General features: G+C 73.4%; 50 protein-coding genes, 5 tRNA genes and 1 riboswitch (1 of these 56 running past the window's edge). Of the genes, 44 read left to right on the top strand and 11 right to left on the bottom strand.

The window, feature by feature from the left end; all coding sequences use genetic code 11:
• On the top strand, positions 1-1,886 hold the 3' portion of the coding sequence (locus AVL61_RS07135) for an aconitate hydratase (RefSeq protein ID WP_058873668.1). It extends 937 nt beyond the left edge of the window; only the last 1,886 of its 2,823 coding nucleotides appear in the window; its start codon lies beyond the left edge, outside the window; its stop codon occupies positions 1,884-1,886.
• A 227-nt stretch (positions 1,887-2,113) separates the two neighbouring features.
• Entirely contained in the window at positions 2,114-4,159 is a 2,046-nt protein-coding gene (gene dxs / locus AVL61_RS07130) for a 1-deoxy-D-xylulose-5-phosphate synthase (RefSeq protein ID WP_058873667.1), read from the top strand.
• Between the two features lie 7 nt (positions 4,160-4,166).
• Here dxs and AVL61_RS07125 read toward each other — a convergent pair whose 3' ends face one another.
• Positions 4,167-4,598 carry a Rieske (2Fe-2S) protein gene (locus AVL61_RS07125; RefSeq protein ID WP_058873666.1) on the bottom strand — a complete coding sequence of 144 codons (432 nt, stop codon included), beginning with the start codon at positions 4,596-4,598 and terminating at the stop codon, positions 4,167-4,169.
• 243 nt (positions 4,599-4,841) lie between these two features.
• On the opposite strand from AVL61_RS07125, the gene AVL61_RS07120 reads away from it, so the two are divergent.
• On the top strand, positions 4,842-5,288 hold the full coding sequence (locus AVL61_RS07120; protein WP_058873665.1) for a hypothetical protein: 447 nt from the start codon (positions 4,842-4,844) through the stop codon (positions 5,286-5,288).
• 134 nt (positions 5,289-5,422) lie between these two features.
• Here the strand turns inward: AVL61_RS07120 and AVL61_RS07115 are convergent, their stop codons facing one another.
• The 3 genes from AVL61_RS07115 to msrB all read right to left on the bottom strand — a co-directional run bounded on the left by AVL61_RS07115 (position 5,423) and on the right by msrB (position 8,023).
• Positions 5,423-6,763, bottom strand: a complete 1,341-nt coding sequence (locus AVL61_RS07115) for an HRDC domain-containing protein (protein ID WP_408669413.1) — start codon at positions 6,761-6,763, stop codon at positions 5,423-5,425.
• A 52-nt stretch (positions 6,764-6,815) separates the two neighbouring features.
• The gene (locus AVL61_RS07110; protein WP_058873663.1) at positions 6,816-7,487 is read right to left on the bottom strand and encodes a DUF3000 family protein; all 672 of its coding nucleotides are present in this window, start codon (positions 7,485-7,487) and stop codon (positions 6,816-6,818) included.
• A gap of 101 nt (positions 7,488-7,588) precedes the next feature.
• Complete coding sequence (gene msrB, locus AVL61_RS07105; protein ID WP_058873662.1) at positions 7,589-8,023, bottom strand: peptide-methionine (R)-S-oxide reductase MsrB; 435 nt, start codon at positions 8,021-8,023, stop codon at positions 7,589-7,591.
• Between the two features lie 166 nt (positions 8,024-8,189).
• Between msrB and AVL61_RS07100 the strand changes: the two genes are divergently transcribed.
• The gene (locus AVL61_RS07100; RefSeq protein WP_058873661.1) at positions 8,190-9,503 is read left to right on the top strand and encodes an alpha/beta hydrolase family protein; all 1,314 of its coding nucleotides are present in this window, start codon (positions 8,190-8,192) and stop codon (positions 9,501-9,503) included.
• A 6-nt stretch (positions 9,504-9,509) separates the two neighbouring features.
• On the opposite strand, the gene ybaK is transcribed toward AVL61_RS07100, so the two are convergent.
• Genes ybaK through AVL61_RS07085 form a run of 3 tightly spaced genes read right to left on the bottom strand, consistent with a single transcriptional unit; the run spans position 9,510 to position 11,379 of the window.
• Positions 9,510-10,001, bottom strand: coding sequence for a Cys-tRNA(Pro) deacylase (ybaK, locus tag AVL61_RS07095; RefSeq protein ID WP_058873660.1), 492 nt, complete (start codon positions 9,999-10,001; stop codon positions 9,510-9,512).
• Positions 10,002-10,018: 17 nt separating this feature from the next.
• Positions 10,019-10,474 carry a SufE family protein gene (locus tag AVL61_RS07090; protein ID WP_058873659.1) on the bottom strand — a complete coding sequence of 152 codons (456 nt, stop codon included), beginning with the start codon at positions 10,472-10,474 and terminating at the stop codon, positions 10,019-10,021.
• On the bottom strand, positions 10,471-11,379 hold the full coding sequence (locus tag AVL61_RS07085) for a sulfurtransferase (protein ID WP_058873658.1): 909 nt from the start codon (positions 11,377-11,379) through the stop codon (positions 10,471-10,473). The genes AVL61_RS07090 and AVL61_RS07085 overlap by 4 nt, the downstream gene beginning before the upstream one ends.
• A gap of 247 nt (positions 11,380-11,626) precedes the next feature.
• Here AVL61_RS07085 and zapE point away from each other — a divergent pair, with 247 nt between their 5' ends.
• A complete protein-coding gene (zapE, locus tag AVL61_RS07080) occupies positions 11,627-12,688 on the top strand; it encodes a cell division protein ZapE (protein WP_058873657.1) in 1,062 nt (353 codons plus the stop codon).
• Between the two features lie 150 nt (positions 12,689-12,838).
• Here the strand turns inward: zapE and AVL61_RS07075 are convergent.
• Positions 12,839-12,910, bottom strand: a tRNA-Val gene (locus AVL61_RS07075).
• 298 nt (positions 12,911-13,208) lie between these two features.
• On the opposite strand from AVL61_RS07075, the gene AVL61_RS07070 reads away from it, so the two are divergent.
• From AVL61_RS07070 to AVL61_RS06990, 18 genes are all read left to right on the top strand, one after another.
• Positions 13,209-13,281, top strand: a tRNA-Gly gene (locus AVL61_RS07070).
• Positions 13,282-13,342: 61 nt separating this feature from the next.
• Positions 13,343-13,413: transfer RNA gene (locus AVL61_RS07065), tRNA-Cys, on the top strand.
• Positions 13,414-13,463: 50 nt separating this feature from the next.
• Positions 13,464-13,538 (top strand) — tRNA-Val (locus AVL61_RS07060).
• A gap of 188 nt (positions 13,539-13,726) precedes the next feature.
• Positions 13,727-14,581, top strand: a complete 855-nt coding sequence (locus AVL61_RS07055; RefSeq protein WP_058873656.1) for a cytochrome — start codon at positions 13,727-13,729, stop codon at positions 14,579-14,581.
• 74 nt (positions 14,582-14,655) lie between these two features.
• Positions 14,656-15,258: a peptide deformylase gene (def, locus tag AVL61_RS07050; RefSeq protein WP_058873655.1), complete on the top strand. Its 603-nt coding sequence runs from the start codon at positions 14,656-14,658 to the stop codon at positions 15,256-15,258.
• Positions 15,259-15,301: 43 nt separating this feature from the next.
• Entirely contained in the window at positions 15,302-16,225 is a 924-nt protein-coding gene (gene fmt, locus AVL61_RS07045) for a methionyl-tRNA formyltransferase (protein WP_058873654.1), read from the top strand.
• Positions 16,222-17,829, top strand: coding sequence for an RsmB/NOP family class I SAM-dependent RNA methyltransferase (locus AVL61_RS07040; protein ID WP_058873653.1), 1,608 nt, complete (start codon positions 16,222-16,224; stop codon positions 17,827-17,829). Before fmt ends, AVL61_RS07040 begins: the two co-directional genes overlap by 4 nt.
• Positions 17,830-17,863: 34 nt before the next feature.
• Positions 17,864-18,529 (top strand): ribulose-phosphate 3-epimerase, encoded by a 666-nt coding sequence (rpe, locus tag AVL61_RS07035; RefSeq protein ID WP_058873652.1) that lies wholly within the window; start codon positions 17,864-17,866, stop codon positions 18,527-18,529.
• Between the two features lie 76 nt (positions 18,530-18,605).
• Positions 18,606-18,769, top strand: a riboswitch (FMN riboswitch).
• Positions 18,770-18,885: 116 nt separating this feature from the next.
• Positions 18,886-19,944, top strand: coding sequence for a bifunctional diaminohydroxyphosphoribosylaminopyrimidine deaminase/5-amino-6-(5-phosphoribosylamino)uracil reductase RibD (gene ribD / locus AVL61_RS07030; protein WP_058873651.1), 1,059 nt, complete (start codon positions 18,886-18,888; stop codon positions 19,942-19,944).
• A gap of 128 nt (positions 19,945-20,072) precedes the next feature.
• Positions 20,073-20,750 carry a riboflavin synthase gene (locus AVL61_RS07025; protein WP_058873650.1) on the top strand — a complete coding sequence of 226 codons (678 nt, stop codon included), beginning with the start codon at positions 20,073-20,075 and terminating at the stop codon, positions 20,748-20,750.
• On the top strand, positions 20,750-21,424 hold the full coding sequence (gene ribB, locus AVL61_RS07020) for a 3,4-dihydroxy-2-butanone-4-phosphate synthase (protein WP_082697015.1): 675 nt from the start codon (positions 20,750-20,752) through the stop codon (positions 21,422-21,424). The genes AVL61_RS07025 and ribB overlap by 1 nt, the downstream gene beginning before the upstream one ends.
• On the top strand, positions 21,421-22,182 hold the full coding sequence (locus AVL61_RS07015; RefSeq protein WP_058873649.1) for a GTP cyclohydrolase II: 762 nt from the start codon (positions 21,421-21,423) through the stop codon (positions 22,180-22,182). The genes ribB and AVL61_RS07015 overlap by 4 nt, the downstream gene beginning before the upstream one ends.
• The gene (gene ribH, locus AVL61_RS07010) at positions 22,179-22,658 is read left to right on the top strand and encodes a 6,7-dimethyl-8-ribityllumazine synthase (protein WP_058873648.1); all 480 of its coding nucleotides are present in this window, start codon (positions 22,179-22,181) and stop codon (positions 22,656-22,658) included. The genes AVL61_RS07015 and ribH overlap by 4 nt, the downstream gene beginning before the upstream one ends.
• 70 nt (positions 22,659-22,728) lie before the next feature.
• A complete protein-coding gene (locus AVL61_RS07005) occupies positions 22,729-22,992 on the top strand; it encodes a phosphoribosyl-ATP diphosphatase (RefSeq protein ID WP_058873647.1) in 264 nt (87 codons plus the stop codon).
• A 59-nt stretch (positions 22,993-23,051) separates the two neighbouring features.
• On the top strand, positions 23,052-23,897 hold the full coding sequence (hisG, locus tag AVL61_RS07000) for an ATP phosphoribosyltransferase (protein WP_058873646.1): 846 nt from the start codon (positions 23,052-23,054) through the stop codon (positions 23,895-23,897).
• Between the two features lie 44 nt (positions 23,898-23,941).
• The gene (gene hisF / locus AVL61_RS06995; protein ID WP_058873645.1) at positions 23,942-24,706 is read left to right on the top strand and encodes an imidazole glycerol phosphate synthase subunit HisF; all 765 of its coding nucleotides are present in this window, start codon (positions 23,942-23,944) and stop codon (positions 24,704-24,706) included.
• A 90-nt stretch (positions 24,707-24,796) separates the two neighbouring features.
• Entirely contained in the window at positions 24,797-24,973 is a 177-nt protein-coding gene (locus AVL61_RS17815; RefSeq protein ID WP_157571328.1) for a hypothetical protein, read from the top strand.
• A gap of 58 nt (positions 24,974-25,031) precedes the next feature.
• Complete coding sequence (locus AVL61_RS06990; RefSeq protein ID WP_058873644.1) at positions 25,032-26,036, top strand: helix-turn-helix transcriptional regulator; 1,005 nt, start codon at positions 25,032-25,034, stop codon at positions 26,034-26,036.
• 10 nt (positions 26,037-26,046) lie between these two features.
• On the opposite strand, the gene AVL61_RS06985 is transcribed toward AVL61_RS06990, so the two are convergent.
• Positions 26,047-26,553, bottom strand: a complete 507-nt coding sequence (locus AVL61_RS06985) for a hypothetical protein (RefSeq protein WP_157571327.1) — start codon at positions 26,551-26,553, stop codon at positions 26,047-26,049.
• 146 nt (positions 26,554-26,699) lie between these two features.
• Here AVL61_RS06985 and AVL61_RS06980 point away from each other — a divergent pair, with 146 nt between their 5' ends.
• From AVL61_RS06980 to AVL61_RS06925, 12 genes are all read left to right on the top strand, one after another.
• The gene (locus AVL61_RS06980; RefSeq protein ID WP_058873642.1) at positions 26,700-27,341 is read left to right on the top strand and encodes a Pr6Pr family membrane protein; all 642 of its coding nucleotides are present in this window, start codon (positions 26,700-26,702) and stop codon (positions 27,339-27,341) included.
• Between the two features lie 102 nt (positions 27,342-27,443).
• On the top strand, positions 27,444-27,824 hold the full coding sequence (gene hisI, locus AVL61_RS06975; RefSeq protein ID WP_058873641.1) for a phosphoribosyl-AMP cyclohydrolase: 381 nt from the start codon (positions 27,444-27,446) through the stop codon (positions 27,822-27,824).
• Positions 27,825-27,875: 51 nt separating this feature from the next.
• Positions 27,876-29,474, top strand: coding sequence for an anthranilate synthase component I (locus AVL61_RS06970; RefSeq protein WP_058873640.1), 1,599 nt, complete (start codon positions 27,876-27,878; stop codon positions 29,472-29,474).
• Positions 29,467-30,066 (top strand): Trp biosynthesis-associated membrane protein, encoded by a 600-nt coding sequence (locus AVL61_RS06965; RefSeq protein ID WP_058873639.1) that lies wholly within the window; start codon positions 29,467-29,469, stop codon positions 30,064-30,066. Before AVL61_RS06970 ends, AVL61_RS06965 begins: the two co-directional genes overlap by 8 nt.
• A 193-nt stretch (positions 30,067-30,259) precedes the next feature.
• Positions 30,260-30,523 carry an HGxxPAAW family protein gene (locus AVL61_RS06960; protein ID WP_058873638.1) on the top strand — a complete coding sequence of 88 codons (264 nt, stop codon included), beginning with the start codon at positions 30,260-30,262 and terminating at the stop codon, positions 30,521-30,523.
• A 144-nt stretch (positions 30,524-30,667) separates the two neighbouring features.
• Entirely contained in the window at positions 30,668-32,794 is a 2,127-nt protein-coding gene (gene trpB, locus AVL61_RS06955; RefSeq protein WP_058873637.1) for a tryptophan synthase subunit beta, read from the top strand.
• A gap of 47 nt (positions 32,795-32,841) precedes the next feature.
• A complete protein-coding gene (gene trpA / locus AVL61_RS06950; RefSeq protein WP_231738316.1) occupies positions 32,842-33,645 on the top strand; it encodes a tryptophan synthase subunit alpha in 804 nt (267 codons plus the stop codon).
• An 80-nt stretch (positions 33,646-33,725) separates the two neighbouring features.
• Positions 33,726-34,613 carry a prolipoprotein diacylglyceryl transferase gene (lgt, locus tag AVL61_RS06945; RefSeq protein ID WP_058873636.1) on the top strand — a complete coding sequence of 296 codons (888 nt, stop codon included), beginning with the start codon at positions 33,726-33,728 and terminating at the stop codon, positions 34,611-34,613.
• 306 nt (positions 34,614-34,919) lie between these two features.
• A complete protein-coding gene (gene gltB, locus AVL61_RS06940; protein WP_058873635.1) occupies positions 34,920-39,590 on the top strand; it encodes a glutamate synthase large subunit in 4,671 nt (1,556 codons plus the stop codon).
• Positions 39,583-41,046, top strand: coding sequence for a glutamate synthase subunit beta (locus AVL61_RS06935; RefSeq protein WP_058873634.1), 1,464 nt, complete (start codon positions 39,583-39,585; stop codon positions 41,044-41,046). Before gltB ends, AVL61_RS06935 begins: the two co-directional genes overlap by 8 nt.
• A 241-nt stretch (positions 41,047-41,287) precedes the next feature.
• Positions 41,288-42,766 carry a pyruvate kinase gene (gene pyk / locus AVL61_RS06930; protein ID WP_058873633.1) on the top strand — a complete coding sequence of 493 codons (1,479 nt, stop codon included), beginning with the start codon at positions 41,288-41,290 and terminating at the stop codon, positions 42,764-42,766.
• Positions 42,767-42,780: 14 nt separating this feature from the next.
• A complete protein-coding gene (locus AVL61_RS06925) occupies positions 42,781-43,239 on the top strand; it encodes a PaaI family thioesterase (RefSeq protein ID WP_058873747.1) in 459 nt (152 codons plus the stop codon).
• An 81-nt stretch (positions 43,240-43,320) separates the two neighbouring features.
• On the opposite strand, the gene AVL61_RS06920 is transcribed toward AVL61_RS06925, so the two are convergent.
• Positions 43,321-43,404: transfer RNA gene (locus AVL61_RS06920), tRNA-Leu, on the bottom strand.
• A 262-nt stretch (positions 43,405-43,666) separates the two neighbouring features.
• Here AVL61_RS06920 and AVL61_RS06915 point away from each other — a divergent pair.
• The 4 genes from AVL61_RS06915 (at position 43,667) to rpsA (ending at position 50,330) form a co-directional block, all read left to right on the top strand.
• Entirely contained in the window at positions 43,667-44,242 is a 576-nt protein-coding gene (locus AVL61_RS06915) for an ANTAR domain-containing response regulator (protein WP_058873746.1), read from the top strand.
• Positions 44,243-44,306: 64 nt separating this feature from the next.
• Positions 44,307-47,195, top strand: a complete 2,889-nt coding sequence (gene polA, locus AVL61_RS06910; protein ID WP_058873632.1) for a DNA polymerase I — start codon at positions 44,307-44,309, stop codon at positions 47,193-47,195.
• A gap of 62 nt (positions 47,196-47,257) precedes the next feature.
• Positions 47,258-48,670 carry a GNAT family N-acetyltransferase gene (locus AVL61_RS06905; protein WP_058873631.1) on the top strand — a complete coding sequence of 471 codons (1,413 nt, stop codon included), beginning with the start codon at positions 47,258-47,260 and terminating at the stop codon, positions 48,668-48,670.
• A gap of 172 nt (positions 48,671-48,842) precedes the next feature.
• Complete coding sequence (gene rpsA / locus AVL61_RS06900; protein ID WP_058873630.1) at positions 48,843-50,330, top strand: 30S ribosomal protein S1; 1,488 nt, start codon at positions 48,843-48,845, stop codon at positions 50,328-50,330.
• Positions 50,331-50,441: 111 nt separating this feature from the next.
• Here rpsA and AVL61_RS06895 read toward each other — a convergent pair whose 3' ends face one another.
• Positions 50,442-51,161: an IMPACT family protein gene (locus AVL61_RS06895; RefSeq protein WP_058873629.1), complete on the bottom strand. Its 720-nt coding sequence runs from the start codon at positions 51,159-51,161 to the stop codon at positions 50,442-50,444.
• Positions 51,162-51,262: 101 nt separating this feature from the next.
• Here AVL61_RS06895 and AVL61_RS06890 point away from each other — a divergent pair, with 101 nt between their 5' ends.
• The 5 genes from AVL61_RS06890 (at position 51,263) to AVL61_RS06870 (ending at position 57,320) form a co-directional block, all read left to right on the top strand.
• A complete protein-coding gene (locus AVL61_RS06890; RefSeq protein ID WP_058873628.1) occupies positions 51,263-52,984 on the top strand; it encodes an alpha-amylase family protein in 1,722 nt (573 codons plus the stop codon).
• Between the two features lie 44 nt (positions 52,985-53,028).
• Positions 53,029-53,646 carry a dephospho-CoA kinase gene (coaE, locus tag AVL61_RS06885; RefSeq protein WP_058873627.1) on the top strand — a complete coding sequence of 206 codons (618 nt, stop codon included), beginning with the start codon at positions 53,029-53,031 and terminating at the stop codon, positions 53,644-53,646.
• Between the two features lie 163 nt (positions 53,647-53,809).
• On the top strand, positions 53,810-55,567 hold the full coding sequence (locus tag AVL61_RS06880) for a BCCT family transporter (RefSeq protein WP_058873626.1): 1,758 nt from the start codon (positions 53,810-53,812) through the stop codon (positions 55,565-55,567).
• 159 nt (positions 55,568-55,726) lie between these two features.
• Positions 55,727-55,996, top strand: coding sequence for a hypothetical protein (locus tag AVL61_RS06875; RefSeq protein WP_058873625.1), 270 nt, complete (start codon positions 55,727-55,729; stop codon positions 55,994-55,996).
• A 208-nt stretch (positions 55,997-56,204) separates the two neighbouring features.
• Positions 56,205-57,320 (top strand): type I restriction endonuclease, encoded by a 1,116-nt coding sequence (locus AVL61_RS06870; RefSeq protein ID WP_058873624.1) that lies wholly within the window; start codon positions 56,205-56,207, stop codon positions 57,318-57,320.
• Positions 57,321-57,359 lie beyond the last annotated feature (39 nt).

Raw genomic sequence — 57,359 nt, 5'->3', positions numbered from 1 at the left:
TCCCGATCGACGACGTCACCCTGGAGTACCTGCGCCTGACCGGGCGCTCCGACGAGCAGATCGACCTCGTCGAGGCGTACGTCAAGGAACAGGGCATGTGGCACGACCCGTCCGAGGAGATCACCTTCTCGGAGTACCTCGAGCTGGACCTCTCCACCGTGGTGCCCTCGATCTCCGGGCCGAAGCGGCCGCAGGACCGCATCTCGCTCACCGACGCGAAGGCGCAGTTCCACGAGGACATCAAGAACTACGCCACGCACGTCGACGACGCCGCCTCCGGCGACACCGTGGACGACGTCGCGGCGCAGTCCTTCCCGGCCTCGGACGCCCCCGGCTACACCGCGGACGACCACCAGTCCGACGCGGACCGCCCGCGCGAGCACCACGCCTACGCCGAGGACGGGCGCCCCGCCAAGCAGGTGCCGGTGACCATGCCCGACGGCCGCGAGTTCGAGCTCGACCACGGCGCGGTCTCGATCGCCTCGATCACCTCGTGCACCAACACCTCGAACCCGTCGGTCATGATGGCCGCGGCGGTGCTGGCGCGCAACGCCGTCGAGAAGGGGCTCAAGGCCAAGCCGTGGGTCAAGACCTCGATCGCCCCGGGCTCGAAGGTCGTGACCGACTACTACGAGAAGTCCGGTCTGGTCCCGGCCCTGGAGGAGCTCGGCTTCTTCATCGTCGGCTACGGCTGCACCACCTGCATCGGCAACTCCGGTCCCCTCGAGGACGAGATCTCCCAGGCCATCCAGGACAACGACCTGGCCGTGACCTCGGTGCTCTCGGGCAACCGCAACTTCGAGGGCCGGATCAACCCGGACGTGAAGATGAACTACCTGGCGTCCCCGCCGCTGGTCATCGCCTACGCCCTGGCCGGCAACATGGACTTCGACTTCGACAGCGAGCCCCTGGGCCAGGACGCCGACGGCAACGAGGTGTACCTCAAGGACATCTGGCCGGACCCGGCCGAGGTGCAGAAGATCATCGACGCGTCCATCGACACGGAGATGTTCACCCGCGAGTACGGCACCATCTTCGACGGCGACGAGCGCTGGCAGAACCTGGACACCCCCACCGGCAAGACGTTCGAGTGGAACCCGCAGTCCACCTACGTCCGCAAGCCCCCGTACTTCGAGGGCATGACGATGGAGACGACCCCGGTCGAGGACATCTCGGGCGCCCGCGTGCTGCTGAAGCTGGGCGACTCGGTCACGACCGACCACATCTCCCCGGCGGGCTCGTTCAAGTCCGACACCCCGGCCGGAAAGTACCTCATCGAGAACGGGGTCCAGCGCAAGGACTTCAACTCGTACGGCTCGCGCCGCGGCAACCACGAGGTCATGATCCGCGGCACCTTCGCCAACATCCGGATCAAGAACCAGCTGCTGGACGGCGTGGAGGGCGGCTACACCCGCGACTTCACGCAGGAGGGCGGCCCGCAGGCCGCCGTCTACGACGCCGCGATGAACTACCAGGAGGCGGGCGTCCCGCTGGTCGTGCTGGGCGGCAAGGAGTACGGCTCCGGGTCCTCGCGCGACTGGGCCGCGAAGGGCACCTCCCTGCTGGGCGTCAAGGCCGTCATCGCCCAGAGCTACGAGCGCATCCACCGCTCGAACCTCATCGGCATGGGCGTGCTCCCGCTGCAGTTCCCGGCCGGGGAGTCCGCGGACTCCCTCGGCCTGGACGGCACGGAGACCTTCGACATCCAGGGCGTGACCGGACTCAACGAGGGCAGCATCCCGAAGACGCTCAAGGTCACCGCCACGAAGGAGGACGGCTCCACCGTCGAGTTCGACGCCGACCTGCGCATCGACACGCCGGGCGAGGCCGACTACTACCGCAACGGTGGCATCCTGCAGTACGTGCTGCGGCAGATCGCCCAGTAGTGGTCCCCGTGCGCGCGCCGGCGCGCACGGGGAGGAGCCGGCGATCGATCGCCGGCTCCTGATCCCAGGGCGTGCACAGCGCGCAGGGGCCCGGTCCGGGAACGGACCGGGCCCCTGCGCGCTGACGGCTCTGTCGGAACGACCGAGTAGGATCGGGGAAGCGCGCCGCCCCGGTCCCCCGGAACGCGGCGCCACCGACCACGACGCCGAGGACTGCGGGAGAAACCATGAGCGTGCTGGAGCGGGTGTCCGGGCCCGAGGACCTCGCGGGGCTGAGCCGTGCGGAGCTGGGCCGGCTGGCCGAGGAGATCCGCGAGTTCCTCGTCACCCACGTCTCCGCGACTGGCGGTCACCTGGGGCCGAACCTGGGGGTCGTCGAGCTGACGCTCGGGGTGCACCGGGTCTTCGACTCGCCCAAGGACTCCGTGGTCTTCGACACCGGGCACCAGTCCTACGTGCACAAGCTGCTCACCGGCCGCCGGAACTTCGAGACCCTGCGCCAGGAGGGCGGCCTCGCGGGCTACCCGGACCGCCGGGAGTCCGAGCACGACATCGTCGAGTCCTCGCACGCCTCCTCGTCCCTGTCCTGGGCCGACGGCATCTCGCGCGGCTACGCCATGACCGGTCAGCACGACCGGCACACGGTGGTGCTGGTGGGGGACGGGGCGCTGACCGGCGGGATGGCGTGGGAGGCCGTCAACAACATCGCCTCCGACCGCGACCGCAAGGTCGTCATCGTGGTCAACGACAACGGCCGGTCCTACGCCCCCACCGTGGGCGGCTTCGCCAACCACCTCGCGGAGCTCCAGGCCAGCGTGCAGCAGGGCGTGGACGCCGTGCGCACCGACCGCCGCTACGAGCAGACCCTCGAGACCGTGAAGGACCTGCTGAAGCACTCCGGCCCGGTGGGCGAGATGTTCTACCGGGGCCTGCACGGGATGAAGCAGGGCATCAAGGACGTCGTGGTGCCCCAGGGCATCTTCGAGGACCTGGGCATGAAGTACGTCGGTCCCGTCGACGGGCACGACCTCGAGGCCGTCGAGCAGGCCCTGAGCAACGCCAAGAACTACGGCGGGCCGGTCATCGTGCACGCGATCACCGAGAAGGGCCACGGCTACGGGCCCGCGACCGCCAACGAGGACGACCAGTTCCACGCCGTGGGCGTCATCGACCCCGTCACCGGCCGATCCACGGCGACGAGCTCCGAGCGCAGCTGGACGGCGGTGTTCCGCGACGAGATCGCCCGGATCGCCGACGAGCGCGAGGACGTCGTGGGCATCACCGGCGCCATGCTCATCCCCGTGGGGCTGCAGAAGATGCAGGCGGCCCACCCCGACCGCGTCGTGGACGTGGGCATCGCCGAGCAGCACGCCATCGCCATGGCCGCCGGCATGGCCTACGGCGGGCTGCACCCCGTGGTGGCCCTCTACGCCACGTTCCTCAACCGTGGCTTCGACCAGCTCCTCATGGACGTGGCGCTGCACCGCGCCGGCGTCACGGTGGTCCTCGACCGGGCCGGGGTCACCGGACCGGACGGCCCCAGCCACCACGGCATGTGGGACCTGGCCCTGCTGCAGATCGTCCCCGGGCTCCACCTGGCCGCCCCGCGCGACGAGCCGACCCTCGTCGAGGAGCTGCGCGAGGCGGTGGCCGTCGACGACGCCCCCACCGTCATCCGGTACCCAAAGGGCGCCGTGGGCGCCCCGGTGCCGGCCGTCGAGCGGTTGACGGACGGGGTCGACGTGCTCGCGCGCCGCGGCGGGGAGAGCGGGACGGTCGGCGCCCGCCGGGACGTCCTGCTCGTGTCCGTCGGCGCCATGAGCGGCCTGGCGCTGGACGTGGCCGAACGGCTCGAGGCCCACGGCGTCTCCGCCACGGTGGTCGACCCCCGGTGGGTGCTGCCCGTGCCGGCCTCGGTCATCGAGCTCGCGGCCCAGCACCGGATCGTGGTCGTCGTCGAGGACGGCGTGCGCGCCGGCGGGATCGGCTCCCGGATCCGCCAGGAGATGCGGGCGGCGGGGGTCGACACCGCCCTCAACGAGGTGGGTCTGCCCACGGAGTTCCTGCTGCACGGCTCCCGCTCCCAGATCCTGGCGCGGGTGGGCCTCACGGCCCAGCGGGTCGCCCAGGACACGCTGGCCTCCGTGCTGGGGACTCGCGTCCCCTACGCCCGCCCGGTGCCGGGCGAGGACTCCGCCGCCGCGCAGGACGCCGTGCCGGAGACCGCCGAGGACGCCGGCGGGGCGTCGCTGCCGCGCTCGCGCCGGGGCTGAGCCCCGCTCAGCCGAGCAGGATGCGGCCGTCCTCCACACTCGCGGGGTACGGCTCCAGGCCGGTATCGGCGGGACCGGCCAGCACCTCGCCGGTCGTGAGGTCGAACTGCGACGAGTGGCACGGGCAGACGTAGAGCTCCTCCCGCGGGGTCACCATGCAGCCCTGGTGCGGGCACACGGGGGAGAACGCGACGACCCTGTCCGGCTCCGGCCGGCTCACCACGGCCTGCACGCCGTCCCGGTCGACCTTCACGGCGGAGCCGACCGGCAGGTCCTCGACGGCGCCCGCGTCCACGGGGGCCGCACTGCCGGTGCCGCCCGTGCTGCCGGCCGCCGGCGGGTCCTCTCCGGCGCACCCGGCGAGCAGCGCGCCGGAACCGGCCAGGCCGAGGACGGTGCGCCGGGAGGGCGCGGACGGAGGGGGCGGGAGCTCGGCCATGACGGTCCTTCCGGGCGGGGATCTCGGGGTCCGCCGCCAGTCTAGGCGGCGCGGCCCCGAGTCCGCCCGGTCCCCGGTGCGGCTCCCCGGGTGATCGCTGTGAGCGGAGCAGCACGGCCCCGGTGTCCGCCGCGCCGGTTCGTCAGTAGGATGATGAAGACATCAGTCAGCGGGACGAGCCGTGCACCACCGGCTCCGCCCCGGACCCGGCCGCCGCGCCGGGACCGACGGAAGGACAGCACCATGATCAAGCGACTCATCTTCGTCACCGGTTTCGGGGTCGGCTTCGTGGTCGGCTCGGCCTCGGGCCGCAAGAGCTACGAGGCCCTGAAGCAGAACGCCGTGAAGACCTGGCAGGACCCGAAGGTCCAGGAGAAGGTCTCGGAGGGCACCGACTGGGTCAAGTCCGAGGTGCCGGTGGTCGGCGGCAAGCTGGCCGACAGCGCGAAGAAGGCGGCCGACACCGTGGGCACCAAGGCCTCCGACGCGTCCTCGTCCGTCAAGGAGAAGGTCTCCGGCTCCTCCGCGGGATCCGGCTCCTCCGGGGACGCGGCCTCCAGCACGACCGCCTCGAGCACGGGAACCGCGAGCACCGGCTACACGGACCTGCAGGACGCGAAGCCGGTCACCCCGGAGAGCCCCCTGGACCCGGCCGAGCCGCACCCGGCTCCCGGCGACCCGCAGAACTGACCCCCGGGCGCACCGCCCCCGAGGGGGGCCGTGCGCCAGGACGCTTACGACGACGGGCCCCGGCCGGACGGCCGGGGCCCGTCGTCGTGCTCCGGGGGCCCGCCGGTCCGGGGAGGGGCGGACCCGGGATCGGCTCAGGCGGCGGGCGTGTCCTCGCTCCCGGTCGGCAAGCGCTCCGCCTGACGGGCGGCGCGCTTGCGGGCCCGCAGCTCCCGCCAGGCCGGGCCGAGGACCGGCGCCGTCAGCTCGACCTGCCACCGGCGCGCCCCGAGATCCCGCAGCCGGTCCGCGACCGCCTGGTCGGTGGTGCTCTTCGGCGGCTGCCAGCAGAAGCGCCGCAGGTGCTCCGGGGTGAGCAGGTTCTCGGTGGGCAGCTCGTGCGCCTCGGCGAGCTCCGCCACCAGCGGCTTCAGGACCTTCAGCCGTGCCGCGGCCTCGGGCCGCTTGACCTCCCACGCCTTCACGGGCGGCAGGGCGTCGGACTTCACGGTGAAGGGGACCAGCTCGGTGGCGTTGCGGGCCTCGGCGATCGCCCGCAGCCAGCGGGGGGCCTCCCGCGCCGCGAGCCGGCCGTGGAAGCCGGGAGTGGCCAGGAGCTGCGGCACCGTGCGCGGCATGGCCGTCGCGGCCGCGACCAGGGCGGCGTCGGGCAGCAGCCGGCCGGGGGCGACGTCCTTGTGCTGGGCGAGCCGCTCCCGCTCCTCCCACAGACCGCGCAGCGCGGTGAGCTGGCGCCGGCCCTTCACCTTGTTGACCCCGGACGTCCTGCGCCACGGGTCCTGGCGCGGCGGGGCCGGCTCGGCGGTCCGCACCGCCTCGAACTCCTCCAGCGCCCACTCGAGCTTGCCCTTCTCCCGCAGCAGCTCCTCCATGGCCCAGCGCAGCTGGATGAGCATCTCCACGTCCAGCGCGGCGTAGTTCAGCCAGTCCTTGGGCAGCGGCCGTCTCGACCAGTCCACGGCGGAGTGCTCCTTGGCGAGCGTGTAGCCCAGCAGCTCCTCCGTCTCCGCGGCCAGGCCCACGCGCCGGAGGCCCGCGATGCGGCCGCCCAGCTCGGTGTCGAAGAGCCGGTCCGGCTCCATGCCGAGCGCGCGCAGGGAGGGCAGGTCCTGGGTGGCCGCGTGCAGCACCCACTCCACGCCGGAGAGCGCCTCGCCCAGGACGGCCAGGGACCCGGTGGCCTCCGGGTCGATCAGGACGGTGCCCACGCCCTCGCGCCGCAGCTGCACGAGGAAGGCGCGCTGCCCGTAGCGGAAGCCCGACGCCCGCTCGGTGTCGATCGCCGCCGGGCCGGAGCCCTCTGCGACGGCGGCGGCGGCCCGTTGCAGGCCCGCCACGGTGTCGATCACGGGAGGGATCCCGTCGAAGGGCGCCGCGAGGTGGACGCTGTCGGGGATCTCGAAGTCCTCGAAACCGGCGACCACGGGGGTCGAGGACTCGTCGGGCGCGGATCGGCGGTCGGCTGGGCTGGTCAAGGAGCGTCTTCGATTCTGTGTCGGCCCCGGCGGGGCGCGTTCGGTTCGGTGGTCAGCGGCGCGGGTGCAGCACGGTCACGCCCGGCGGATAGGGCGGCAGCCCCGCGAACGTGCAGACCGTGTCCGCCCAGGCCGCGAGGTGCGGTGCCACGTCGGAGCCCTCGGGCGTCCAGGAGGCCCTGAGCTCGACGTCGGCTCCCTCCTCCTGGTCGCCGAGCAGGCCGAAGCCCTCGGCGAGGACCCGGGACGCGGTGCCGCCCTCCCGAGAATATCCGGCCCGGTGGCGTTCCAGGGCCTCGAGGAGCCAGGTCCAGGCGATCGTGCCCGCCGTGTCGTCGCAGCCGATCTCACGGTCCGCGGCCGCCCGGGCCCAGGTGACGATCCGGAACGCCCCGCCCCAGGCCGCGGGCTCGGACGGGTCGTGCAGGAGCACGAAGCGCCCCGTGGCCAGTTCGTCGCCCGCGGTGCCGGCCGGCAGGCCCAGGGCTGCCGCGCTCGGGGTGCCCGTCGGCCGGGCTGCGGGACCGGCGGGGAGGAGCGCGCCGCGGAGCCGGACGGGCGGGGTCCGCACCTCGGCGCGCACCGCGGCGGCGAACGGTGCGAGGTGCGTGGGAGCGGGGATCGCGGTGAGCTCGACGCCCTCCCGGCGGCCGGTGCGGCGCAGCTGCTCGAGGGCGTCCTGGAACCCCTCGTACACCTCGGACAGGCCGTTGACCGCGCTCACACTGGAAGGGTAGGTCGTCCGGGCGTCCCGGCAGGCCGTGCCACGCCGCGAGCGCGCGACCGGCGTGGTCCGGGTCACGCCCGCCGCCCCGGCGGGAGCGGTCAGGAGGCGGCGGGGACGAGGCGGACGGAGACGGAGTTGATGCAGTACCGCAGGTCGGTGGGGGTCGGGAAGCCCTCCCCGCCGAAGACGTGGCCCATGTGCGAGTCGCAGGCGGCGCACCGGACCTCCACCCGCTCCATGCCCAGGGCGGTGTCCTTGATGTAGCGGACGCGGTCCTCGGCCAGCGGGGCGTAGAAGGACGGCCAGCCGCAGTGCGCGTCGAACTTGGTCTCGGAGCGGAACAGCTCCGCCCCGCACGCGCGGCACTCGTAGACGCCCTCGGTCCTCGTGTCCCAGTACTCGCCGGTGAAGGGCCGCTCCGTGCCGGCCTCGCGCAGGACGTGGTACTCCTCGGGGGACAGGATCGTGCGCCAGTCCTCCTCGCTGCGTCCGGTGCTGCCGGGGCGGTCGCCGTGGCTGGTGGTCTCGCTCATGGTGTCGTCCTCCGGGACGGTATCGGTGCTCCGGGAGCGGGCGCCGTGCGGGCCCGCCCGGCGGTCCGCACGGGGCGGCTCGGCACCGCGGGGGCGCGGACCGCCCGGCCAGCACAACCACGCGTCCCTCCCGGTTATGCCCGTGCCGCGTGGAAGACTGGGGGGCATGCCACGTCGCTCCCCGCCGGTCCCCCCCGCCCCCGAGCCCCCGTCCGCGACGCAGTGGGCGCGCGGGGCCGTGGTGGGCGCGGCCGTCACCGTGGGGGCGGCGTCCCTGTCCTTCGGGCTCTCGAGCGCGGCGGCCGCCTACTTCGCGCGGCAGGTGGTGGTGCCCCCGAAGTACCGCTCCGAGGACCTGCAGATCCTCGGCGTCACCCGCACCGGCGAGGACGGCGACCCGTCCGCGACGACGCTCGTGCGGCTCCCGGCCACGGTGGACACGACGGTCGCGGGGACCTACAGCCTGCGCTTCGACGCGGGCCGCGGGCACGCCCGGATCGGCGCCATCCGCTCCTACTCGCCCCAGGAGGGGACCGTGACCCGGGTGGTCGAGGAGGTCTACTCGGGTGACCTCCTCCGGGCGACCCGCGGCTTCTGGTCCGGGACGGTCTACCCGGACCCCGGGGCGGCGGGCCTGCCGTTCGAGGAGGTGGAGATCCCGATCGAGGTGGGGCCGGCGCCCTGCTGGGTGGTTCCCGCGGAGGGCGGGCCGACCCCGGAGGGCGAGCGGCCCCGGGTGCTCCCGGGGCCGTGGGCGATCATGGTGCACGGGCGCGGCGCCAACCGGATGGAGACGGTCCGCGCCGTGCCGGTGGCCCGGGAGCTCGGCCTGACGTCCCTGCTGATCTCCTACCGCAACGACCGGGAGGCGCCGCCCACGCACGACTTCCGCTACGGGCTGGGCTTCACGGAGTGGAAGGACGTGCAGACGGCCATCAGCTACGCGAAGTCCCGCGGCGCCACGCAGATCGTGCTCTTCGGCTGGTCCATGGGCGGGGCGATCGCGCTCCAGACGGCGGATCTGTCCTTCTACCGCGACGACATCGCCGCCCTCGTGCTCACCGGGCCGGTGGTGGACTGGTTCGAGCTGATCGCCCACCACTCCCGCACCCGCCGCATCCCCTCCGGGATCGGCCGGCTGGCCACGAACCTGATCTCCCACCCGGCCGGGCGGATGCTGACGGGTCTGGCCGCGCCGGTGGACCTCCGGGCGCTGGACTGGCTCTCCCGGTCCGAGCACCTGCGCACGCCCACCCTGGTGCTGCACTCCGTGGACGACGAGTTCGTCCCGGCCGCCAGCTCCCGCCGGCTGGCGGAGCTCAACCGGCTCGTGGAATTCGTGCCCTTCGCCCGCGCCCGGCACACCAAGGAGTGGAACGTGGACCCGCGGCGCTGGGAGGACGCGGTGCGGCGCTGGCTGCCGGCCCGGCTCGCCCAGGATGCCCGGTCCCTCGGGGCCGCTCGGGTCCGGGCCCGCTGAGCCCGCTCAGGACCGCAGCGCGGCGGTGCGCCCGCCGGTGAGCCGCAGCAGCTCGCCCGGCGGCAGCTCGATCTCGAGCCCCCGCCGCCCGCCGGAGACGAGGACCGTGGCCCACGCCGCCGCGGAGTCGTCGAGCAGGGTGGGGGAGGGCGTCCGCTGCCCGAGGGGCGAGATCCCGCCCACCACGTAGCCGGTGCGCCGCTCCGCCGAGCGGGGCTCGGCGAGGGCCGCCCGCTTCCAGCCCAGCGCGGCCGCGGCCGCGCGCAGGGACAGCCGCGCGGACACGGGCAGCACCGCGACCGCCCACTCCCGCTCGTGCACGACCAGCAGGGTCTTGAGCACCTGCTCCGGGTCGCGCCCCAGCGCGGCGGCGGCCTCCCGGCCGAAGGACGCCGCCGCGGGGTCGTGGGCGTACTCGTGCAGCGTGAAGGCCACGCGCTCGCGTGCCAGCAGCGCGACGGCCGCGGTGGGGCCCGCGCCGCGGGACGCCTTGGCCATGCCGGTGCCCGGGGCCCTCAGGCGTCCTGGAGCTCGCGGACCCGCCGCTTGATCCGGGCCAGCATCGCGGACATCCCGCGCATCCGCAGCGGGGACACGAGCTGGGTCAGCCCGAAGCGCTCCGGCAGGTCGTCGGGGACGTCGAGGACCTCCTGGGCCGGGAGACCGTCGAGCCCCTCGTGCAGGATCGAGGCGAAGCCGCGGGTGGTCGGGGCCTCCGCCGGGGCGGAGAAGAACAGCCGCACCGGGGCGCCGGGGCCGGGGGAGGCGCCCTCGTCCCACTCGACCGTCAGGAACAGCGGCGACTGGCACTCCACGACCTGCTCGAGCTCCTCCGGGTGCTCGCCCAGGCGGTCCGGCAGCGCCGGCAGGGAGCGGGAGAAGTCGAGCAGCAGCTCCAGCTTGTCCTCCTGCGGCACCGCCGTGAAGTCCGCGACGAGCTCCTCGAGCTGGGCGGGCAGGGCGCCGCTCATCGGGCCGACCCCGGGACCTCGCCGGGTGCCTCGCCGAGGACGATCGGCACGCGCACCGAGTTGCCCCACTCGGTCCAGGACCCGTCGTAGTTGCGGACCCGCTCGAAGCCCAGCAGGTGCTTCAGCACGAACCACGTGTGACTGGAGCGCTCGCCGATGCGGCAGTACGCGATGATGTCGTCGTCGTCGGAGAGCCCGACCTCGTCGCGGTAGATCGCCTCGAGCTCCTCGCGCGGGCGGAACGTGGCGTCCTCGGCGGCGGCCCGGGCCCACGGCACCGACGCCGCGGTGGGGATGTGCCCCCCGCGCAGCGTGCCCTCCTGCGGGTAGTCGGGCATGTGCGTGCGCTCGCCGGTGTACTCCGGCAGGGACCGGACGTCGATCAGCGGCTGCTCGCCCAGGTGCGCCAGCACGTCCTCCTGGTAGGCCCGGATCGGGGCGTCGTCGCGCTCGACCACGGGGTAGTCGGCGCGCTCGGGCACGACCTTCTCGGTGGACAGCTCCCGCCCCTCGGCGACCCACTTGTCCCGCCCGCCGTTCATGAGCCGGACGTCCGGGTGGCCGAACAGCTCGAACACCCACAGGGCGTAGGCGGCCCACCAGTTGGACTTGTCCCCGTAGACCACGATCGTGGTGTCGCGGGAGATCCCCTTGCGCGCCATCAGCTCGGCGAACTCCTCCGCGTCGACGTAGTCGCGGGTGTCGGGGCGGTTGAGGTCGGTGTGCCAGTCGATCTTGACGGCGCCGGGCACGTGGCCGGTCTCGTAGAGCAGGACGTCCTCGTCCGACTCGACCACGACGACTCCCGGGTCGTCCAGGTGCTCGGCCACCCACTGGGTGGACACGAGGCGCTCGGGGTGCGCGTACTGCGCGAAATCTGGGTTGTTCTCCACGGCGACGCCCATGGGGACTCCTTCCGGGGTGGGGTTGCGGGGCACGGGTCCTTCCGGACCTTCTTCATCCTCCAGGGTAGTGGTCCCGGCGGTGCCCGGTCCCGCCGGGGCGCCGCCGGGGCCGTGCCGGGGGCCGGATTTCGCGGCGGGCGCACCCCGGGCGGCGGCCAGCCGGTAAAATCGCCGGAGCACGCGCGTGCGCCGCTCGGCGCGCCGAACCAGCGAACCGCCGGGCACGGCGGACAGAGAGGTCTCCCACGTGAGCATCCAGATCGAACACCTCACCGAGCGGCGCCCCCAGGTGTCGGCGGACGAACTGCTGGCGGCGTTCCGGCCCTCGGAGCGCTTCGGGGAGGTCTCGTTCGACACGTACCGTCCCGATCCGCAGCAGCCGTCCCAGGCGGAGGCGGTGCGGGAGCTGCGGAAGTTCGCGGACTCCGTCAACCGCTCGACCGGCTCGGGCGGCGGGTTCTTCAGCAAGCTCTTCGGCGGGGGCCCGCCCAAGGACGCGATGCGGACGGGGATCTACCTCGACGGCGGGTTCGGCGTGGGCAAGACCCACCTGCTCGCCTCGCTGTGGCACGCGGTGCCCGGGCCCAAGGCGTTCGGCACCTTCGTGGAGTACACCAACCTCGTGGGGGCCCTGACGTTCCGCAAGGCCGTCGACGCCCTGAGCACCTACAACCTGGTGTGCATCGACGAGTTCGAGCTCGACGACCCCGGGGACACGGTCCTCATGTCCCGGCTGATGCGCGAGCTCGCCGACTCCGGCGTGCGGATCGCGGCGACGTCCAACACGCTGCCCGGCTCGCTCGGCGAGGGCCGCTTCGCCGCCCAGGACTTCCAGCGGGAGATCCAGGTGCTGGCCGACCAGTTCGAGGTGCTGCGCATCGACGGCGAGGACTTCCGCCACCGGGGCCTGCCGCAGGCCCCGGCGCCGCTGTCCGAGGCCGAGCTCGAGCGCGCCGTGGAGGAGCACTTCCCGGACCGGGTGGTGGCCGCGGACCGGTTCGCCGACCTCGTGGAGCACCTCGCGGGCGTGCACCCCTCCCGGTACCGCAAGCTCCTCGAGGGGATCGACGCCGTGGTCTGGCAGGACGTGCACACCATCGAGCAGCAGGCCGTGGCCCTGCGCTTCGTGGTGCTGGCGGACCGGCTCTACGACAAGAACCTGCCGATCATCGCCTCCGGCCGGCCCTTCGACGAGGTCTTCACCGAGGAGATGATGGCCGGCGGCTACCAGAAGAAGTACTTCCGTGCCGTGTCCCGGCTCACCGCCCTGGCCCGCGAGGGCATCCTCGGGGACGTCTCCGCGGTCTGACCGGGCGCGTCCGCCGGCCGGGGCCGCGGCGCCCGGTGGGCGTTCCGCCCCCGCGCGGGCCGGGGGCGCGGCAGGACGACGACAGAGGGGCAGGACGACGACAGAGGGCCCCGGCTGGTCTTCAGCCGGGGCCCTCTCTGGTGCTGCTCGTGCGCGATACTGGGTTCGAACCAGTGACCTCTTCGGTGTGAACGAAGCGCGCTACCACTGCGCCAATCGCGCTCACTGCTCGAAAACCATAACCCAGATCCCCGCCGTGGGCCAATTCGGGCCCCGGCGCGGCCCGCCGGCCGCGTCCCGCCGCGGCGCCACGGGGGATTTGGCGTTTCGGAAATCCGTCCCGTACAGTCTTTTCCTGTCAGGAACACCGACGGGCTCCTGCGGACGGAACGGCCGGCAGGCCGCCACGGCTCGTGATCCCGCCGGTCCCGGCACGCCCCGGACCGGCGCGAGGAGCACCGGAACGGCTTGTGCTAGAGTTCCTGATCGGAAGATCGAGAGATCGACCGAAGCAAGACATGCGGACGTAGCTCAGCTGGTAGAGCACCACCTTGCCATGGTGGATGTCGCGGGTTCGACTCCCGTCGTCCGCTCGCAGTGATCGGCATGAAACGATGTCGTGACCGACGGCCCTGTCCGTGAGGACCAGGTCCCGGTGGGGTGGCCGAGTGGTTAGGCAGCGGCCTGCAAAGCCGTCTACGCGGGTTCGAATCCCGTCTCCACCTCGGTGCACACCCACCACGCTCGACGATCTCCTCCGGAGACCGCCGGTAGAGCGCGATTGGCGCAGCGGTAGCGCGCTTCCCTGACACGGAAGAGGTCACTGGTTCGATCCCAGTATCGCGCACCACCAGGAAGGCCCCGGCTCCCACGAGCCGGGGCCTTCGTCGTGCCCGGCCCCCGGGCGGAGCCGAGCGCGGGACCCATGGCGGGTGCCGCCGGTCCCGTGTCCGAGGCGGTCGGTAGCCTGCGGACCAGGGCCCGGAGCACCGGGCCCGCCCCGGGAGCCGGGGACGCGAGGGAGAGGCGACGAGCAGCGTGACACAGCCCAGGCTGGCGGAACAGACCGAGTACGGACGGATGTACGCGAGGTCCGTGGCGGACCAGGCGACCGTCCCCTCCATCACCACGGTCCTCTCCCGGGCCGCCACGGACCTGGACGGCTGGTACGGCTACTCCGCCGCGCAGGCCGCGGTGCGGGACGACCGGCTGCGCGCGGCCCTGGGCTCGCCGGCCCAGCTGCGCGCCGTCGTGCGCGACGCGGCCAAGGCCGCCGAACGGCACCGTGACGAGGCCGCGGCGCGCGGGGACCGCGTGCACACCTACGCCGAGCAGATCGCCCTGCGCGCCCTCGGCCGGCCCCACCGGGCGGCCGAGGCACGGGCCGCCCTGGCGGAGCACGGCGAGGAGCGCTTCGCCTCCCGCTTCGACGAGTGGTGGGACCTCTACACCCCCGAGCCGCTCGCGGTGGAGGTCACGGTCTGGAACTCCACCGTGGGCTACGCGGGCACCCTCGACCTCGTGGCCCGGATCGCGGGCAAGGTGTGCTTGATCGACTACAAGACCAAGGGCACGGACCGGGACGGGCGCGTGAAGTCCCTCGACCCGAAGGTCGTGACCCAGCTCGTGGCCGGGCTGAAGGCGGAGGAGTCCCTCGTGGACGCGGACGCCGGCACCTGGGAGCCCTGGGCCTACGGCAGCGCCGACCTGCTGCTGGGCGTGGCGGTGGGCGAGACGGAGGTCGTGCCCGTGCAGGCCGTCCCGGCGGTCCTCGAGCAGCACTGGTACAAGTTCTGCGCGCTGCACCGGGTGTGGACCCAGGAGACGGTCCTCGCCGCGGCGGGCCCCGCCCTGCGGCCCGTGCCCCCTCCCCCGCTGCGCGAGCAGCCGTAGCGCCCGGCGCGCCCCGCGTGCCGGCGGGGACGGGGCGGCCCGTAGACTTGTCGGGTCGAGAGCGAGGTCCCTCCATGTCCGTCCTGCCCATCCGCACCATCGGTGATCCCGTCCTGCGCACCCGCGCCGAGGAGGTCACGGTGTTCGACGACGCCCTGCGCCGCCTCGTGGCGGACATGCACGAGACGATGCTGGACGTCGGGGGCGTGGGCCTCGCCGCGCCCCAGGTGGGGGTGAGCGTGCGGCTGTTCACCTGGGCGGTCGAGGGCAGCGAGGGCCACGTGGTCAACCCGGTCCTCGAGGTGGGCGAGGAGCCCCAGGAGGGCGGCGAGGGCTGCCTGTCCGTGCCGGGGCTCGGCTTCGACACCCCCCGCCGGAACTGGGCCCGCGTCACCGGCCTCGACCAGCACGGCGGTCCCGTGGCCGTCGAGGGCACCGGCCTGCTGGCGCGCTGCCTGCAGCACGAGACCGACCACCTGGACGGGCGGCTCTACGTCGACCGGCTGGTGGGCGCCGCCAAGAAGGAGGCGATGCGGGCCATCCGCGCCGCCGACTACGACGGGGTGGTGCGCGGCGTGGCCGGGCAGCGGGCCGCGCACGTGGGCTCGTCGTTCGGCGCCGGCTCCTCCTTCGGCGCCGGCTCCTCGCCCGGCGCCGGCCCGTCCCGCCCCGCCTGAGCCCCGCCCGAACCCCGCCCCGCCGCCACCCGTCAGGAGAGCCGTGAAGATCCTCTACGCCGGCACGCCGTCCGTCGCCGTGCCGTCCCTGGTCCACCTGGCCGAGCGGCCCGACGTCGAGGTCGTGGCCGTGCTGACCCGCACCGACGCCCCGGTGGGGCGCAAGAAGGTGCTCACGCCCTCGCCCGTGGCCGAGGAGGCGGAGCGGCGCGGCATCCCCGTGCTCAAGGCCAACCGGGTGGACGCCGGGCTGACCGAGCGGATCCGGGGACTGGGGGCGGACGTCGCCGCCGTCGTGGCCTACGGGGCCCTGGTCCCGCAGGCCGCCCTGGACGCCGTGCCGCACGGCTGGATCAACCTGCACTTCTCCCTGCTGCCGCAGTGGCGCGGCGCCGCGCCCGTGCAGCGCGCCCTCATGGCCGGGGACACGGTGGTCGGCGCCAGCACCTTCCTGCTGGAGGCCGGTCTGGACACGGGACCCGTCCTCGGCACCATGACCGACGTGGTCCGCCCCGAGGACACCGCCGGGACGGTGCTGGAGCGCCTGTCCCGCACCGCCGCACCGCTGCTCGCGGACTCCCTGCGCGCCGTGGTCGACGGCTCCGCCCGCCCGGCCCCGCAGCAGGGCGAGGTGACCCACGCCCCCAAGCTGACCGCCGAGGACGGGCGGGTCCGCTGGACGGAGCCCGCCGTGGCCGTGGCGCACCGGGTGCGCGGGGCGACCCCCGAGCCCGGGGCGTGGACCCGGCTGGAGGACCGCAGGCTCAAGCTCGACCGCGTGGTGCCGCGGCCCGACGTCCGGGGGCTGGCCCCGGGGCGGTGCGTGCTGCGCGGGGACGCCGTGCTCGTGGGCACGGGATCGTACGCGGTCCAGCTCACCCGGGTGCAGCCGGCGGGGAAGAAGCCCATGGAGGCCACCGCCTGGGCGCGGGGCCGCAGCACGGAGGACGAGGTGGTGTTCGAGTGAGCGAGCGCGAGGACCGGCAGCACGGCGCCCGGCGGGGCGAGCGCGACCGGCGGCCCGGGGGCCCACGGCGCAGCGCCGGGGGACGCGAGCGCAACCGTCCCGCGCAGGCCGACCGGAGCTTCTCCGCCGCGGCGCCCGCACGGCGGACCCGGCGGGCCGATCCGGCCCGGCTGGCCGCGTTCGAGACCCTGCGCGCGGTGTCCGAGGAGGGCGCCTACGGCAACCTCGTGCTGCCGAAGCTCGTCCGGGCCCACCGCCTGGACCGGCGGGACGCGGGCTTCGCCACGGAGCTCGCCTACGGGGCGCTGCGCTGGCAGGGCACCTGGGACGCCGTGCTGGCCCGGTGCGTCGACCGCCCCCTCGGGGCGCTCGACGGCGCGGTCCTGGACGCCCTGCGCCTGGGCACCCACCAGCTGCTGGCCATGCGCGTGCCCGACCACGCCGCCCTGGACCAGACGGTGGGCCTCGTCCGGGCCGTCGTCGGGGCGGGCCCCGGCGGGCTCGTCAACGCCGTGCTGCGCAAGGTCGCGGCCCGGGACCTGCCGGCCTGGATCGCGGAGCTGACCGCCGACGCCGCGGACGAGACCGCCCGCCTCGGCCTGGCCCACGCCCACCCCGCGTGGGTGGTCCGGGCGCTGCGCCAGGCGCTGACCGCCCACGGGCGGGACGCCGCCGAGATCGAGGCCCTGCTCGAGGCGGACAACGCCGCCCCCGTGGTCAACCTCGTGGCCCTGCCGGGCCTCGGCGACCTCACCGAGGCCCTCGCCGCGGGCGCCGAGCAGGGGACCCTCGTCCCTGACTCGGCGCTGAGCAGCGGCGGTGACCTGCACCGGCTGGCGTCCGTCCGCGGGGGCGGGGTCCGCGTCCAGGACGCCGGGTCCCAGCTCGTGGCCCGCGCCCTGGTCGCCGCGGGGCAGGGTCCCGGCGGCGACCGGGGCGGTCCCGGCGGCGCGGAGGGCGAGCGCTGGCTGGACCTGTGCGCCGGCCCGGGCGGGAAGGCCGCCCTGCTCGCGGCGCTGGCCGACCGGCGCGGGGCGCACCTGACGGCCAACGAGGTGGCCCCGCACCGGGCCGAGCTCGTGCGCCGGGCCCTGCGACCGGTCCCGGAGCGGGCCTGGTCGGTGCGCACGGGGGACGGCCGCCACGTCGAGGAGCTGCTCGACGGCCGCACCGCGGAGCAGGCCGGCTTCGACCGGGTGCTCGTCGACGCCCCGTGCACCGGGCTCGGGGCGCTGCGCCGCCGCCCGGAGGCGCGCTGGCGGCGCAGCCCTCGCGACCTGGCCGAGCTCGGGCCGCTGCAGCGGGAGCTGCTGCACGCCGCCCTGGACGTGGCCCGCCCCGGCGGCCTGGTCGCCTACGCCACCTGCTCCCCGCACGCCGCCGAGACCCTCGCCGTCGTCCAGGACGTGCTGGCCGGGCGCCGGGACGCCGAGCCGGCCGACGCCCTGGAACCGGTCCGCGCCGCGGCCCTGCCCGGCAGCCTCGAGGGGGACCGCGACCCGTCCCGCCCGTGGGAGGGCGGCTCCGGCGGGGCGACCGTCCAGCTGTGGCCGCACGTGCACGGCACGGACGCGATGTTCCTGGCCCTGCTGCGCAAACGCTGACGCCCCGACCGACCCACCACCACCAGGAGTCCCCGTGTCCCGAACCTGCATCCACCCCTCGATCCTCTCCGCCGACTTCGTCAACCTCGAGGCGGAGCTGGGCCGGATCGGCACCGCCGACGCCGTGCACGTGGACGTCATGGACAACCACTTCGTCCCGAACCTCACGCTGGGCATGCCCCTCGTGGAGCGGATCCTCGCGGTCAGCCCCCTCCCGCTGGACGTGCACCTGATGATCGAGGACGCGGACCGCTGGGCCGCCGGCTACGCCGAGCTCGGCTGCGAGTCGGTGACCTTCCACGCCGAGGCGGCGCGCGCCCCGCTGAAGCTGGCCCGCGAGCTGCGCGCCCACGGTGCCCGGGCCGGGATGGCCCTGCGCCCCGCGACCCCCGTGGAGCCGTACCTCGACCTGCTGCCGGAGCTGGACATGCTGCTGGTCATGACGGTGGAGCCGGGCTTCGGCGGGCAGGCCTTCCTCGACGTCACGCTGCCGAAGATCCGGCGGGCCGCCGAGGCGATCCGGGCGGGCGGGGGCAGGGTGGCCCTGCAGGTGGACGGCGGGATCACGGAGGAGACCATCGTGCGGGCCGCAGAGGCCGGGGCCGACACGTTCGTGGCCGGCTCCGCCGTCTACGGCGCGGGGGACCCCGAGGCCGCGATCACCGCGCTGCGCGGGGCGGCCCGCGCCGCCCAGGACTGAGCCGGCGGCCCGCCGCGCCCCGCCGCGCCCCGGCGGGCCTCCGGCGGCACCCCCTGTGACATAATCGAGGCACGAACAACGTGTTCCGGGGTCGGTGCAAGTCCGAACCGGCGGTCACAGTCCGCGAACCGGACGACCACGTCCGTGCAGGCGCCCAGCGCCCGCACCGGCGGGTCGCCCGGCCGAACCGGTGGAACTCCGGTACCGACAGTCACAGTCTGGATGGAAGGCAACACGTTCAACGGCTCCGTGCCGTGCCGTCCACGGCACCGGCCACGGCGCCGTCCGGACCCGCGGGTCCGGACGGCCGCACCGTTGTCCTGCGCCCCGGAACCGACCCGGGAAAGGACGACGTGATGGACCCGCAGCACCGGAGCGGCGACGACGCCGAGCGGTCGGTCATGCGGACCGCCCTGCACGCGGCGGCGCGCGGCCCGCGCGGGGCCAATCCGCTCGTGGGCGCCGTCCTCGTCGACGCCGGGGGCCGGATCCTGCACGTCGGCCACCACCGGGGCGCGGGCACCGTCCACGCCGAGGTCGACGTCCTGGAGCGCGCCGCGTCCGTCGGCACCGACCTGCGCGGGACCACCATGTACGTGACCCTCGAGCCGTGCAACCACTGGGGCCGCACCGGCCCGTGCGCCCAGGCGATCATCGCGGCGGGCGTGCCCCGGGTGGTCTACGGCGCCCCCGACCGCACGCTCGCCGCCGCCGGCGGGGCCGCCACCCTGCGGGCCGCGGGGGTCGAGGTCCGGCCGGGGGTGCTGGCCGGGGAGGCGGAGGCCCTCAACGACCGCTGGGGCGAGACGATGCGCGCCCAGCGGCCGTTCGTGACGCTGAAGGTCGCCCAGAGCCTCGACGCCCGGATCGCCGCCGCGGACGGGACCAGCCGGTGGATTACGTCCTCCTCCGCCCGCGAGCACGGCCACGACCTGCGGGCCCGCGCCGACGCCGTCCTCGTGGGCAGCGGCACGGTCCTCGCCGACGACCCCCGCCTCACCGCCCGCACCGGCGACGGCGGCGCCGTCCCGCGGCAGCCCCTGCGCGTCGCCATGGGCCTGCGCCCGGTGCCGCCGGACGCCGCGATCCGCGGGACCGACGGGCGCTTCCGGCACGTCACGACCCACGACCCGCACTCCGCCCTGGCCGAGCTCTACGACGCCGGCGTGCGCCACGTGCTGATCGAGGGCGGGGCCACCGTGGCCGCGGGCTTCCTGCGCGCGGGACTCGTCGACGAGCTGAGCCTCTACCAGGCGCCCCTCGTGCTCGGGGCCGGACGGCCCGCCTTCGAGGAGCTGGGCGTGGGCACCCTCGCGGACGCCTCCCGGTGGCGGCTCGACCCCACCGGCGGAGGGCCCGTGCAGCAGCTCGGCCCGGACCTGTGGATCCACCTGCGGCCCGTGCCGCCGGACTGAGCGGCACCCGGTGCGGGGCCACCGCACCGTACCGCGGGCGCCGCGGGCACGGGCCCGGGACGAAGAGACCGAAGACCGACAGACAGCAGACCGACGGACTGCAGACCGAGAGACAGAGGAAGCACCGCATGTTCACAGGAATCGTCGCCGGCCAGGGCACCGTGCGCTCGGTCGACCCCGGCCCGGACGGCACGAGCGCCCGCCTCCTCGTGGACGCCGGGCCCCTCGTCGCGGACCTGCCGCACGGCGGCTCCCTCGCCGTGAACGGCGTCTGCCTCACGGCCACCCGCACCGCGGAGATCGGCCCCGGGCAGTTCCTGGCCGACGTCATCGGCGAGACGCTCGTGCGCACCACCCTGGGAGCGCTGGCCGCGGGCGACAGCGTGAACCTGGAGCGCTGCGTGCCCGCCGGGGGGCGGCTCGACGGGCACGTGGTCCAGGGCCACGTGGACGGCACGGGCACCGTCTCGGCCCGGGAGGACCTGGGGGAGTGGGAGCGGGTCCGGGTCGCCGTGCCCGCCGAGCTGGCCCCGTTCCTCGCCGAGAAGGGCTCGGTCGCCGTCGACGGCGTGTCCCTCACCGTGACGGCCGTCAGCGCGCCCGGGGCCGCGGAGCACTGGTTCGAGGTCGGGCTCATCCCGGCGACCCTGGCGGAGACCACCCTCGGACGCCGCCCCGTCGGCGCGTCCGTCAACCTCGAGGTCGACGTCCTCGCGAAGTACGCCCAGCGCCTGCTGGCCTTCGCCCGGACCGACAGCACCCCGGCGCCGGGGACGGCCCGGACCACGGCAGGAGAAGGAGCATGATGCGGACCAGCAGCACCCACGAGGGAACGGGCCGCGGCGGGGACGGGACGACCGGGCAGATCCGGCTCGACCCCGTGGGCGCGGCCGTCGAGGCCATGGCCCAGGGCCGGCCCGTCGTCGTGGTGGACGACGCCGACCGGGAGAACGAGGGCGACATCGTGTTCGCCGCCGAGCACGCGACGCCCGCGCTGATGGGCTTCACGATCCGGCACACCTCCGGGGTCGTGTGCGTGCCCATGACCGGGGCCCGGGCGGACGCGATGCGGCTGCCCCCGATGGTCGACGTCAACGAGGACTCGAAGGGCACCGCCTACACCGTCACGTGCGACGCCCGCGACGGGGTGAGCACCGGCATCAGCGCCGCCGACCGCGCGCTCACCGCGCGGGTGCTCGCCGACCCCGCGGCCGGGCCGGGGGACATCACCCGGCCCGGGCACGTGCTGCCCCTGCGCGCCGCGGACGGCGGGGTCGCCGTCCGCCGGGGGCACACCGAGGCCGCCGTCGAGCTGTGCTCCCTCGCGGGCCTCGAGCCGGTGGGCGTGATCGCCGAGCTCGTCCACGACGAGGGCTCGATGATGCGCCTGCCCGCCCTGCGCGCCTTCGCCGACCGGCACGGCATCCCGCTCGTGAGCATCGAGGACCTGGCGGCGCAGCTGCAGGAGGACCGCCGATGAGGCCGGACGCCCCCCTGGTCAGCTCGGAGCCCGTGGTCGTGCCCACGCCCGAGGGCCGGTTCGAGGTCATCGGCTGGCAGCTGCCGGGCGGACCCGGGAACGCGGTCGCCGAGCACCTCAGCCTCACCGCGCCGTCCCCGGGCCGCGTGCCCGTGGGCCGCCCCCCGCTGGTGCGCCTGCACTCCGAGTGCCTGACGGGGGACGTCTTCGGCTCCTTCCGCTGCGACTGCGGACCCCAGCTGCACCTGGCGCTGCGGCGGATCGCCGAGGACGGCGGCACCCTGCTCTACCTGCGCAACCACGAGGGCCGGGGGATCGGCCTGGTCAACAAGCTGCGCGCCTACAAGCTCCAGGACGGCGGCGCGGACACGGTCGAGGCCAACGAGCTGCTCGGCCTGCCCGCCGACGCCCGGGACTACTCCGCGGCGGCGGCCATCCTGCACCGGCTCGGGCTGAGCCGGATCCGGCTGCTGAGCAACAACCCCGCCAAGGCCGAGCGCCTGGCCGACCTGGGCATCGACGTCGTCGCGATGGTGCCCAACGAGGTGCCGGCCCGCCCGGAGAACCACGACTACCTCGTGACCAAGCGGGACCGCATGCGGCACCGCCTGCGCCACGTCGACGACACCACCGCCCCCCGCCCCGGCGCGCCGGAGCCCGCGGACCGGACCGGCGGCACCGCCCACAGCACGTTCGACCGAACCTTCGACAGCACCCTCGACAACGATCTCGACAGCACAGGAGACCTCACCCCATGAGCGGACACGGCGCCCCCGACATCGACCTCAGCACCGCCGACGCGAGCGGCCTGCGCGTGGCCGTCATCGCCTCGAGCTGGCACACGGTGATCATGGACGGGCTGCTCGACGGCGCCCGCCGCGCGCTGGCCGACGCCGGCGTGCGGGACGCGCCGGTGGTGCGCGTGCCCGGCAGCTTCGAGCTGCCCGTCGCCGCCGCGCGCCTGGCCCCGGGCCTGGACGCCGTGGTGGCCCTCGGGGTGGTGGTGCGCGGCGGCACCCCGCACTTCGACTACGTGTGCTCGGCGGCCACGCAGGGACTCACGGACGTGTCGGTGCGCACCGGCGTGCCCGTGGGCTTCGGGGTGCTCACCTGCGACACCGAGCAGCAGGGCCTGGACCGTGCCGGGCTCGAGGGCTCCCAGGAGGACAAGGGCTACGAGGCCACGGCCGCCGCGGTGCGGACCGCGCTGCTGCTGCGCTCCCTCGGCGTCTGAGCCCCGCGCCGCGGGCCGTCCGGTGCGCTGCCGGTCGGGAGGCCCCCGCGGACCCATTACCCTGGTAGTCGTGAAAACCTTCGAGACCCTCTTCGCCGAGATCAGCGACAAAGCCGCGACCCGTCCGGAAGGCTCGGGCACGGTCCGCGAGCTCGACACCGGTGTGCACGGCATCGGCAAGAAGGTCGTCGAGGAGGCCGCCGAGGTCTGGATGGCCTGCGAGTACGAGACCTCGGAGCAGGCCGCGGAGGAGATCTCGCAGCTGCTCTACCACCTGCAGGTGATGATGGTCGCCAAGGGCCTGCGGCTCGAGGACGTCTACCGCCACCTCTGAGCGCCCCGCCGCACCGGCGTCCCCGCCCCACCGAAGCCCCGAAGCCGAGAAGGAACCCCATGCTGCGTGTCGCAGTGCCCAACAAGGGCGCCCTGTCCGAATCCTCCGTCACGATGCTCAAGGAGGCCGGCTACCGGCAGCGCCGGGACTCCCGCGAGCTGGTGCTCGTGGACCCCGAGAACAACGTCGAGTTCTTCTACCTGCGCCCCCGGGACATCGCCGTGTACGTGGGCGGGGGCATCCTCGACGTGGGGATCACCGGCCGGGACCTGCTCCTGGACTCCGGCGCCCACGCCGACGAGGACCTGGGGTTGGACTTCGCCCGGTCCACGTTCCGCTTCGCGGGGCCCGCGGGCGAGTTCTCCTCGATCGCCGAGCTGGCGGGCCGGCGGATCGCCACGAGCTACGACGGCCTGCTGCGCGACCACCTCGCCGAGCGCGGGGTGGACGCCTCCGTGGTCCGTCTCGACGGGGCCGTGGAGTCCTCGATCCGGCTGGGCGTGGCCGACGCGATCGCCGACGTCGTGGAGACCGGCAACACCCTGCGCGCCGCGGGCCTGCAGGTCTTCGGCGAGCCCATCATGACCTCCGAGGCGCTGCTCATCCGCAGCCGTGCCACCACCGAGCCCGAGGGCCTGGCCGTGCTGCGCCGCCGCCTGCAGGGGGTGCTCGTGGCCCGGCAGTACGTGCTGATGGACTACGACGTGGCCGAGGAGTACGTCGAGGCCGCGACCCGGATCACCCCCGGCATGGAGGGACCCACCATCTCCCGGCTCGGCCGCGGCAACGCCTGGGCCGTGCGCGCCATGGTCCCCAAGTCGGAGACCAACAAGGTCATGGACGCCCTCTACGACGTCGGGGCCCGCGCCATCCTGGTCTCCCCGATCCAGGCCGCCCGGATCTGAGTCCTGCCCACCCGCCCGTTCCCGCAGCCGAGGAGGTGCCGCCCGTGGGCGTTGCCGTACGTGTCATCCCGTGCCTGGACGTCGACGCCGGTCGAGTCGTCAAGGGCGTGAACTTCGAGAACCTGCGCGACGCCGGTGACCCGGTCGAGCTCGCCAAACGCTACAACGAGGCCGGCGCGGACGAGCTGACCTTCCTCGACGTCACGGCGTCCTCGGCGGCCCGGGCGACGACCTTCGACGTGGTCTCCCGCACCGCGGAGCAGGTCTTCATCCCCCTCACCGTGGGCGGCGGCGTCCGCGCGGTCGCCGACGTGGACCGGCTGCTGCGCTGCGGTGCGGACAAGGCCTCCATCAACACCGCCGCGGTCGCCCGTCCGGAGGTGATCGACGAGATCACCGGGCACTTCGGCAGCCAGGTGCTCGTCCTGTCCCTCGACGCCCGCCGCACGGGCAACACCGCCTCGGGCTTCGAGGTCACCACCCACGGGGGGCGCACGCTGACCGGCCTCGACGCCCTCGACTGGGCGCGGGAGGCCGAGGACCGCGGGGTGGGGGAGATCCTGCTCAACTCCATGGACGCGGACGGCACGCAGGAGGGCTTCGACCTGGAGATGATCCGGGCCGTGCGCGCCCGGGTGCACGTGCCCCTGATCGCCTCCGGCGGCGCGGGCGCCCCCGAGCACTTCCCGCCGGCCGTGGACGCGGGCGCCGACGCCGTGCTCGCCGCCTCGATCTTCCACTTCGGTCCCGTCCACGCGATCGCCGAGGTCAAGGACGCGCTGCGCGCGGCCGGCCACGAGGTGCGCTGAACGACCCGTGGCCCGGGACGTCCTGCGGGCGTAGAGTCGGCAGTGAGCTGACGACAGTCGCTCGACAGGCCGACGACGAAGGAGTCCACCGTGGGACTGAACAGCATCATCAGGAGCTTCACCGGGCGAGCCGGCGGGACGACCGCCGGGCGCGCCGCCGGCGGCCGCCGGGGCACCCGCGGGATGAACGCCGCCGGCCAGGCGGGCGCCGGCCGGTCCGGCCGCGGTATCGGCGGCATGCTGCGCGGCCTCCTCAACCGCCGATAGCGCACCGTGCGGCAGCGGCCCCGCCCCGGGGCCGCTGCCGCACGCGCGGAGGAGACCGATGAGCACCTCCGAGAGCTCCGGGCCGGGGGAGGACACCCGCGCCCCGGGCGGCCCGCTCCGGCGGACGTCGTTCTCCACCCGCGACCCCGACCGGGGCATCGCCGCCATGTCCGAGCTCTACACCGGCCTCGGCATGCGGGCGCCGGCCGACGGCTCGTTCGAGCTGCGGATGGCCGCGGCCTCGACGGGCCCCCTCCTGGCGCACCGGTTCCGGCTGGCCACCTCGGCGTCCTCGGGCACGGGCGACGTCTCGGGCACGTACTCCGTGGTGCACGTGCTGACCGGGCGGCTGACGCTCAGCGCCGGGCGGGAGCAGATCCGCACGGCCCTGCCGTTCCTGCTGCCGCAGGGACTGTACGGCGGCCGGTGGGACGGGCTGCTGGAGCTGGGCACCGTGGTCCTGGACGCGGACGCCGTCCGGGACCTCGCGCGCGGCCTGCTGGGCGAGCCGGCCTTCGGACTGCGCTTCACGGGCAGCACGCCGGCGTCCCCGCAGCTGACGCGGTACTGGCTCTCCGAGGTGCGGCACTTCCACCAGGACCTGCTGCCCAACGCCGAGGCACTGAGCACCCCGCTGGTGCGGGCCGAGGCGTTCCGGTCGCTGGCCACGGCGCTGCTGCACTGCTTCCCGAACACCTTCCTCGCGCAGCCGGCGCCTCCCGCGGGCGCACCGGCGCTGCGGGCCCAGCTGCGCCGGGCGGTGGCCTTCGTCGAGGAGCACCTGCACGAGGACATCGGCCTCGCCGAGATCGCCGCGGCGGCACGGATGAGCCCGCGCGGGCTGCAGGCCGCGTTCCGCCGGGAGCTCGGCCGCACGCCCGTCGGCCACCTGCGGGAGGCCCGCCTGGACGCCGCCCGCCGCGACCTGCTCCGCGCCGACCCGGTCGCGGACGAGACGGTCGCCGCCGTCGCGGCGCGCTGGGGCTTCGCCCACGCCGGGCGCTTCGCGACCGCCTACCGTACCCGGTTCGGCGAGGCGCCCAGCGCCACGCTGCACCGCTGAGCCCGCCGGCTCAGGCCCCGCCCCGGCAGGTCTCGTCCAGCCAGTCCCGCACGGGCGCGAGCGCCTCGTCGAGCGCCTGCCCGTCGAAGCGGGCCGACGGGTCCTCCGCCAGGGCCTCGCCGTAGGAGTCGACCAGCAGCTGCACCCGCGCGAGGTCCGCGGCCAGTGCCGGCGGAGCGGCGTCCCGCACGGCCTCCACCTCGTCCTCGACGTCCTGGACGTCCGCCACGGTCGGACCGGCCGAGAGCCCGGCCGGCAGCAGGGCGAGCGCCAGGAGGTCGTCGGCGACCGCCGCGCACGCCTCCCGCCGGTCCGGGTACGCGCCCCACGGCCCGGACGGTCCCGGCGCGGGCGTCCCGGCGGAGGAGGTCGCCGGCGCGGCCGTGGCGCCGGGGGAGCCGCTCGGGGTGCCCGGCGCGCCGGGGTCCCCGCACCCGCCCACCAGCGCGACGGCGAGAACGGCCGCCACCGCGCCGGGGGCCGCGCGCCGCCGCCCCGCCATCGTCCTGGAGCGCATCGTCCTGGTGTCCCGTCCGCCGTCGCCGATCTGGTCCTGCTCCCACCATAAACTCCACCGTCCGGCCCCGGCAGGGCCCCGGAGCGGACGGATCCCGCCGCCGGGACTCCTATCCTGGAGCCCGGAGGGCCGGGAGGAGGTCGAACGTGCGAGTCGTCGTCGTCGCGGCCCGGGCCTGCGCCCTGGCGGTCGCGGTCTGGGCCCTGGTCTCCCGGTCCGAGTGCGCCTTCGTGACGCGCACCTGCCTGGGCTCCAACCTGTTCAGCTACTTCACGATCCACAGCGCCCTCCTGCTGGTGGCGGCCCTGCTGCTGGCCCTGCTGCACACCGCCGCCGGGGCCGAGGAGCCGGGCTGGCTGACCGGGCTCCGGGCGATCGCCACCACCTACACCGTGGTGTCCGGGACGGTCTTCGGGGTGCTGCTCGCCAACGCGGAGCTGTTCGGCCACCTCTTCCTCGTCCCGCTGTCCTCGCAGGTGCTGCACTTCGTGCTGCCCGTCTACGCCGTGGCCGACTTCCTGCTGGGCCCCGGCCGCCGGCGGCTGCGCTGGGCCGCGACCTGGGCGTCCACCGTGTTCCCGGCTCTGTGGGCCGTCTACACCCTGGTCCGGGGGCAGATGGTGGGCTGGTACCCGTACTTCTTCCTCGACCCCGCCCTCGTGGGCGGCTACCGGGCGGTGGGCACCTACGCCCTCGGGCTGTCCGTGCTGATCCTCGCGGTGTCCTTCCTGACCGTGGCCGCCACCCGGCTGCCCACCGTCCGGCCGGGCCCGCGCAGGAGCTCCTGAGCGCCCCGGGGCGGTCCCGCCGGGCCCCTCCGGGCGGTCCCGCCGGCCCCTCCGGGCGGTCCCGGCCCGGGGCGTGCGGCCGGGTCGATAGGATGGGTGGCGATGAGCGAGCAGACCCCCGACCCCGGAACCGACGTCCTCGACCCCGCCGTGGCCCGGCGGCTCAAGCGCGACCCCCAGGGCCTCGTGGCCGCCGTGGTGCAGCAGCACGACACCCACGAGGTGCTGATGCTGGGCTGGATGGACGACGAGGCCCTGCGCCGGACCCTCACGGAGGGACGCGTGACGTTCTGGTCCCGCTCCCGCCAGGAGTACTGGCGCAAGGGCGACACCTCCGGGCACGTCCAGGCGGTGCAGAGCGTCAGCCTCGACTGCGACGGCGACGCGCTGCTCGTCCGGGTCGACCAGACCGGCGCGGCCTGCCACACCGGCACCCGCAGCTGCTTCGACGGCCGCGACCTCGGCGCCGTCTCCGCCGTCTGACCCGCCCACCCCCGTACTCCCGTCCGCCACCAGGAAGTCAGGTCGACACCCATGCAGGACCTGGGCACCATCAGCCCCACGCTCGAGGAGTTCCGCGCGCTCGCCGCGGAGCGCCGCGTCATCCCCGTCCGCGTCAAGATCCTCGCGGACGCCATGACCCCGATCGGGCTCTACCGGGCGCTCGCGCTCGAGGACGGGGCGGCCCGGCCGGGCACGTTCCTGCTCGAGTCCGCGGCCGAGGGCGGGGTGTGGTCCCGGTACTCGTTCATCGGCGCGAACTCCCGGGCCACCCTCACGGCGCGGGACGGCGAGGCGCACTGGATCGGGCAGGCCCCGGCCGGTGCCCCCACCGGCGGCAACCCGGTCGAGGCGCTGCGGGACACGATGGCGCTGCTGCACACGGAGCGCTTCGAGGACGTCCCGCCGCTGACCTCGGGGCTCGTGGGCTTCGTGGGCTGGGAGGCCGTGCGCCGCTGGGAGAAGCTCCCGCACCCGCCCGAGGACGACCTGCGGATCCCCGAGCTGGCCATGAACCTGGTCTCGGACATCGCGATCCACGACAACACGGACGGCACCGTGATGCTCGTGGCCAACGCCGTCAACTTCGACGACACCGACGAGCGCGTCGACGAGGCCTGGGCCGACGCGGTGGACCGGGTGCACGCGATGCTGGAGCAGCTCGCCCGGCCCCTCGGCCACGCCACGGCCTCGACGCTCACCGGCACCGACGAGATCCGCGGTGACCTGGAGTCCAAGGTCGACCAGAGCTGGGACCGCACCCTGTTCATGAACTCCATCGTGGAGGGCAAGAAGGCCATCGTGGACGGGGACATCTTCCAGGTCGTCGTCTCCCGCCGCTTCGAGACCGAGTGCACGGCCGACTCCCTCGACGTGTACCGCATGCTGCGCGCCATCAACCCCAGCCCGTACATGTACCTGTACAGCTTCGAGGACGCCGACGGCCGTCCCTTCGCCGTCGTGGGCTCCTCCCCGGAGGCGCTCGTGACCGTCACCGGCGACCAGGCCGTGACCCACCCCATCGCCGGCTCCCGCCCGCGCGGGCGCACGGTCGAGGAGGACGTCGCGCTGGAGCGGGACCTGCTCCAGGACGAGAAGGAGCGCTCCGAGCACCTCATGCTCGTGGACCTCGCGCGCAACGACATCTCCAAGATCGCCGTCCCGGGCTCAGTGGAGGTCACCGAGTTCATGGAGGTGGAGCGCTTCAGCCACATCATGCACCTGTGCTCCAACGTGGTGGGCCGGATGCGCCCGGACGCCACGGCCTACGACGTGCTCGCCGCGACGTTCCCCGCCGGGACTCTCTCGGGCGCGCCCAAGCCCCGGGCCCTGCGCCTGCTCGACGAGTACGAGCCCCTGCGCCGCGCCGTCTACGGCGGCGTGGTCGGCTACCTCGACTTCGCGGGGGACATGGACATGGCCATCGCCATCCGCACGGCCCTGCTCGTCGACGGCAAGGCCTACGTGCAGGCCGGCGGCGGGATCGTCGCCGACTCGGACCCCGAGACCGAGGCCCTCGAGTCCCTCAACAAGGCCACCGCGCCGCTGCGGGCGGTCATGCTCGCCGAGCGGCTGCAGGCCCTGGACCTCGACCGCGTGGCCGTGCCGGGGACGGGGGCCGGGCGTGCCTGAGGCCCGCGCATCCCTGCCGGCGGCGCTGTCCCGGCGGTCCACGGTGGTGCTCGCCACCCTGGTGGCCGCCCTGGCCGTGTTCGCCTGCTCGGCCGCCACGTGGGTCTCCGCCACGGTGCAGACCACGCTGCAGCCCGTGACCGTGGACGTCGCCGGGTCCGACGCCGCCCCGGCCGTCACCGCCCTCGGTCTCGTCGCCGCCGCCGGCGCCCTCACCACGGCGATCTCCGGGCGGGTGCTGCGCGCCGTGGTGGCCTCGGTGGTGCTGCTCGCCGGTCTCGGCGCCCTGGCGGCGTCCGTGGCGGTGCTCGCGGACCCGGCCGGCGCGGCGCAGACGGCCGTGGGCGAGGCCACCGGGATGATCAACGCCGGCGGCGACTTCGCCGTGACCGTCTGGCCGTGGCTCGCCGCGGCCGCCGCGGCGCTCGTGGCGGTGTGCGGCGGCTGGGCCCTGGTCGCGGGGCGGTCGTGGACCGCGGCCCGCCGCTACGAGCGCGCCGGGCCGGACGGGTCCCCGGCCGGGACGGCCCGCCGCGGGGACGAGATCGACTCCTGGGACGCCCTCACCGAGGGCCGCGACCCCACCGCCTGAGCCTCCGACCGCCCCGGGCCCGGGTCCGCCGCCGCGGGAGGCCGCACGCCCCGGAGTCCCGTGGGGCGTGCGCGGGCGCGGCCCCGGGGGTGGCACAATGGGGCGGGACAGACTGTCAGCAACCGCCGCGCCCCGCCGGGGCCGTGCGAGCCGAGCCGGCCGGCTCCGGCAGGGAAATCGGGAGTGCAACAACATGGCAAACGGAAACGAGATCGTCCTCGACCACACCGGCTTCGTGGGGCACGGCAACACGCTGGCCGCGTGGGTGACCATCGGCATCATGTCGCTGGGCGTCATCGTCGGCGTGGTGGGCTTCACGGTGGGCAGCACCGTCCTGCTGATCGTGGGCATCGTGCTGGTCGCCGTCGGGCTCGTGGCCGGTGCCGTGCTCCGCTCCATGGGGCACGGCAGCGGCTCCGAGCAGCGCAAGCACGAGGCCCGCAACCACCAGGGCTGAGACCGGGCCGGCGCGAGCCGGCCACGGGGGGCGCGGCACGCGCCCGGGCCGGCCGGCTCCCGTCGGGAGCCGGCCGCCGTCCCGACCGGCCCGCACCCCACGAACGCACCAGGGCGGCCCGCGCCGCCGAGAGGACAGGAAACCATGTCGCAACAGAGCACCGGGACGGTCCTGGACGCCATCATCGAGGGCGTCCGGGCGGACCTGGCCGAGCGCCGCGCGCAGGTCGGCCTCGACGAGCTCCGCCGCGCGGCCGCGCAGCGGCCCCCGGCCCTGGACGCCGAGACGGCGCTGCGGGGACCCAGCACGGACGCCGTGCAGGTCATCGCCGAGGTCAAGCGCTCCAGCCCCTCCAAGGGCGCGCTGGCTCCGATCGACGACCCCGCCCGCCTGGCCGCGGCCTACGAGCACGGCGGCGCCTCGGTGATCTCCGTGCTGACCGAGCAGCGGCGCTTCAACGGCTCCCTGGCCGACCTCGACGCCGTGCGCGCGGCCGTGGGCGTTCCCGTGCTGCGCAAGGACTTCACGGTGGACGAGTACCAGATCTGGGAGGCGCGGGCCCACGGGGCGGACCTCGTGCTGCTGATCGTCGCCGCGCTCTCCGACGACGAGCTGCGCCGCTTCCTCGCGCTGACCCACGAGCTGGGCATGCACGCGCTGGTCGAGACGCACACCCCGGAGGAGATCGAGCGCGCGGTCGCCGTGGGCGCCCGCATCGTGGGCGTCAACGTCCGCAACCTCAAGACGCTCGACACCGACGTCGAGACCTTCGGCCGGCTCGCCGGGCTCCTGCCCCAGGACGCCGTGATCGTGGCCGAGTCCGGGGTCGAGGGCGAGGAGCAGATCGCCCTCTACGCCTCGCACGGGGCCAAGGCCGTCCTGGTGGGGGAGGCCCTCGTGCGCAGCGCCGAGCCGGCCGCGACCATCACGAGCTTCCGCGCGGCCGGCGCCGCCGCGCGGGCCGCCCGGCGCGTCCCCGAGGCCGAGGCGGAGGCCGTCGCCGCGGAGGCGTCCTCCCTGCGCGAGGCCCCCGGGCCGTACTTCGGGGACTTCGGGGGCCGGTGGATGCCGGAGTCCCTCATCGCCGCCCTCGACGAGCTGACGGACGTCTTCGAGAAGGCGAAGGCCGATCCGGAGTTCATCGCCGAGTTCCAACGGCTCTCCCGCGACTACTCGAACCGCCCCTCCCTGCTCACCGAGGCCCAGCGCTTCGCCGCCGAGGCCGGGTGCCGGATCTTCCTCAAGCGGGAGGACCTCAACCACACCGGCTCGCACAAGATCAACAACGTGCTCGGCCAGGCGCTGCTCGCGCGGCGGATGGGCAAGACCCGGCTGATCGCCGAGACCGGCGCCGGCCAGCACGGCGTGGCCTCGGCCACCGCGGCCGCGCTGTTCGGGATGGAGTGCGTGGTCTACATGGGCGAGGAGGACACCCGGCGGCAGGCCCTCAACGTCGCACGGATGGAGCTGCTGGGCGCCACCGTGGTGCCCGTGACCAACGGCTCCCGCACGCTCAAGGACGCCATCAACGAGGCGCTGCGGGACTGGGTCGCCTCCGTCGAGCACACCCACTACCTGCTGGGCACCGCGGCGGGGCCGTACCCGTTCCCCGCCATGGTGCGCTACTTCCACGAGCAGATCGGCGAGGAGACCCGCGAGCAGGTCCTGGCGCAGACCGGGCGGCTCCCGGACGCCGTGGCGGCCTGCGTGGGCGGCGGCTCCAACGCGATCGGCATCTTCCACGGCTTCCTGGACGACCCCTCAGTGGAGCTGTACGGCCTCGAGGCCGGCGGGGACGGCGTGGAGTCCGGACGCCACGCCGCCACGATCTCCCTGGGCCGGCCCGGCGTGCTGCACGGCGCCCGCACCTACCTCATGCAGGACGAGGACGGGCAGACCCTCGAGTCCCACTCGATCTCCGCGGGCCTGGACTACCCGGCCGTGGGCCCCGAGCACTCGTACCTGCACGACATCGGCCGGGCCCGCTACGAGGCGATCACCGACTCGGAGGCGATGGAGGCCTTCCGGCTGCTGTGCCGCACCGAGGGCATCATCCCCGCGATCGAGACCTCCCACGCCCTGGCCGGGGCGCTGAAGATCGGCCGCCGCTGGGTCGAGGAGCTCGGGCCGGAGGCGGCCGCCGAGAAGATCGTCGTCGTCTCCCTCTCGGGGCGCGGCGACAAGGACGTGGCGACCGCCGCGGAATGGTTCGGGATGCTCCCGGACGACAGCGCCGAGGCTGAGCTCGGCGAGAAGGGCGAGCGACTGTGAGCACCACCCGACACGAGACCTCCGGGGCGGACCTCGCCTCCCGCATCCTGCCGCCGGGCCTGAGCGCCGACCCGGACTCGCGGCTCTCCGCCCGCCTCGCCGAGTGCCGCGCGCAGGGCCGGCCGGCCCTGGTGGGCTACCTCCCGGCGGGCTTCCCGACCGTGGAGGAGTCCATCGAGGCGGCCGTGGCCCTGGGCACCAACGGCGCGGACGTCATCGAGATCGGCATCCCCTACTCGGACCCCGTCATGGACGGGCCGGTGATCCAGCACGCGACGACGACGGCCCTGGCCAACGGCTTCCGGGTGGCCGACGTGTTCCGGGTGGTCCGCGCCGTGGCCGAGCGCACCGACGCGGTGCCCGTGGTGATGACCTACTGGAACCCGGTCCTGCAGATGGGCGTGGACACCTTCGCCCGGCGGCTCGCCGAGGCCGGGGGAGCGGGCATGATCACCCCGGACCTGATCCCGGACGAGGCCGCCGAGTGGTTCGCCGCGTCCCGGGCCCACGGCCTGGACCGGATCTTCCTGGTGGCGCCCTCCTCCTCCCGGGAACGCCTCGACCTCGTGGTCAAGGCCGCGAGCGGCTTCGTCTACGCGGTTTCCGTGATGGGCGTCACGGGGGCCCGGGACGCCGTCTCCGACGTCGCCGAGCAGCTCGTCGCCGACACGCGCGCGGCCGGCGCGCAGCACGTCTGCGTGGGCCTGGGGGTCTCCCGCCGGGAGCACGTCGAGGAGATCGGCGCGTACGCGGACGGTGTCATCGTGGGCACCGCGCTCGTGCAGGCGCTGGCCGACGGCGGCCCCGAGGCCGTGGGCGCCCTGACCCGGGAACTGGCCGGGCGCTCCTGATAGCGTGACCGGGCGGCCCCGCCCCTGCACGGGGGCCGGGCCGCCCGTCCCGACGACCCCACGAGCCGAGGCCCCACCGCATGCTGCTGAGCGCCGTTCCCCCCGTGCCCGCCCTGATGAGCGCCCCGCTCCGGCAGGGCATCCCCTCCCCGGACTGGTCCGGCTTCTCGGTCGGCCCCCTGACCGTGCACGCCTACGCCCTGTGCATCCTCCTGGGCATCGCGGCCGCGCTGTGGCTGACCACGCGCCGCTGGGCGGCCCGGGGGCTGGACCCGGAGATCGTGTGGGACATCGTGATGTGGGCCGTGCCCGCCGGGATCGTGGGCGCCCGGGTGTACCACGTGCTGATCACCGACCCGGCCGGCTACTTCGGCCCGGGCGCCGACCCCCTCGACGCGCTGCGGATCTGGGAGGGCGGCCTCGGGATCATGGGGGCCGTGGCGTTCGGGGCCCTCGCCGCGTGGTGGGTCTGCCGCCGGCACGGGATCCCCCTGGCGGTCTTCGCCGACGCCGCCGCCCCCGGGCTGCTGCTCGCCCAGGCGATCGGCCGCTGGGGCAACTGGTTCAACCAGGAGCTGTTCGGGCGGCCCACCACCCTCCCGTGGGGGCTCGAGATCGACCCCTCCGGCGCGAACTTCCCCGCCGGGCTTCCGGCGGACACGCTCTTCCACCCCACGTTCCTCTACGAGTCCCTGTGGAACCTGCTCGGCGTGGTGCTGCTGCTGGCGCTGGACCGGAGGTTCCGCCTGGACGGGGGCCGCCTGTTCGCCCTCTACCTCGTGCACTACGGCCTCGGGCGGATGCTCATCGAGCTGTTCCTGCGGATCGACCCGGCCCTCATGGTGCTGGGCCAGCGCGTGCACGTGTGGACCTCCCTGGGGCTGGTCCTGCTCGGGCTGACCCTGTTCGCGGCGGTCGTGCTCCGCCGCCGCCGGGCCCGCGGCGCCGTGGGGGCCGCGCACGCCTGAGCACCGCACCGGGAGCCGGGATCCAGTACCTGGCCCGGGAGTTTTCAGAGCTGTAACATCTGAGTGCTAGATTTCTCTGGCGCCTGACCGGCGGACGGGTGAACCACGTCCGCCGCCTCCGGTGCACGCCACGATCGTCCACCGCCGGACCTTCCTGGAACGGGGCCCTTCCGCCGCCCGGCACCTCCACGACCACTGCTCGAGGACGCCGGGGGCAGCTCACGATCCGGCGGCACCTCCCGACCGGAGCCCTGCCGCGGGGGGCCGCTCCTGTTGACCGCATCCCATGGTGAGGAGACGTCAGTCATGACCTCTACCCCGGCCGGCACCCCCGGTGACAATTCTGCCCAGGACGGCACGGACCCGCGTCCGGCCGCTCCTGCCGAGACCGCTCAGGAGCAGGCGACGTCCCCGTTCGAGCAGTTCTCGAACGCGCCCGAGGAACAGGGCCTCTACCACCCGGACGAGGAGAAGGACGCCTGCGGCCTGGCCGTGGTCGCGACCCTCAACGGCACCCCCAGCCACGAGATCGTCGACGCCGCGCTGACGGCGCTGCGCAACCTCGAGCACCGCGGCGCCGTGGGCGGCGACGAGGGCACCGGTGACGGCGCCGGGCTGCTGACGCAGCTGCCGGACGCCTTCTTCCGCGCCGTGCTGGACTTCGAGCTGCCGCCCCTGGGCGGCTACGCCGTGGGCACCGCCTTCCTCCCGCACGGCGGGGAGAACGCGGAGCGGGTCCAGGCCGCCCTCGAGGAGCTCGCGCGCTCCGAGGAGCTGCAGGTCCTCGGCTGGCGGCCCGTCCCCGTGGCCGAGTCCGTGGTGGGCCGGTCGGCGCTCGAGGTGATGCCGTACTTCGTGCAGCTCTTCGTGGCCGAGACCGTGCCGGAGCCCGCGGACGAGGCCGCCCGGCGGCGCCTGGACCAGAAGGCGTTCCGGCTGCGCAAGCGCGCCCAGAACCGGGCCGGCGTGTACTTCCCCTCGCTGTCCTCCCGCACCATCGTCTACAAGGGCATGCTCACCACCCAGCAGCTCGAGCCCTTCTACCCGGACCTCTCCGACGACCGGTTCAGCACCGAGCTCGCGATCGTGCACTCCCGGTTCTCCACCAACACCTTCCCCTCGTGGCCCCTGGCCCAGCCCATGCGCACGCTCGCGCACAACGGCGAGATCAACACCGTCAAGGGCAACCGGAACTGGATGCGCGCCCGCCAGTCGCAGCTGAAGTCCCCGCTGCTGGGCCGCAGCCCCGAGGAGCTGTTCCCCATCTGCTCGGAGGGCGCGTCCGACTCGCAGTCCCTGGACGAGGTCGCCGAGCTGCTCGTGCTCTCGGGCCGGCCCGTCACCCAGGCCATGATGATGATGATCCCGGAGGCCTGGGAGAACCACGAGACCATGGACCCCGCCCGGAAGGCGTTCTACCGCTACCACGCCTCCTTCATGGAGCCGTGGGACGGCCCGGCCGCGGTGGCCTTCACCGACGGCGTGCAGGTCGGGTCGCTGCTGGACCGCAACGGTCTGCGCCCCGGCCGCTTCTGGGTCACGGACGACGGCCTGGTGGTCTTCGCCTCGGAGGTCGGCGTCGTCGACGTCGGGGACCGCAAGATCGTGCGCAAGGGCCGCGTGTCCCCGGGCACGATGTTCCTCGTGGACACCGCGCAGGGCCGGATCGTCGAGGACGCCGAGATCAAGGCCCAGATCGCCTCGGCCGCCCCGTGGGAGGAGTGGGCCGACGGCAACATCGTCGACATCAGCGACCTCCCCGAGCGCGAGCACATGGTCCACCCGCGCTCCTCCATCACCCTGCGGCAGAAGACCTTCGGGTACACGCAGGAGGAGCTGAAGATGATCGTCGGGCCCATGGCGGCCAAGGGCGCCGAGCCCATCTACGCGATGGGCACCGACACCCCGATCGCCGTGCTCTCCGAGAAGTCGCGCACCCTGTTCGACTACTTCGTGCAGTCCTTCGCCCAGGTCACCAACCCGCCGCTGGACGCCATCCGCGAGGAGCTCGTCACGAGCCTGCGCGGCTCCGTGGGGCCCTCCGGGAACCTGCTGACCACCGAGCGGGTGCGCACCCGCCAGATCGCGGTGGACTTCCCGGTGATCGACAACGACCAGCTGGACCAGTTCCTGCACATCGAGGGCGAGGACGGGATGCCCGCGGCCCTCAAGGTGCGGGGCCTGTACCGGCCCGACGGCGGCGCGGAGTCCCTGCGCGCCCGGATCGCGGAGATCTGCGAGAAGGTCTCCGCGGCCGTGGCCCGCGGCGTGGAGTACGTCATCGTCTCCGACCGCGACTCCAACGGCGCGTGGGCGCCCATCCCCTCCCTGCTGCTGACCTCGGCCGTGCACCACCACCTCCTGCGCTCGGCGACCCGCACCAAGGTGGCGCTGATCGTGGAGGCCGGCGACGTGCGCGAGGTCCACCACGTGGCCCTGCTCATCGGCTACGGCGCGTCCGCGGTGAACCCGTACCTGGCGATGGAGTCCGCGGAGGAGCTCGTGCGCTCGGGCGACCTCACCGGCATCACCACCGAGCACGCCGTGCACAACCTGATCAAGGCCCTGGGCAAGGGCGTGCAGAAGATCATGTCCAAGATGGGCATCTCCACCGTGTCCTCCTACTGCGGGGCCCAGGTCTTCGAGGCGCTCGGCCTGTCCCGGGAGCTCGTGGACGACTACTTCACCGGCACCCACACCCAGATCGGCGGCATCGGCCTCGACGTGATCGCGGAGGAGACCGCGTTCCGCCACCGCCGGGCCTACCCCTCCGACGGCGTGACCGAGCCCTACCGGGACCTCGAGACGGGCGGCGAGTACGACTGGCGCCGGGACGGCCCGCCGCACCTGTTCAACCCGCAGACCGTCTTCCGGCTGCAGCACGCGACCCGCACCGGCCGCTACGACATCTTCAAGTCCTACACGAAGCTCGTGGACGACCAGACGAAGAAGCTGCTGACCCTGCGCGGGCTGCTCGGCTTCTCCTCGGACCGCAAGCCCGTGCCGCTCGAGGAGGTCGAGCCCGTCAGCTCGATCGTCAAGCGCTTCCAGACGGGGGCCATGAGCTACGGCTCCATCTCCCAGGAGGCCCACGAGACCCTGGCCATCGCCATGAACCGGCTCGGCGGGAAGTCCAACACCGGTGAGGGCGGCGAGGACGTCGACCGGCTGCTGGACCCGCGCCGGCGCTCGGCGATCAAGCAGGTGGCCTCCGGGCGCTTCGGCGTCACGAGCCTGTACCTGACCAACGCCGACGACATCCAGATCAAGATGGCCCAGGGCGCCAAGCCCGGCGAGGGCGGCCAGCTGATGGCGCAGAAGCTGTACCCGTGGATCGCCCAGACCCGCCACTCCACCCCGGGCGTGTCCCTGATCTCGCCGCCGCCGCACCACGACATCTACTCGATCGAGGACCTGGCGCAGCTGATCTACGACCTCAAGCGGTCCAACCCGCGGGCCCGCGTGCACGTGAAGCTGGTCTCCGAGATCGGCATCGGCACCGTGGCCGCCGGCGTCACCAAGGCCAAGGCCGACGTGGTGCTCGTCTCCGGGCACGACGGCGGCACGGGCGCCGCCCCGCTGAACTCGCTCAAGCACGCCGGCGCCCCGTGGGAGCTCGGCCTCGCCGAGACCCAGCAGACGCTGATGCTGAACGGGCTCCGGGACCGCGTGGTGGTCCAGGCGGACGGGCAGATGAAGACCGGCCGGGACGTGCTGGTCGCCGCGCTGCTCGGCGCGGAGGAGTTCGGCTTCGCCACGGCCCCGCTGATCGTCGAGGGCTGCATCATGATGCGCAAGTGCCACCTGGACACCTGCCCCGTGGGCGTCGCCACCCAGAACCCGGAGCTGCGCAAGCGGTTCACGGGCAAGGCGGAGCACGTGGTGAACTTCTTCGAGTTCATCGCCGAGGAGGTCCGGGAGTACCTGGCGCAGCTTGGCTTCCGCTCGATCGAGGAGGCCGTCGGCCACGCCGAGGTCCTCGAGACCAAGGACGCCATCGCGCACTGGAAGGCGCACGGGCTGGACCTCTCGCCGGTCCTGCACTCCACGGTGCTCGAGCACCGGGGCGCGGCCGTGCGCAACATGCGCGGCCAGGACCACGAGCTGGAGAAGCACTTCGACAACGAGCTGATCCGGCTCTCCCGGGCCGCCCTGGAGAAGCGCGAGCCCGTGCGGATCCAGCAGCACATCATCAACACGGACCGCGCGGTCGGCACGATGCTCGGCCACGTGGTGACGCGCACGTTCGGCACGGACGTGCTCGCCCACGACACGATCGACGTGACGCTCACGGGCCAGGCCGGCCAGTCCCTCGGCGCGTTCCTCCCGCAGGGCATCACCCTGCGGCTCGAGGGCGACGCCAACGACTACAGCGGCAAGGGCCTCTCCGGCGGGCGGATCATCGTGCGCCCCGAGCGGGACGCGGTGTTCGAGGCCTCCGAGAACGTCATCGCCGGCAACGTCATCGGCTACGGCGCCACGAGCGGGGAGATCTTCCTGCGCGGCACCGTGGGCGAGCGGTTCCTGGTGCGCAACTCGGGCGCCACCGCGGTGGTCGAGGGCATCGGGGACCACGGCTGCGAGTACATGACGGGCGGCACCGCCCTGGTGCTCGGCCGCACCGGGCGCAACTTCGGCGCCGGCATGTCCGGCGGCGTCGCCTACGTGATCGACCTCGCCGAGACCTCGGTCAACAGGCAGGCCCGGGACAGCGGCGAGCTCCAGCTGCTGCCGCTGGACGAGGCGGACGCCGAGGCCGTCCTGGCGCTCATCACGAGGCACGCCGAGGAGACCGGCTCCGAGCTCGCGGACCGGCTCCTGGCCGACCCGGTGGCCACGCTCGGGCGCTTCACCAAGGTCCTGCCGCGGGAGTACGCCGCCGTGCAGGGCATCCGCGAACAGGCCCGGAGCGAGGGGCAGGACCCCGACGGCGACGAGGCATGGCACAAGATCCTGGAGGTGACGACCCGTGGCTGATCCGCGCGGTTTTCTGAAGGTGACCGAGCGCGTCGACCGCCCCAAGCGGCCGGTGCCCGTCCGGATCATGGACTGGAAGGAGGTCCAGGAGGCCCAGGACCGGGGGGTGCTGCAGAAGCAGGCCGGCCGGTGCATGGACTGCGGGATCCCCTTCTGCCACGAGGGCTGCCCCCTCGGCAACCTCATCCCCGAGTGGAACGACCTCGTGTGGCGGGGCCTCGACGCCGAGGCGGTCGAGCGGATGCACGCCACCAACAACTTCCCGGAGTTCACCGGGCGGGTCTGCCCGGCGCCGTGCGAGTCCTCGTGCGTGCTCGGCATCAACCAGCCCGCGGTGACCATCAAGCAGATCGAGTACTCGATCGGCGAGATGGGCTTTGACGAGGGCATCATCCGGCCGTTCGTCCCGCAGCGCCTGGTCGGCAAGACCGTGGCGGTCGTGGGCTCCGGGCCCGGCGGCCTCGCGGTGGCCCAGCAGCTGACCCAGGCCGGGTTCACGGTCGCGGTCTACGAGCGCGACGACCGGATCGGCGGGCTGCTGCGCTACGGCATCCCCGACTTCAAGATGGAGAAGGAGGTGCTCGACCGCCGCCTGGACGTGATGCGCGCCGAGGGCACCCGCTTCCGGCCGGGGGTGGAGATCGGCAAGGACATCACCTGGGACCAGCTCAAGCGCCGCTACGACGCCGTGGTGGTCGCCACCGGCGCCACCCGGCCGCGGGACCTGCAGATCCCCGGCCGGGAGCTCGACGGCGTCCACTTCGCGATGGACTACCTGGTGCAGGGCAACCGCGTGGTGGCCGGGGACGAGGTCGAGGACCAGATCTCGGCGAAGGGCAAGCACGTCATCGTGCTGGGCGGCGGCGACACCGGCTCCGACTGCATCGGCACCGCCAACCGGCAGGGCGCGGCGTCGATCACGTCCCTGGCGATCGGGCGCCAGCCGGCCGCCGACCGCTCCGACGCCGACCCGTGGCCCATGATGCCGAAGGTCTTCGAGGTCTCGACCTCCCACGAGGAGGGCGGAGACCGCACCTACCTGGCCTCCACCGTGGAGTTCGTGGGGGAGGACGGCCGGCTCACCGGGCTGAAGGTCGCCGAGACCGAGTACCTGCCCGACGGCCGGCGCGCACCGAAGGAGGGCACGGAGCGGGTGATCCCGGCGGACCTGGTCTTCCTGGCGCTGGGCTTCACCGGCAACGAGTCCGAGGACATCACCGAGCAGATCGGCGCCGAGCTGGACGGCCGGACCAACCTGGCCCGCGACGACCGCTACATGACCAGCGTGGACGGCGTGTTCGCGTGCGGCGACGCCGGCCGCGGCCAGTCCCTGGTCGTGTGGGCGATCGCCGAGGGCCGTGCCTGCGCGGCGGCCGTCGAGCGCTTCCTCATGGGCTCGACCCGGCTGCCGGAGCCGGTGGCCCCCACGGACCGGGCCATCGACCTCAGCCTGTAGCACGGCGCCACAGCACCACAGCACCACAGCACCACAGCACCACGGCGCGGGCCGCGCCCCCTTCCCACGGAGGGGGCGCGGCCCGCGCCGTCGCACGTCCGGCGCCGGGCGGGGACCCGCCCGCCTCGACACCGGCGGCGGCGTTGGTAGGCTGGACACGACCTCCCCGCCCCCGGGCGCCCCCGGCCGCAGTGCTGTGCACGTCCTCCCCGGTGGCACCCCTCGACCCAAGGCGGCACACATGCGACGAGCTAAGATCGTGGCCACGATCGGCCCGGCCATCTCCTCGTACGAGAACCTCTCCCAGGCGATCCGGTCCGGCATGAACGTGGCCCGGCTCAACATGAGCCACGGCGACCACTCCGTGCACGACGCGTCCTACGAGAACCTGCGGCGCGCCTCGGCGGACGCCGGGCAGACGGTCGCGATCCTCGCGGACCTGCAGGGGCCGAAGATCCGGCTCGGCCGCTTCGCGGATGGCCCCCACGAGCTGCTGCCCGGCGACGAGTTCTCGATCACGGTCGACGACGTCGAGGGCACGCCGAGCCTGTGCTCCACCACGCACAAGGGCCTGCCGGGCGACGTGAACGTGGGCGACCCGCTGCTCATCGACGACGGCCGGGTGGCTCTGCGCGCCACCGCCGTCTCGGACACCACGGTGACCACCGAGGTGGTCGTGGGCGGGCCGGTGTCCAACAACAAGGGGATCAACCTGCCGGGCGTGGCCGTGAACGTCCCGGCCCTGTCCGACAAGGACGAGGACGACCTGCGCTGGGCCCTGCGCCGCGGCGTGGACCTCATCGCCCTGTCCTTCGTGCGCGACGCCAAGGACATCGTTCGGGTGCACGAGATCATGGACGAGGAGGGCCGGCGGCTGCCGGTGATCGCGAAGATCGAGAAGCCGCAGGCCGTGGACTCCCTGCACGAGATCATCGACGCGTTCGACGGCATCATGGTGGCCCGCGGCGACCTCGGCGTGGAGCTGCCGCTGGAGCAGGTGCCGATCGTGCAGAAGCGCGCCATCGAGCTGGCCCGGCGCTGGGCCAAGCCCGTGATCGTCGCGACCCAGGTGCTGGAGTCGATGATCGACAGCCCGCGCCCCACCCGGGCCGAGGCCTCCGACTGCGCCAACGCCGTCCTCGACGGCGCGGACGCGGTCATGCTCTCCGGGGAGACCTCGGTGGGCAAGTACCCGATCGAGACCATCGAGACGATGGCCCGGATCATCGAGGCCACCGAGTCCCAGGCCCTCGAGCGCGTGCCCGCCCTGGGCACGGAGCCGCGCACCCGCGGGGGTGCGGTGACCCGCGCGGCGGTGACCATCGCCCGGCAGCTCGACGTCAGCTACCTCTGCACGTTCACCCAGTCCGGGGACTCCGCCCGCCGGCTGTCCCGGCTGCGCCCGTCCCACCCGATCCTCGCGTTCACCCCGGAGCCCCTGGTGACGGCGCTCATGTCCCTGCTGTGGGGCGTGCAGCCCATCCAGGTGGCGAAGGTCGACCACACGGACGACATGACCCGGCAGGTGGACCTGCACCTGCAGGAGCAGGGCCTGGCCGGCAAGGACGACATGGTCGTGATCTGCGCCGGCTCGCCCCCCGGGGTCGCCGGCACCACCAACCTCGTCAAGGTCCACCGCGTGGGCGACGTCGCGGACGCCGGTGAGCTGCTCAGCGGCCGGCGGCAGCGCGAGCACGTGGGACCGTGGCGCGAGTCCTGACCGGGCCGGCCGGCATGACCCCCGAGGAGCACTCCCGGGACCTGCGCGAGCACGGGGTCCCGGAGGAGCTGCACGCCGCCTTCCCCGGCCACGGGATGGGCGGGCTCGCCCGGGCGATGGGCATCCGGTTCACGGAGCTCACGCCCGGGCGGTCGGTCGCCACGATGCCGGTCGAGCCGAACACCCAGCCGGGCGGGATCCTGCACGGGGGAGCGCACTGCGTCCTGGCCGAGACGCTCGCCTCCACGGCGGCGAGCGTGCACGCCGGTCCGGGGCGGTACGCCGTGGGCGTCGACGTCAACGCCACGCACCAGCGCGGCGTGGCCTCCGGGACGGTCACCGGCACGTGCACCGCGCTGCACCTGGGCGCCACGCTCACCGTGCACGAGGTCGTGATGACCGACGAGCGGGGGCGGCGGCTGTCCACGGCCCGCGTCACCAACCTGGTGCGGGAGCGGGGCCCCGCGGCCTGACCGCGCGGGGCGGCCGCACGGACCGGCGGGGCGGACAGGAGGGGTGGTACGAGAAGACCCCGGACCGTCGGTCCGGGGTGCTGGTGCCCAAGGTGGGACTCGAACCCACACTCCAGGGGAACCGCATTTTGAGTGCGGCGCGTCTGCCAATTCCGCCACTTGGGCCCGCGGTCGCAGTCCGCGCCGCCTCGGGAGGGCGGCTCCTGCGCTCGACCACTGTACAACAGTTATAGGCTGGGGCTGATCGGGCGCAACGCGCGGTGCCGGGGATCCGGGCGCCGCCGGCACCGAGACCCCCGTGGCCCGCGCGCGCGGGCCAGGACGCACCAGCAGCCAAGGAGACAGCGTGACGGAGCAGCCGAATCCCACCCCGGCCGAGGACCCCGGGGCCCGGGAGGACCTCCCCGGCGAGGCGGCGGACAGCGACCTGCGCCCGGCCCGCCGGGTGGTGGTCGCCGAGGACGAGACCCTGATCCGCCTGGACATCGTGGAGATGCTCCGGGACGCCGGCTACGAGGTGGTCGCGGAGGCCGAGAACGGCCAGCGCGCCGTCGAGCTCGCCCGCGAGCACCGCCCGGACCTCGTGCTCATGGACGTGAAGATGCCGGTCCTGGACGGGATCACCGCGGCGGAGCAGATCGCCTCCGACCGGATCGCCCCGGTGGTCCTGCTGACCGCCTTCAGCCAGCGGGAGCTCGTCGAGCGGGCCCGGGAGGCGGGGGCGATGGCCTACGTGGTCAAGCCGTTCACGGTGGACGACCTCGTGCCCGCCATCGAGATCGCCATCTCCCGGGCCGAGGAGATCGCCGCGCTCGAGCGCGAGGTCTCGGACATGAAGGAGCAGTTCGCCACCCGCAAGCTCGTGGAGCGGGCGAAGTCGCTGCTGACCACCAAGATGGGCCTCACCGAGCCCGAGGCGTTCCGCTGGATCCAGAAGACCTCGATGGACCGCCGGCTGTCTATGCGCGAGGTCGCCGAGGCCATCATCAACCAGGTCGCCTGACCGGCCCGGGCGACCCGCCCGCCCGGGCCCCCGGGGCGCCCGCCCCGGGCCCTAGGATGGTCGGGTGAGTGAAACGACGCAGCAGACGCAGCCCGACGCGACCCCTGAGACCGCCGTGCGCACGGTGACCGTCGGGACCGAGACCGACCACCCCGTCGACGTCGAGATCCCCCTTCCGGTCTCCCGGCCCGACCGGAAGCTGCTGCTGGTGGACGGCCACTCCCTGGCCTTCCGCGCGTTCTTCGCGCTGTCCCGCGCCGCGGAGTACGGCGGCGGGCCGGCCTTCGTGACCTCCGACGGCCGGCACACCGAGGCCGTCTACGGCTTCGTGAACACCCTCGTGAAGCTGGTGCGGGAGCAGAAGCCCACGCACCTGGTGGTCTCCTTCGACCTGGAGGGTCCCACCCTGCGCTCCCAGGAGTACGAGGAGTACAAGGGCGGACGGGACGAGACGCCCGAGGAGTTCCACGGCCAGGTCCCGCAGATCCGCCGGATCCTCGACGCCCTGGGCGTGCCCGTGGTCACCGCCGAGGGCCACGAGGCCGACGACGTCCTGGCCACCCTGGCCCGCCGCGGCGCCGAGCAGGACTACGAGGTGCTCGTCTTCTCCGGGGACCGGGACGCCTTCCAGATGATCGACGAGCACGTCACGGTCGTCTATCCCGGGCGCACCCCGTCCGACCTCAAGCACATGGACGCCGCCGCCGTGGTGGAGAAGTACAAGGTGCCGCCGCGGCACTACCCGGACCTCGCAGCGCTCACCGGCGAGCAGGCCGACAACCTCCCGGGGGTCCCGGGCGTGGGGGCGGGCTTCGCCGCCAAGTGGATCCTCGCCTACGGCGGCGTCGACACGATCCTCGCGCACGCGGACCGGGTCAAGGGCAAGAAGGGCGAGGCGCTGCGCGAGCACCGCACGGCGGTCGAGCGCAACCGGCGGCTCAACCGCCTGGTCACCGACCTCGGGCTGGAGATCGACCTCGCCGAGGCCGGGCTGCCCGTGCCCGACGCCGAGGCCGTGCGGGAGGTCTTCGACGACCTCGAGTTCGGCGACGGCCTGCGCAACCGGCTCTTCGACGCCTTCGGCCGCCCCGCGGAGGAGGCCGCGCCGCCGGCCGACCTGGGCCTCGGCGAGATCGGGCGTCCCGGCACCGCCGAGGAGCTGGAGCGGTGGCTGGCCGACGGCCAGGACGCCGTGGTGCTGCACGCCCTGCACCGCGAGGACGACCCCGTCCTGCCCGGCGCCCGCGAGCTCTCCGGCCTGGTCCTCGCCCGCGGCGAGGACCGGCCGGCCGCGCTGTTCCTCGACCTCGCGGCGGCGGACTCCGCGCTGGAGTCCGCGCTGGCCCGCTGGCTGGCCGACTCGGACCGGCCCAAGATCGTGGACGGGGTCAAGGACGTCTGGAAGTCACTCGCGGTGCGCGGGCTGCCGCTGGCCGGAGTCGTGGACGACCCCCAGCTCTCGGCCTACCTGCTGCAGCCCGCCCGGCGCAGCTACGAGCTCCCCGCCCTGCTCGAGGACCGGCTGGGCCTGGCCGTGGCGCCCGCGGCGGACGGCTCCGCCGCGGAGGGCCAGCAGCAGCTCGCCCTCGACGAGCAGCCCTGGCCGGCGCCGGCGGTGCTGCGGCGGGAGGCGGAGCTGGCGGTCGCGGCCGTGCAGCTGTCCCGGCACCTGCGGGAGAAGCTGGCCGAGACCCACCAGACCGCCCTGCTCACGGACCTCGAGCTGCCCCTGGCCGTGGTGCTGGGCCGGATGGAGCTCGCCGGGATCGCCGTGGACCCCGAGGGGGTGCAGGTCCTGCTCGACGACTTCGCCCGCGTGATCGAGCAGGCGCAGCAGGAGGCGCACGCCCAGATCGAGGAGCCGGTGAACCTGGGCTCCACCAAGCAGCTGCAGCAGGTGATGTTCGAGGAGCTGGGGCTGCCGAAGACCAAGAAGATCAAGTCCGGCTACACCACGGACGCGGACGCCGTGGCGGAGCTGCTCACCCGCACCGACCCGGACTCCCGGGGCCACCGCTTCCTCGCCGGCCTGCTGGCCTACCGGGACGCCAACAAGCTCCGCCAGACCGTCGAGGGCCTGCAGAAGGCCATCGCCGAGGACGGCCGCGTGCACACCACCTACATGCAGAACGTCGCCGCCACCGGCCGGCTGTCCTCGACCAACCCCAACCTGCAGAACATCCCGGTGCGCACCGAGGAGGGCCGCCGCATCCGCGGGCTCTTCGTCGTCGGGCGCCCCGAGGACGGGCGGGACTACGACCAGCTGCTGACCGCCGACTACTCCCAGATCGAGATGCGCATCATGGCGCACCTGTCCGGGGACGAGGCGCTGATCGAGGCGTTCCGCAGCGGCGAGGACCTGCACCGCTTCGTGGGCGCCAAGATCTTCGGCGTGGCACCCGAGGAGGTCACCGCCCCCATGCGCTCCAAGGTCAAGGCCATGAGCTACGGGCTGGTGTACGGGCTGAGCTCCTTCGGGCTCTCCAAGCAGCTGCGGATCCCCGTGGACGAAGCCCGCACCCTGATGAGCGACTACTTCACCCGGTTCGGGGCGGTGCGCGACTACCTGCGCGGGGTCGTGGAACAGGCCCGCGAGGACGGGTACACGGCCACGATCGACGGCCGGCGCCGGTACCTCCCGGACCTCTCCAGCGACAACCGGCAGCTGCGCTCCATGGCCGAGCGCGCCGCCCTCAACGCCCCCATCCAGGGCTCGGCCGCGGACATCATCAAGAAGGCGATGCTCGGCGTGGACCGGCGCTTCGCCGACGAGGGGCTCGGCTCGCGGATGCTCCTGCAGGTCCACGACGAGCTCGTGGTGGAGGTGGTCCGCGGAGAGCGGGAGACCGTGGAGCGGGTGCTGCGCGAGGAGATGGGCGGCGCCGCCGAGCTGTCCGTGCCGCTGGAGGTCAACGTCGGCGCGGGCCGCTCCTGGCACGAGGCCGCCCACTGACCGGCCGGACCGGCGCACCCGCCGGCCCGCCGCCCGATCCCACCGCGAACGAGGAACACGCCATGGACCCCCTGCACGACGCTCCGACGACACCGTCCACCCCCGGGACCGTGACCGAGTCCTACTCGGCGAACGGGCACGACTACACCTTCGCGGAGTTCGGCGTGGGCCCCGGGGGCGTCGCGGCCAATCCGGCGGCCGTGGAGTGGGTGAGGGCCATCCGGCAGGGCTTCCACCAGGCGGAGCCGACCGACGAGACCCTCGAGCGCACCCTGTCCTGGATGCACGCCGAGCGGGTGCGGCTGCGGGGGGCGTACCCCCACGCCGTGCCGGAGGCGGCGCTGCCCACGCAGCGGCCCGTGGCGACCTTCACCTCCTGGGAGGGCTCGCTCAACGCCGGCCGCGGCCGGCTGCTGCGCGCCCGGCTCATCTCCGAGGTCACCGTCCGGCCCACGCACAGCCGCCGCGGGCTGCTGCGCCGGCTCATGACGGGGGAGCTCGACCGCGCCCGGCGGGACGGCTACCCCGTGGCGCTGCTGACCGCGACCGAGGCCACCATCTACGGCCGGTTCGGCTTCGGCGCGGCCACGTTCAACCGCGAGGTCACCGTGGACGCCACCACCCGCCTGCAGCTCAAGGCGCCCACCGTGGGCAGCGTGGAGATGGCCGACGGCGAGGCGGTGCGCCGGCTCGCCCCCGTGCTCTTCCAGCGCTTCCACGAGAGCTCGCACGGGTCGGTGAGCCGGGTGGCCTACCACTGGCCCGAGTACACGGGGGAGTACGCCATCACCCCCCAGAAGGCGGACCCGGAGGTGCGCTGCGCCGTGCACTACGACGACGGGATGCGCCCGGACGGCTACGTGACCTACCGGTTCGAGCCGAACACGTCCTACCCGCTGACCCTGACGGTGCTCGACCTCGTGGGCGCGTCCCCGGACGTGTCGATCGCCCTCTGGGAGTTCGTGACGTCCCTGGACCTCGTGGACCAGGTGCGCTTCGGCCGCGCCCCCGTCGAGGACCCGCTGGTGTGGGCGATGGCGGACCGCGCCAAGTACCGCGTCACCGCCGAGTCGGACAAGGTGTGGGTGCGGGTCCTGGACCCGGCCGCCGCGCTGGTCGCCCGCCCGTACACCCCGCGCGGGCGGATCGTCATCTCCCTCGTGGACTCGATGGGCTACGCCGACGGCGTCTGGGCGCTGGACACCACCGGCGGGACGCCCGTGGTCGAGCGGCTCCGCGACCGGCCCCGCACCGCCGACGACGAGGCCGGGCGGTCGGTGCCCGCGGTGGAGCTGCCCGACGGCGCGGACGTGGCGATGCGGGTGGACGTGCTGGGGTCCCTGTACCTCGGGGCGGTGAAGGCCAGCACCCTCGCGCAGGCCGGGCTGATCGTGGCCCGGGACGAGGACGCGCTGCGGGACCTGCAGGACTTCATGGAGACCCCGACCGCCCCGTACGGCGTCACACAGTTCTGAGCCGGACCCGCGCGGCGGGGCGCGTGTTGCTTCCTTTTTCCCTCGTCCGTAGACTGACCCGGTGCGTGCTCTGCACGTGCCCTGTCCAGCAATCCTTCGGAACGGCCGCGGTCCGGCCGGACAATCTCCGTTCCGACTGATCACGAACTATCCACATCGGAGCCCCTACTACATGACCACCACCACCCCGCAGGTTGCCGTCAACGACATCGGGTCCGCGGAGGACTTCCTCGCCGCTGTCGACGCGACCATCAAGTACTTCAACGACGGCGACCTCGTCGAGGGCACCGTCGTCAAGGTCGACCGCGACGAGGTCCTTCTCGACATCGGCTACAAGACCGAGGGCGTCATCCCGTCCCGCGAGCTGTCCATCAAGCACGATGTCGACCCGGACGAGGTCGTGACCGTGGGTGATGAGGTCGAGGCTCTGGTCCTCACCAAGGAGGACAAGGAAGGCCGCCTGATCCTGTCCAAGAAGCGGGCTCAGTACGAGCGCGCCTGGGGCGACATCGAGAAGATCAAGGAGGACGACGGCGTCGTCACCGGCACCGTCATCGAGGTCGTCAAGGGCGGTCTCATCCTCGACATCGGCCTGCGCGGCTTCCTGCCCGCCTCCCTCGTCGAGATGCGCCGCGTGCGCGACCTCGCGCCGTACATCGGCCAGCAGATCGAGGCGAAGATCATCGAGCTGGACAAGAACCGCAACAACGTGGTCCTGTCCCGCCGCGCCTGGCTCGAGCAGACCCAGTCCGAGGTCCGCTCCAACTTCCTGCACAAGCTCGAGAAGGGCCAGGTCCGCACGGGCACGGTCTCCTCGATCGTCAACTTCGGCGCCTTCGTGGACCTGGGCGGCGTCGACGGCCTGGTGCACGTCTCCGAGCTGTCCTGGAAGCACATCGACCACCCCTCCGAGGTCGTCGAGGTCGGCCAGGAGGTCACGGTCGAGGTCCTGGACGTCGACATGGACCGCGAGCGCGTCTCCCTGTCGCTGAAGGCGACCCAGGAGGACCCCTGGCAGCTGTTCGCCCGCACCCACGCCCTCGGGCAGGTCGTGCCGGGCAAGGTCACCAAGCTCGTCCCCTTCGGTGCGTTCGTGCGCGTCGAGGACGGCATCGAGGGCCTGGTGCACATCTCCGAGCTGGCCCAGCGCCACGTGGACATGGCCGAGCAGGTCGTCTCCGTGGGCGACGAGCTGTTCGTCAAGGTCATCGACATCGACCTGGACCGCCGCCGGATCTCGCTGTCGCTCAAGCAGGCCAACGAGGGCGTGGACCCGGACTCCACCGAGTTCGACCCGGCCCAGTACGGCATGGCCGCCGAGTACGACGAGCAGGGCAACTACAAGTACCCCGAGGGCTTCGATCCCGAGACCAACGAGTGGATCGAGGGCTACGAGACCCAGCGCGCCGCCTGGGAGCAGCAGTACGCCGACGCCCAGTCCCGCTGGGAGGCGCACAAGGAGCAGGTCCGCAAGTCGATCGCCGAGGACGCCGAGGCCGCCGCGGGCGGCACGACGAGCTCCTCCTCGTCGTCGTCCTCCTCCTCCGCGTCCACGCCGGCCCCGACCAGCTACTCCTCCGAGGCCCCGGCCGCCGACTCCGGCACCCTGGCCTCCGACGAGGCCCTGGCCGCTCTGCGCGAGAAGCTGACCGGAGCCTGATCCGACCGGTACCGCCGGGCCGTTCCGCACGGCACGGACCACGACGGCCCCCGCCCCTTCGCAGGGCGGGGGCCGTCGTGCTGTCCGGGGTCGCCGGGCCGGCCGCGCCGTTCAGGGCCGGTGGCCGGCGGGGGAGTCGAGCCAGTCCGTGCCGACGGGGCGCAGGACCCCGGCGCCGGAGGTCAGCGAGGCCACGCGGGAGTGCAGCGCGGCGACGGCCGCGTCGTCGTCGGGCAGGGCGAGGCCCAGCTCCGCGCCGGCCGCCCCGTAGGCGGTGTCCAGGACCGTGGTCCCGGCCGAGCGCAGCTCGTGCTCGAGCCGGCCCGCGTCCGCGTGGGACGCCGGCAGCCGGTAGAGCCGCTGCCGGCGACGGACCACCAGGGAGGCCCCGTCGAGGGCCTGGGACACGGCCTCGGAGTAGGCGCGGACCAGCCCGCCGGCACCGAGCAGGGTGCCCCCGAACCACCGGACCACCACGGCGCTCACGTCCGAGAGGTCGGTGACGTCACGGCCCTGCGCGTCCGTGGCCGTGCGGCGCAGCACGAGGGCCTCGAGCATCGGCAGGCCCGCGGTGCCGGCGGGCTCGCCGTCGTCCGAGGAGCGCTGCACGTCCCGGTCCGGGCCCAGGACGAACGCCGAGCAGTGGTGGCGGGCGTCGTGGAAGCCACGCCGCAGCTCCTCGACCAGGGCCCGGGCCTCGGCCTCCGTGGACGCCCGCCGCGCCACCGCCAGGAAGCGGGAGCGCTTGACCTCCAGCTCGGCCACCGCCTCCGTGCCCGCGGCGAGGGTCGTGTGCCGGGTGGCGCGGCTGAGCAGGGGGTCCGGGTCCATGGTCCTCACTCTAGGCCGCGCCCCCGTGCCCTCGACGGAGCCGGGGCGGGGTGCTAGACAGGAGGGCATCCACCATCCGGGGAGCAGCCGAGGGAGCAGACATGCGCATCGCCGACACCTCCGACCTCTGGTGGAAGCAGGCGGTCGTCTACTGCGTGGACGTCGAACGGTTCCTGGACACGGACGGGAACGGCACCGGGGACATCGCCGGGCTCGCCGAGCGGGTGGACTACCTGGCGGAGCTGGGCGTCACCTGCCTGTGGCTCATGCCGTTCTATCCCACGCCGAACCGGGACGACGGCTACGACGTCACGGACTTCTACGGCGTCGACCGGCGCCTGGGCAGCTTCGGCGACCTCGTGGAGCTCGTCCGCACGGCCCAGGACCGCGGTCTGCGGGTCATCGCCGACCTCGTGGTCAACCACACCTCCGACCAGCACCCGTGGTTCCAGGCCTCCCGCTCGAGCACGGACAACCCGTACCGCGACTACTACGTGTGGCGTGCCGACGAGCCCCCGGACACGTCCGAGAAGGCCGTGTTCCCCGACAAGGAGGGCGGCATCTGGACCCGGGAGGAGGCCACCGGGCACTGGTACCTGCACCGCTTCTACCGCCACCAGCCGGACCTGAACCTGTCCCACCCCAAGGTGCGGGACGAGATCGCCAAGGTGGTCGGCTTCTGGCTGCACCTGGGCCTGGACGGCTTCCGCGTGGACGGGATCCCGCAGCTGCTCACCCTGGGGCAGGGCGACGACTTCGAGAACCGGGGCGGGTTCACCGAACCGCACGCGTTCCTGCGCTCGCTGCGCAAGTTCATGAACCGCCGCAACGGCAGGGCCGCCCTGCTGGGCGAGGTCAACCTGCCCTACCAGCAGCAGCTCGAGCTGTTCGGCACCGAGGACGCGGGGGAGCTGACCATGATCTTCGACTTCGTGGCCATGCAGCAGCTCTACCTCTCGCTGGCCCGCCAGGACGCCGGCCCGCTGGCGAGCGCCCTGAAGAACCGGCCGTCCATCCCGCAGGACGCCCAGTGGGCCAACTTCGTGCGCAACCACGACGAGCTCACCCTCGACCAGCTCTCCGGGGCCGAGCGGGAGGAGGTGTTCGCGGCCTTCGGGCCGGAGGAGCGGATGCAGGTCTACGGCCGGGGCCTCACGCGGCGGCTGCCGCCCATGCTGCAGGGGGACCGGCAGCGCATCCGGATGGTCTACTCGCTGCTCTTCTCGCTGCCGGGCACCCCGGTGCTGTACTACGGCGAGGAGATCGGCATGGGCGAGAACCTCGCCGCCGAGGGGCGCATGGCGGTGCGCACGCCCATGCAGTGGACGTCGGGGCGCAACGGGGGCTTCTCCTCCGCCGCCGCCGACGAGCTCTCCGCGCCCGTGGTCGAGGGGGAGTACGGGCCCGCGCACGTGAACGTGGCCGACGCCAAGCGGGACCCCGGCTCCCTGCTGCACTTCGTCACCGCCCTGACCCGCCGCTACCGGGAGTGCACCGAGCTGGCCTGGGGCGCCGCCGAGGTCCTGGACCAGCCGCGCCGGGGGGTGCTCGCCCACCGGTGCGCGTGGGAGGGCTCCGCCGTCGTCGCCCTGCACAACTTCTCCCCGGAGCCGACCACGGTGCCGCTGCGGCTGCCGGACGAGAAGGAGGGCACCGTGCTGCTGGACCTGCTGGCGGACGGCAGGTGCGCCCTCGATGCGGACTCGTCGGCGGAGCTGGCGCTCGAGGGCTACGGCTTCCGCTGGCTCCGGGTGCAGCGGGAGCACGGGCCCGGCACGCTGCCGGACGTCATGACCACCGTGGCCGGGGCCGGGGAGCCGTGAGCGCCCGGCGGCCCCCGCGCGGGACCGGCCGCTAGCATGGTCCCATGCTGACCATCGGACTCACGGGCGGGATCGCCTCGGGCAAGTCCACGGTCTCCCGGCGGCTCATGGAGCTCGGGGCCACCGTGATCGACGCCGACGCGATCGCGCGGGCCCTGCAGGAGCCCGGCGCTCCCGGCCTGGACGGGATCGTCGAGGAATTCGGTCCCGCCGTGCTGACCCCGGACGGCCGCCTGGACCGGGCGGCGCTCGGCGCCCGGGTGTTCGCGGACCCGGAGGCGAGGCAGCGGCTCAACGCGATCATCCACCCCCTCGTCCGGGCGGAGGCCGAACGGCTCGCGGCCGCGGCCGGCGAGGACGCGGTCCTGGTCGAGGACATCCCCCTGCTCGTGGAGACCGGCCAGCACGGGCGCTTCGACCTCGTGCTCACGGTCCAGGCCCCGGTGGAGGAGCGCGTGCGGCGGATGGTCGAGGACCGTGGGATGACGGAGGCGGACGCCCGCGCCCGGATCGCGGCCCAGGCCACTGACGAGGAGCGGGCGGCCGTCTCCAGCACCGTGCTCGTCAACGACGGCTCCGTGCAGCGGCTGCTGGACCGTGTCGACGCGTGGTGGGAGTGGCACGTGGAGCCGCGCCTGTCCTCCACGCCGTCCGGACCGTGACTCTCCACTGTTCGGTGACCAGAGGGTAGGGTCGAACCAACCGAAGCGCGAGACCGACGCGCGAGACCGAATCGCACCACCGAATCGCACCACCGAAGCACACAACCGAGACACGGCGGCCGTCCGCTCGTCCGAGGCCGGGGGCAGCCGGGGAGGCACGGCCATGCTGAACAGACTGCACGACTCCATGCGACTACGGACCAGCCCCACCATCTTCTTCGGCTCCGCCCTGGTGATCATCGTCTTCGTGGTGATGACACTGGTGTTCACGGACTTCATGGACGCAGTCTTCGCGGACGGGTCCAGCTGGGTCATCGACCAGCTCGGCTGGTTCTACATCCTGGGCGTGACGGTCTTCCTGCTGTTCCTCGTCTACCTCATGGTCAGCCGCTTCGGGCAGGTCCGGCTCGGGGCCGACGACGAACGGCCGCATCACTCCAACCTGTCCTGGTTCTCGATGCTCTTCGCCGCGGGCATCGGCACGATCCTCATGTTCTGGGCCGTGGCCGAGCCCGTGAACCACTTCGCGAACCCGCCGCGGCAGGGCGTGGAGCCGGCGTCCATGGAGTCCGCGACCGAGGCCATGGGCTTCACGCTCTACCACTTCGGCCTGCACACCTGGACGATCTTCACGCTCCCCGCGCTGGCCTTCGGCTACTTCATGTACAAGCGCAACCTGCCGCCCCGGGTGAGCTCCATGTTCCAGCCGCTGCTGGGGCACCGCATTCACGGACCGATCGGGCGGGCCATCGACATCCTGGCCATCGTGGGCACCCTGTTCGGCGTGGCCGTCTCCATCGGCCTCGGCACCATGCAGATCAACAGCGGTCTCGCCCGGCTCTTCGGGATCTCGGAGTCCGCGCTGTCGCAGATCCTCATCATCACCGCCGTGAGCCTCGTCGCCTCGATCTCCGTGGCCCTCGGCCTCGACCGGGGCATCAAGCGGCTGTCCAACACCAACATCCTGCTCGCGATCGGCCTGCTCGTCTTCATCCTCATCTCCGGTCCCACCGTGCTGATGCTCAAGGGCATGGTCGAGTCCGCCGGCACCTACGTGTCGATGCTCCCGCAGCTCGCCTTCTGGAACGACGCCTTTGCCGACACCGGGTGGCAGAGCGGCTGGACCGTCTTCTACTGGGCGTGGACGATCACCTGGTCCCCGTTCGTGGGCATCTTCATCGCCCGCATCTCCCGCGGCCGCACCATCCGCCAGTTCGTCTCCGGCGTGCTCGCGTTCCCCACGCTGTTCTCCGTCATCTGGTTCGGCATCTTCGGCATGGGCGTGTTCAACATCGAGCTCAACGGCGACGGCGGGCTCGTCGAGGCCGTGGTGGACGAGGGCGACATCCCCGGGGCGATGTTCGTCTTCCTCGAGAACTTCCCGTTCTCCACCGTCACCTCCGCCCTGGGCGTGCTCATCGTGGTGCTGTTCTTCATCACCTCGATCGACTCCGCCGCCCTGGTCATGGACACCATGGGCAGCGGGCACGAGGAGGAGTCCCCGGTCCACCAGCGCGTGTTCTGGGTGATCGCCATCGGGCTCATCGCGGCGATCCTGCTGACCGCCACCGGCGCCACCGGCCTGGCGGCGCTGCAGAACGTGGCGATCCTCATCGGACTGCCGTTCTTCGTGCTGGGGTACGTGATGATCTACTCCCTGCTCAGAGCCCTGCGCGAGGACGCGGGGGAGGTGGGCGTGCTGCCCACCCGCCAGTGGCGCCGCGTGCTCCCGCCCGAGGAGTTCCACCGCCGCACCTCCACCGGGGCCGAGGTGGACGAGGAGATCGTCGTGGCCCCGGACTACGTGCACGGTTCCGAGCCGGCCAACGCCCCAGCCATCGAGCACCCGGAGCAGCCCGTCTACGTGCGGGAGTACCGCACCAGCACAGGATCGCTCAAGAAGGTCCGCGACATCGAGTAGCGGCCGCGGACGGAGCGCACCGAGCGGGCCCACCGGCGTCTCCTGCAGGCGGGCCCGCTCCGTTCATCTGCTCCGTTCATCCGCTCCGCGCATCCGGGCCCGGGACCCGCCCGGGCGCTAGACTGGTGACCACCATCACAATGGGCAACGGGGGACGTCATGGCGAGGAACAGGCAGAAGACCAACCAGGACGGCGAGCAGCAGCACCGCATCCTCGACCGGCTCAACGCCATCGCGATGCGCGTCTACGGGCCCGGGGACCGCCTGGCCCAGACGCAGGAGGGCGAGCGCATGAGCGACGCCGCGGAGACGTGGTACCAGGAGGTCCAGGAGCACTTCTACGTGGAGAAGGACGAGCACGGCAACGAATACCTCTACCACCGGGACGACTCCGGGGAGGGCACCAACACCGGCAGCTCGCGCAACTGACCCGCGGACAGCAGGGCGGGGAGCCTCATCGAGGCTCCCCGCCCTGCTGTCCGCGGTCGGGGCCTCGGCGAGGCCACCCCTCGTGCCGATCGCGCAGGGCCGGTGCACTTCACGATGGAGCAACAAGGGCGGCCGAGTGCGCAACAGGGCCTGCTGTAATGCCATGCTGTGTACTAATGCGAATGCATGTCGACCCAGAGGAGGAGTCGTGGAGTTTCCGGAGCGATTGACGGCACTCGCCCACAAGGTGGCGCAGCAGAAGGAATCCCTGGAGACGGAGGAAGCGACGAAGAACGCGTTCGTGATGCCCTTCATCTCGACGATCCTGGGCTACGACGTGTTCAACCCGCTGGAGGTCGTGCCGGAGTTCACCGCGGATGTGGGGGTGAAGAAGGGCGAGAAGATCGACTACGCCATCGTGCACGACGACAAGGTGCAGATGCTGGTGGAGTGCAAGCACGTGGGCGCCCCGTTGAAGCTGGAACACGCCTCACAGTTGTTCCGGTACTTCGCGGTGACCAACGCGCGCATCGCGATCCTCACCAATGGGGAGGTCTACCACTTCTACACGGACCTGGACGCACCGAACAAGATGGACGCCAAGCCGTTTCTCGTCCTGGATCTGGCCGACATCGACGCCACCCTGATCCCCGAACTGCAGAAGCTGTCCAAGGAGGTCTTCGACCTCGACTCCATCATCAGTGCCGCCGGCGAACTGAAGTACATCGGGTCCATCAAGCGCGAGATCGCCGCGCAGTTCAAAGAACCCGATGTGGAGTGGGTACGCTTCTTCACCACCAAGGTCTACGAGGGCGCCTTCACCCAGAAAGTACGGGACCAGTTCACTCCGCTGGTGGCCAAGGCCGCCCAGCAGTTCCTCAACGAGCAGGTGAACAACCGACTGACCACCGCCCTGGGCGTCGGCAGCGCACCCGCGTCCGTGGCCATGGCGGACACCCCGGCCGAGGCGGTGCAGAGCGAGGACGCGGTCGAAAAGGATCTGCGGGAGTCCAGCGACGGGGTGGTGACGACCATCGAAGAGCTGGAGGCCTTCCAGATCATCCGCGCCATCGTCTGCGCCCAGGTGAAGCCCCAGCGCGTCGTCTACCGTGACGCCAAGTCCTATTGCGCAGTCCTGTTGGACGACAACAACCGCCGGTCCATCGCGCGACTCCACTTCAACACCGGGCAGAAGTACATCGGGCTCTTCGACGAGGACAAGAAGGAAACCCGGCACCCGATCGACGGGCTCGAGGACATCTTCCAGTTCAGCGACGAGCTCCGCGGCACGGTGGAGCGATACGTCGGTGCAACGGTCTCCTAGATGAGTAATTCCAAGGGGTGGGGGTCTTGGCGGGATGGG

It is taken from the genome of Kocuria rosea subsp. polaris, assembly GCF_001483755.1.
Classification (GTDB): domain Bacteria; phylum Actinomycetota; class Actinomycetes; order Actinomycetales; family Micrococcaceae; genus Kocuria; species Kocuria cellulosilytica.
The sequence above is the reverse complement of the archived record's forward strand: the minus strand, read 5'-3'. Positions and strand labels throughout refer to the sequence as shown.

What these genes read in the sequence shown, in the direction of transcription:
- ribB (WP_082697015.1), top strand. Translation starts at nt 20,750, where the DNA reads ATGCGGACCAGCAGCACCCACGAGGGAACGGGCCGCGGCGGGGACGGG.
- ribD (WP_058873651.1), top strand. Translation starts at nt 18,886, where the DNA reads ATGGACCCGCAGCACCGGAGCGGCGACGACGCCGAGCGGTCGGTCATG.
- AVL61_RS07120 (WP_058873665.1), top strand. Translation starts at nt 4,842, where the DNA reads ATGATCAAGCGACTCATCTTCGTCACCGGTTTCGGGGTCGGCTTCGTG.
- AVL61_RS06970 (WP_058873640.1), top strand. Translation starts at nt 27,876, where the DNA reads ATGCAGGACCTGGGCACCATCAGCCCCACGCTCGAGGAGTTCCGCGCG.
- AVL61_RS06880 (WP_058873626.1), top strand. Translation starts at nt 53,810, where the DNA reads ATGCTGAACAGACTGCACGACTCCATGCGACTACGGACCAGCCCCACC.
- coaE (WP_058873627.1), top strand. Translation starts at nt 53,029, where the DNA reads ATGCTGACCATCGGACTCACGGGCGGGATCGCCTCGGGCAAGTCCACG.
- ybaK (WP_058873660.1), bottom strand. Translation starts at nt 10,001, where the DNA reads ATGGCCAAGGCGTCCCGCGGCGCGGGCCCCACCGCGGCCGTCGCGCTG.
- AVL61_RS06960 (WP_058873638.1), top strand. Translation starts at nt 30,260, where the DNA reads ATGGCAAACGGAAACGAGATCGTCCTCGACCACACCGGCTTCGTGGGG.
- msrB (WP_058873662.1), bottom strand. Translation starts at nt 8,023, where the DNA reads ATGAGCGAGACCACCAGCCACGGCGACCGCCCCGGCAGCACCGGACGC.
- AVL61_RS06875 (WP_058873625.1), top strand. Translation starts at nt 55,727, where the DNA reads ATGGCGAGGAACAGGCAGAAGACCAACCAGGACGGCGAGCAGCAGCAC.
- lgt (WP_058873636.1), top strand. Translation starts at nt 33,726, where the DNA reads ATGCTGCTGAGCGCCGTTCCCCCCGTGCCCGCCCTGATGAGCGCCCCG.
- hisI (WP_058873641.1), top strand. Translation starts at nt 27,444, where the DNA reads ATGAGCGAGCAGACCCCCGACCCCGGAACCGACGTCCTCGACCCCGCC.
- AVL61_RS06890 (WP_058873628.1), top strand. Translation starts at nt 51,263, where the DNA reads ATGCGCATCGCCGACACCTCCGACCTCTGGTGGAAGCAGGCGGTCGTC.
- AVL61_RS07125 (WP_058873666.1), bottom strand. Translation starts at nt 4,598, where the DNA reads ATGGCCGAGCTCCCGCCCCCTCCGTCCGCGCCCTCCCGGCGCACCGTC.
- AVL61_RS06895 (WP_058873629.1), bottom strand. Translation starts at nt 51,161, where the DNA reads ATGGACCCGGACCCCCTGCTCAGCCGCGCCACCCGGCACACGACCCTC.
- AVL61_RS07090 (WP_058873659.1), bottom strand. Translation starts at nt 10,474, where the DNA reads ATGAGCGGCGCCCTGCCCGCCCAGCTCGAGGAGCTCGTCGCGGACTTC.
- dxs (WP_058873667.1), top strand. Translation starts at nt 2,114, where the DNA reads ATGAGCGTGCTGGAGCGGGTGTCCGGGCCCGAGGACCTCGCGGGGCTG.
- AVL61_RS07100 (WP_058873661.1), top strand. Translation starts at nt 8,190, where the DNA reads ATGCCACGTCGCTCCCCGCCGGTCCCCCCCGCCCCCGAGCCCCCGTCC.
- hisG (WP_058873646.1), top strand. Translation starts at nt 23,052, where the DNA reads ATGCTGCGTGTCGCAGTGCCCAACAAGGGCGCCCTGTCCGAATCCTCC.
- ribH (WP_058873648.1), top strand. Translation starts at nt 22,179, where the DNA reads ATGAGCGGACACGGCGCCCCCGACATCGACCTCAGCACCGCCGACGCG.
- AVL61_RS07025 (WP_058873650.1), top strand. Translation starts at nt 20,073, where the DNA reads ATGTTCACAGGAATCGTCGCCGGCCAGGGCACCGTGCGCTCGGTCGAC.
- AVL61_RS06905 (WP_058873631.1), top strand. Translation starts at nt 47,258, where the DNA reads ATGGACCCCCTGCACGACGCTCCGACGACACCGTCCACCCCCGGGACC.
- def (WP_058873655.1), top strand. Translation starts at nt 14,656, where the DNA reads ATGTCCGTCCTGCCCATCCGCACCATCGGTGATCCCGTCCTGCGCACC.
- AVL61_RS07085 (WP_058873658.1), bottom strand. Translation starts at nt 11,379, where the DNA reads ATGGGCGTCGCCGTGGAGAACAACCCAGATTTCGCGCAGTACGCGCAC.
- AVL61_RS06925 (WP_058873747.1), top strand. Translation starts at nt 42,781, where the DNA reads ATGACCCCCGAGGAGCACTCCCGGGACCTGCGCGAGCACGGGGTCCCG.
- AVL61_RS06990 (WP_058873644.1), top strand. Translation starts at nt 25,032, where the DNA reads ATGAGCACCTCCGAGAGCTCCGGGCCGGGGGAGGACACCCGCGCCCCG.
- AVL61_RS06985 (WP_157571327.1), bottom strand. Translation starts at nt 26,553, where the DNA reads ATGCGCTCCAGGACGATGGCGGGGCGGCGGCGCGCGGCCCCCGGCGCG.
- trpB (WP_058873637.1), top strand. Translation starts at nt 30,668, where the DNA reads ATGTCGCAACAGAGCACCGGGACGGTCCTGGACGCCATCATCGAGGGC.
- pyk (WP_058873633.1), top strand. Translation starts at nt 41,288, where the DNA reads ATGCGACGAGCTAAGATCGTGGCCACGATCGGCCCGGCCATCTCCTCG.
- AVL61_RS07015 (WP_058873649.1), top strand. Translation starts at nt 21,421, where the DNA reads ATGAGGCCGGACGCCCCCCTGGTCAGCTCGGAGCCCGTGGTCGTGCCC.
- rpsA (WP_058873630.1), top strand. Translation starts at nt 48,843, where the DNA reads ATGACCACCACCACCCCGCAGGTTGCCGTCAACGACATCGGGTCCGCG.
- gltB (WP_058873635.1), top strand. Translation starts at nt 34,920, where the DNA reads ATGACCTCTACCCCGGCCGGCACCCCCGGTGACAATTCTGCCCAGGAC.